This is a genomic window from Herbaspirillum hiltneri N3 (assembly GCF_001267925.1).
Taxonomy (GTDB): domain Bacteria; phylum Pseudomonadota; class Gammaproteobacteria; order Burkholderiales; family Burkholderiaceae_D; genus Herbaspirillum; species Herbaspirillum hiltneri.
In genome coordinates this window covers 1,490,743-1,548,149 of sequence record NZ_CP011409.1, presented here as the reverse complement: position 1 = coordinate 1,548,149, position 57,407 = coordinate 1,490,743, and the positions used below count along the sequence as shown (strand labels likewise).

General features: G+C 60.8%; 55 protein-coding genes and 1 tRNA gene (2 of these 56 only partly in view). 40 read left to right on the top strand and 16 right to left on the bottom strand.

The genetic code is table 11. The annotated features are described in order from the left end of the window. The 5 genes from F506_RS07000 to F506_RS06980 all read left to right on the top strand — a co-directional run. Window positions 1–57 carry the end of a PAS domain S-box protein gene (locus F506_RS07000; RefSeq protein ID WP_053196083.1) on the top strand. The gene continues 1,968 nt to the left of window position 1, outside the view, so only the last 57 of its 2,025 coding nucleotides appear in the window; its start codon lies beyond the left edge, outside the window; it ends in the stop codon at window positions 55–57. Window positions 58–111: 54 nt separating this feature from the next. Further along, on the top strand, window positions 112–708 hold the full coding sequence (locus tag F506_RS06995) for a response regulator transcription factor (protein ID WP_053196081.1): 597 nt from the start codon (window positions 112–114) through the stop codon (window positions 706–708). Window positions 709–724: 16 nt separating this feature from the next. After that, window positions 725–1,615 carry an AEC family transporter gene (locus F506_RS06990; RefSeq protein ID WP_053196079.1) on the top strand — a complete coding sequence of 297 codons (891 nt, stop codon included), beginning with the start codon at window positions 725–727 and terminating at the stop codon, window positions 1,613–1,615. 338 nt (window positions 1,616–1,953) lie between these two features. Next, window positions 1,954–2,448: a DUF3304 domain-containing protein gene (locus tag F506_RS06985; RefSeq protein WP_053196077.1), complete on the top strand. Its 495-nt coding sequence runs from the start codon at window positions 1,954–1,956 to the stop codon at window positions 2,446–2,448. 2 nt (window positions 2,449–2,450) lie between these two features. Continuing rightward, on the top strand, window positions 2,451–4,511 hold the full coding sequence (locus tag F506_RS06980; RefSeq protein ID WP_235471407.1) for a T6SS phospholipase effector Tle1-like catalytic domain-containing protein: 2,061 nt from the start codon (window positions 2,451–2,453) through the stop codon (window positions 4,509–4,511). Window positions 4,512–4,593: 82 nt separating this feature from the next. Here the strand turns inward: F506_RS06980 and F506_RS06975 are convergent, their stop codons facing one another. Together F506_RS06975 and queG are read right to left on the bottom strand one after the other, a co-directional pair. After that, complete coding sequence (locus F506_RS06975) at window positions 4,594–7,011, bottom strand: penicillin acylase family protein (protein ID WP_053196073.1); 2,418 nt, start codon at window positions 7,009–7,011, stop codon at window positions 4,594–4,596. A 41-nt stretch (window positions 7,012–7,052) separates the two neighbouring features. Then, a complete protein-coding gene (gene queG / locus F506_RS06970; RefSeq protein WP_053196072.1) occupies window positions 7,053–8,126 on the bottom strand; it encodes a tRNA epoxyqueuosine(34) reductase QueG in 1,074 nt (357 codons plus the stop codon). Between the two features lie 62 nt (window positions 8,127–8,188). Here queG and tsaE point away from each other — a divergent pair, with 62 nt between their 5' ends. Both tsaE and F506_RS06960 read left to right on the top strand, forming a co-directional pair. After that, entirely contained in the window at window positions 8,189–8,677 is a 489-nt protein-coding gene (gene tsaE / locus F506_RS06965) for a tRNA (adenosine(37)-N6)-threonylcarbamoyltransferase complex ATPase subunit type 1 TsaE (protein WP_053196069.1), read from the top strand. Continuing rightward, on the top strand, window positions 8,641–9,987 hold the full coding sequence (locus F506_RS06960) for an N-acetylmuramoyl-L-alanine amidase (protein ID WP_053196067.1): 1,347 nt from the start codon (window positions 8,641–8,643) through the stop codon (window positions 9,985–9,987). The genes tsaE and F506_RS06960 overlap by 37 nt, the downstream gene beginning before the upstream one ends. A gap of 251 nt (window positions 9,988–10,238) precedes the next feature. Here the strand turns inward: F506_RS06960 and F506_RS06955 are convergent, their stop codons facing one another. Then, window positions 10,239–10,889: a VTT domain-containing protein gene (locus F506_RS06955; protein ID WP_053196065.1), complete on the bottom strand. Its 651-nt coding sequence runs from the start codon at window positions 10,887–10,889 to the stop codon at window positions 10,239–10,241. A gap of 581 nt (window positions 10,890–11,470) precedes the next feature. On the opposite strand from F506_RS06955, the gene F506_RS06950 reads away from it, so the two are divergent. From F506_RS06950 to F506_RS06925, 6 genes are all read left to right on the top strand, one after another. Further along, window positions 11,471–14,437, top strand: coding sequence for a sensor domain-containing protein (locus F506_RS06950; protein WP_053196063.1), 2,967 nt, complete (start codon window positions 11,471–11,473; stop codon window positions 14,435–14,437). 271 nt (window positions 14,438–14,708) lie between these two features. Continuing rightward, window positions 14,709–16,862: a methyl-accepting chemotaxis protein gene (locus tag F506_RS06945; RefSeq protein ID WP_053201345.1), complete on the top strand. Its 2,154-nt coding sequence runs from the start codon at window positions 14,709–14,711 to the stop codon at window positions 16,860–16,862. Between the two features lie 59 nt (window positions 16,863–16,921). Then, a complete protein-coding gene (mutL, locus tag F506_RS06940) occupies window positions 16,922–18,814 on the top strand; it encodes a DNA mismatch repair endonuclease MutL (RefSeq protein WP_053196061.1) in 1,893 nt (630 codons plus the stop codon). Window position 18,815: 1 nt separating this feature from the next. Next, the gene (gene miaA, locus F506_RS06935) at window positions 18,816–19,766 is read left to right on the top strand and encodes a tRNA (adenosine(37)-N6)-dimethylallyltransferase MiaA (RefSeq protein ID WP_053196059.1); all 951 of its coding nucleotides are present in this window, start codon (window positions 18,816–18,818) and stop codon (window positions 19,764–19,766) included. Window positions 19,767–19,864: 98 nt separating this feature from the next. Next, window positions 19,865–19,941 (top strand) — tRNA-Met (locus tag F506_RS06930). A 121-nt stretch (window positions 19,942–20,062) separates the two neighbouring features. Next, a complete protein-coding gene (locus F506_RS06925; RefSeq protein ID WP_053196057.1) occupies window positions 20,063–20,497 on the top strand; it encodes a CBS domain-containing protein in 435 nt (144 codons plus the stop codon). A gap of 9 nt (window positions 20,498–20,506) precedes the next feature. Here the strand turns inward: F506_RS06925 and F506_RS06920 are convergent, their stop codons facing one another. Continuing rightward, window positions 20,507–21,109, bottom strand: a complete 603-nt coding sequence (locus F506_RS06920; protein ID WP_053201343.1) for a cysteine hydrolase family protein — start codon at window positions 21,107–21,109, stop codon at window positions 20,507–20,509. An 86-nt stretch (window positions 21,110–21,195) separates the two neighbouring features. Here F506_RS06920 and F506_RS06915 point away from each other — a divergent pair, with 86 nt between their 5' ends. From F506_RS06915 to ybeY, 4 genes are all read left to right on the top strand, one after another. Then, on the top strand, window positions 21,196–22,107 hold the full coding sequence (locus F506_RS06915; RefSeq protein ID WP_053196055.1) for a LysR family transcriptional regulator: 912 nt from the start codon (window positions 21,196–21,198) through the stop codon (window positions 22,105–22,107). A gap of 317 nt (window positions 22,108–22,424) precedes the next feature. Then, window positions 22,425–23,765 (top strand): tRNA (N6-isopentenyl adenosine(37)-C2)-methylthiotransferase MiaB, encoded by a 1,341-nt coding sequence (gene miaB / locus F506_RS06910; RefSeq protein WP_053196053.1) that lies wholly within the window; start codon window positions 22,425–22,427, stop codon window positions 23,763–23,765. Between the two features lie 56 nt (window positions 23,766–23,821). Beyond that, complete coding sequence (locus tag F506_RS06905; RefSeq protein WP_053196051.1) at window positions 23,822–24,907, top strand: PhoH family protein; 1,086 nt, start codon at window positions 23,822–23,824, stop codon at window positions 24,905–24,907. After that, window positions 24,894–25,352: an rRNA maturation RNase YbeY gene (ybeY, locus tag F506_RS06900; protein ID WP_053196049.1), complete on the top strand. Its 459-nt coding sequence runs from the start codon at window positions 24,894–24,896 to the stop codon at window positions 25,350–25,352. The genes F506_RS06905 and ybeY overlap by 14 nt, the downstream gene beginning before the upstream one ends. Window positions 25,353–25,428: 76 nt before the next feature. Here the strand turns inward: ybeY and F506_RS06895 are convergent, their stop codons facing one another. After that, window positions 25,429–25,611 (bottom strand): zf-HC2 domain-containing protein, encoded by a 183-nt coding sequence (locus tag F506_RS06895; protein ID WP_053196047.1) that lies wholly within the window; start codon window positions 25,609–25,611, stop codon window positions 25,429–25,431. 266 nt (window positions 25,612–25,877) lie between these two features. Here F506_RS06895 and F506_RS06890 point away from each other — a divergent pair, with 266 nt between their 5' ends. From F506_RS06890 to F506_RS06845, 10 genes are all read left to right on the top strand, one after another. Next, complete coding sequence (locus F506_RS06890) at window positions 25,878–26,498, top strand: cytochrome b/b6 domain-containing protein (protein WP_053196045.1); 621 nt, start codon at window positions 25,878–25,880, stop codon at window positions 26,496–26,498. A 15-nt stretch (window positions 26,499–26,513) separates the two neighbouring features. Next, a complete protein-coding gene (locus tag F506_RS06885; RefSeq protein ID WP_053196043.1) occupies window positions 26,514–27,299 on the top strand; it encodes a molybdopterin-dependent oxidoreductase in 786 nt (261 codons plus the stop codon). 65 nt (window positions 27,300–27,364) lie between these two features. Beyond that, window positions 27,365–27,604 (top strand): pentapeptide MXKDX repeat protein, encoded by a 240-nt coding sequence (locus F506_RS06880; RefSeq protein ID WP_053196041.1) that lies wholly within the window; start codon window positions 27,365–27,367, stop codon window positions 27,602–27,604. A 204-nt stretch (window positions 27,605–27,808) separates the two neighbouring features. After that, the gene (locus F506_RS06875) at window positions 27,809–28,696 is read left to right on the top strand and encodes an HlyC/CorC family transporter (protein ID WP_053196039.1); all 888 of its coding nucleotides are present in this window, start codon (window positions 27,809–27,811) and stop codon (window positions 28,694–28,696) included. Window positions 28,697–28,786: 90 nt separating this feature from the next. Further along, a complete protein-coding gene (gene lnt / locus F506_RS06870; protein ID WP_083458230.1) occupies window positions 28,787–30,307 on the top strand; it encodes an apolipoprotein N-acyltransferase in 1,521 nt (506 codons plus the stop codon). Between the two features lie 128 nt (window positions 30,308–30,435). After that, entirely contained in the window at window positions 30,436–31,353 is a 918-nt protein-coding gene (gene glyQ / locus F506_RS06865; RefSeq protein ID WP_053196035.1) for a glycine--tRNA ligase subunit alpha, read from the top strand. A 69-nt stretch (window positions 31,354–31,422) separates the two neighbouring features. Further along, window positions 31,423–33,534: a glycine--tRNA ligase subunit beta gene (gene glyS, locus F506_RS06860; protein ID WP_053196033.1), complete on the top strand. Its 2,112-nt coding sequence runs from the start codon at window positions 31,423–31,425 to the stop codon at window positions 33,532–33,534. A gap of 26 nt (window positions 33,535–33,560) precedes the next feature. Beyond that, window positions 33,561–34,118, top strand: coding sequence for a D-glycero-beta-D-manno-heptose 1,7-bisphosphate 7-phosphatase (gmhB, locus tag F506_RS06855; protein ID WP_053196030.1), 558 nt, complete (start codon window positions 33,561–33,563; stop codon window positions 34,116–34,118). 72 nt (window positions 34,119–34,190) lie between these two features. Beyond that, entirely contained in the window at window positions 34,191–34,943 is a 753-nt protein-coding gene (locus tag F506_RS06850; RefSeq protein WP_235471405.1) for a lysophospholipid acyltransferase family protein, read from the top strand. A 19-nt stretch (window positions 34,944–34,962) separates the two neighbouring features. Then, on the top strand, window positions 34,963–35,883 hold the full coding sequence (locus tag F506_RS06845; RefSeq protein WP_053201339.1) for a M48 family metallopeptidase: 921 nt from the start codon (window positions 34,963–34,965) through the stop codon (window positions 35,881–35,883). Between the two features lie 88 nt (window positions 35,884–35,971). On the opposite strand, the gene gloA is transcribed toward F506_RS06845, so the two are convergent. From gloA to F506_RS23030, 3 genes are all read right to left on the bottom strand, one after another. Further along, window positions 35,972–36,358 carry a lactoylglutathione lyase gene (gloA, locus tag F506_RS06840; RefSeq protein WP_016832138.1) on the bottom strand — a complete coding sequence of 129 codons (387 nt, stop codon included), beginning with the start codon at window positions 36,356–36,358 and terminating at the stop codon, window positions 35,972–35,974. A 174-nt stretch (window positions 36,359–36,532) separates the two neighbouring features. Beyond that, window positions 36,533–38,242 carry a methyl-accepting chemotaxis protein gene (locus F506_RS06835; RefSeq protein ID WP_053196028.1) on the bottom strand — a complete coding sequence of 570 codons (1,710 nt, stop codon included), beginning with the start codon at window positions 38,240–38,242 and terminating at the stop codon, window positions 36,533–36,535. Between the two features lie 385 nt (window positions 38,243–38,627). Further along, the gene (locus tag F506_RS23030) at window positions 38,628–38,876 is read right to left on the bottom strand and encodes a hypothetical protein (protein WP_144424005.1); all 249 of its coding nucleotides are present in this window, start codon (window positions 38,874–38,876) and stop codon (window positions 38,628–38,630) included. Here F506_RS23030 and F506_RS06830 point away from each other — a divergent pair. Further along, the gene (locus F506_RS06830; protein WP_053196026.1) at window positions 38,862–39,215 is read left to right on the top strand and encodes a helix-turn-helix domain-containing protein; all 354 of its coding nucleotides are present in this window, start codon (window positions 38,862–38,864) and stop codon (window positions 39,213–39,215) included. The genes F506_RS23030 and F506_RS06830 overlap by 15 nt on opposite strands. 24 nt (window positions 39,216–39,239) lie before the next feature. On the opposite strand, the gene rsmA is transcribed toward F506_RS06830, so the two are convergent. The 4 genes from rsmA to F506_RS06810 are packed head-to-tail and all read right to left on the bottom strand — an operon-like array spanning window position 39,240 to window position 44,838. Next, window positions 39,240–40,025: a 16S rRNA (adenine(1518)-N(6)/adenine(1519)-N(6))-dimethyltransferase RsmA gene (rsmA, locus tag F506_RS06825; RefSeq protein ID WP_053196024.1), complete on the bottom strand. Its 786-nt coding sequence runs from the start codon at window positions 40,023–40,025 to the stop codon at window positions 39,240–39,242. Continuing rightward, window positions 40,022–41,080 (bottom strand): 4-hydroxythreonine-4-phosphate dehydrogenase PdxA, encoded by a 1,059-nt coding sequence (gene pdxA, locus F506_RS06820; protein ID WP_053196022.1) that lies wholly within the window; start codon window positions 41,078–41,080, stop codon window positions 40,022–40,024. Before pdxA ends, rsmA begins: the two co-directional genes overlap by 4 nt. A gap of 8 nt (window positions 41,081–41,088) precedes the next feature. Then, window positions 41,089–42,543 (bottom strand): peptidylprolyl isomerase, encoded by a 1,455-nt coding sequence (locus F506_RS06815; protein ID WP_200907715.1) that lies wholly within the window; start codon window positions 42,541–42,543, stop codon window positions 41,089–41,091. Window positions 42,544–42,555: 12 nt separating this feature from the next. Further along, window positions 42,556–44,838 carry an LPS-assembly protein LptD gene (locus tag F506_RS06810; RefSeq protein WP_053196019.1) on the bottom strand — a complete coding sequence of 761 codons (2,283 nt, stop codon included), beginning with the start codon at window positions 44,836–44,838 and terminating at the stop codon, window positions 42,556–42,558. 98 nt (window positions 44,839–44,936) lie between these two features. Between F506_RS06810 and F506_RS06805 the strand changes: the two genes are divergently transcribed. From F506_RS06805 to upp, 5 genes are all read left to right on the top strand, one after another. Next, entirely contained in the window at window positions 44,937–45,962 is a 1,026-nt protein-coding gene (locus F506_RS06805) for an aminoglycoside phosphotransferase family protein (RefSeq protein WP_053201335.1), read from the top strand. 13 nt (window positions 45,963–45,975) lie between these two features. Then, window positions 45,976–46,686, top strand: coding sequence for an N-acetylmuramate alpha-1-phosphate uridylyltransferase MurU (gene murU / locus F506_RS06800; protein WP_053196017.1), 711 nt, complete (start codon window positions 45,976–45,978; stop codon window positions 46,684–46,686). 28 nt (window positions 46,687–46,714) lie between these two features. Beyond that, window positions 46,715–48,061, top strand: coding sequence for a Xaa-Pro aminopeptidase (gene pepP / locus F506_RS06795; RefSeq protein WP_053196015.1), 1,347 nt, complete (start codon window positions 46,715–46,717; stop codon window positions 48,059–48,061). A 29-nt stretch (window positions 48,062–48,090) separates the two neighbouring features. After that, window positions 48,091–49,266 (top strand): FAD-dependent monooxygenase, encoded by a 1,176-nt coding sequence (locus F506_RS06790; RefSeq protein WP_053196013.1) that lies wholly within the window; start codon window positions 48,091–48,093, stop codon window positions 49,264–49,266. Window positions 49,267–49,407: 141 nt separating this feature from the next. After that, complete coding sequence (gene upp, locus F506_RS06785) at window positions 49,408–50,055, top strand: uracil phosphoribosyltransferase (protein ID WP_053196012.1); 648 nt, start codon at window positions 49,408–49,410, stop codon at window positions 50,053–50,055. A 70-nt stretch (window positions 50,056–50,125) separates the two neighbouring features. Here the strand turns inward: upp and F506_RS06780 are convergent, their stop codons facing one another. The 4 genes from F506_RS06780 to F506_RS06765 form a co-directional block, all read right to left on the bottom strand. After that, entirely contained in the window at window positions 50,126–51,562 is a 1,437-nt protein-coding gene (locus F506_RS06780; RefSeq protein WP_053196010.1) for an NAD(P)(+) transhydrogenase (Re/Si-specific) subunit beta, read from the bottom strand. Window positions 51,563–51,564: 2 nt separating this feature from the next. Then, entirely contained in the window at window positions 51,565–51,882 is a 318-nt protein-coding gene (locus F506_RS06775; protein ID WP_050477435.1) for an NAD(P) transhydrogenase subunit alpha, read from the bottom strand. 63 nt (window positions 51,883–51,945) lie between these two features. Next, the gene (gene panD, locus F506_RS06770; RefSeq protein WP_053196008.1) at window positions 51,946–52,308 is read right to left on the bottom strand and encodes an aspartate 1-decarboxylase; all 363 of its coding nucleotides are present in this window, start codon (window positions 52,306–52,308) and stop codon (window positions 51,946–51,948) included. Between the two features lie 92 nt (window positions 52,309–52,400). Continuing rightward, window positions 52,401–53,516: a Re/Si-specific NAD(P)(+) transhydrogenase subunit alpha gene (locus F506_RS06765; RefSeq protein ID WP_053196006.1), complete on the bottom strand. Its 1,116-nt coding sequence runs from the start codon at window positions 53,514–53,516 to the stop codon at window positions 52,401–52,403. Between the two features lie 176 nt (window positions 53,517–53,692). Here F506_RS06765 and F506_RS06760 point away from each other — a divergent pair, with 176 nt between their 5' ends. The 7 genes from F506_RS06760 to F506_RS06730 all read left to right on the top strand — a co-directional run. Then, the gene (locus F506_RS06760; protein WP_053196004.1) at window positions 53,693–54,202 is read left to right on the top strand and encodes an NUDIX hydrolase; all 510 of its coding nucleotides are present in this window, start codon (window positions 53,693–53,695) and stop codon (window positions 54,200–54,202) included. After that, window positions 54,195–55,289, top strand: coding sequence for a tRNA 2-thiouridine(34) synthase MnmA (gene mnmA, locus F506_RS06755; RefSeq protein ID WP_053196002.1), 1,095 nt, complete (start codon window positions 54,195–54,197; stop codon window positions 55,287–55,289). The genes F506_RS06760 and mnmA overlap by 8 nt, the downstream gene beginning before the upstream one ends. A gap of 192 nt (window positions 55,290–55,481) precedes the next feature. After that, complete coding sequence (hemP, locus tag F506_RS06750) at window positions 55,482–55,670, top strand: hemin uptake protein HemP (protein WP_016832155.1); 189 nt, start codon at window positions 55,482–55,484, stop codon at window positions 55,668–55,670. Between the two features lie 115 nt (window positions 55,671–55,785). Continuing rightward, complete coding sequence (locus tag F506_RS06745) at window positions 55,786–56,106, top strand: hypothetical protein (RefSeq protein WP_016832156.1); 321 nt, start codon at window positions 55,786–55,788, stop codon at window positions 56,104–56,106. Window positions 56,107–56,137: 31 nt separating this feature from the next. Further along, window positions 56,138–56,365, top strand: a complete 228-nt coding sequence (locus tag F506_RS06740; RefSeq protein ID WP_053196000.1) for a (2Fe-2S)-binding protein — start codon at window positions 56,138–56,140, stop codon at window positions 56,363–56,365. 34 nt (window positions 56,366–56,399) lie between these two features. After that, window positions 56,400–57,083 (top strand): energy transducer TonB, encoded by a 684-nt coding sequence (locus F506_RS06735; RefSeq protein ID WP_235471403.1) that lies wholly within the window; start codon window positions 56,400–56,402, stop codon window positions 57,081–57,083. Between the two features lie 50 nt (window positions 57,084–57,133). Then, on the top strand, window positions 57,134–57,407 hold the start of the coding sequence (locus F506_RS06730) for a MotA/TolQ/ExbB proton channel family protein (protein ID WP_053195998.1). Its footprint extends 461 nt past the window's final position; 274 of the gene's 735 nt are visible here — the first part of the coding sequence; the start codon lies at window positions 57,134–57,136; its stop codon lies beyond the right edge, outside the window.

Sequence of the window (57,407 nt, the reverse complement as noted above, 5' to 3'; positions counted from 1 at the left end):
GGTACAATCTTCCGGTTTTCCTTGCCTTCCCTGCCTGTGCAGGACTCCGCCGGTTGAACCACAACAAAAGCGCGCGCCATCGGCCAAGCGCCACTATTTCACATTGCATCGATGCTGCACATTGTTGACGACGAAGAGATCATCCGCGATTCGCTCACATGGCTGGCGCAATCGCGCGCAATTCCCTCACTCGCCTATGCCGGCGCCGCAGCGTTCCTGGCGGCGATGGAGCAGGCCGGTCCCGACAATTTCGACGTCGACGGCGAATGCATCCTGCTCGACGTGCGTATGCCCGACCAGAGCGGTGTGGCGCTGTTCGACACGCTCAAGAGCCGCGGCATCACACGGCGCCGTCCCGTGATTTTCCTGACCGGTCACGGCGACGTGCCGATGGCGGTCGACATGCTCAAAAACGGCGCCTTCGATTTCTTTGAAAAGCCGTTCAACGACAACCAATTGATGGACCGCGTGCTGGAAGCGCTGCAGGCCTCGCGCGAAGCCGGCGAACAGGATGCCGTGCGCACGCGCCTGGAGGCTCTGTCCTCGCGCGAACGCGAAGTGCTGGACCTGATCCTGGCCGGCAAAATGAACAAGATCATCGCCGATGAACTCGGTATCAGCATGCGCACGGTGGAAGTGCACCGCGCCCATATTTTCGACAAGATGAACGTCAAGACCGCCGTCGAACTCGCACGGCTACTGAAATAACGCCTCTTTTCCTCTCATGCAAGTCATCTCGCTTCTGCTGCCCGATTTCATCCTGATCCTGATGGGGGTGATCATTTTCCGCATCACCGATTGGGGAGCTGCGTTCTGGGCCGGCATGGAAAAGATGGTCTATTACCTGCTGTTCCCGGCGCTGCTGTTTTATTCCACCGCGCGCCTGCAACTCAATCTCGCCACCACGGGCAAGTTCGTCGAAGTCGGCGTGCTGGCCTTGCTGGCCGGCGTGGCGCTGACCTGGATCGGCAAACCCTTCATCAAAACCGGCCCCATGACCTACGAGTCGGGCATGCAGACGGCCTTCCGTTTCAACTCGTACATTGCGCTCGCGCTGGCATCGCGCCTGGCGGGAGAAAAAGGCGTGGGACTGATGGCGCTGCTGATCGGCTTCGGCGTCCCCTTGTGCAACATGGCGGCCGTGCATGCGCTGGCCCATCGCAGCGGCAACCTGTTGAGCGAACTGATGCGTAATCCATTGCTGATCGCCACCGGCGCCGGCCTGCTGTTCGCGCTGTGCGGTTTCACCTTGCCGGAAGTCGCCGGCGCGGTCTTGTCGCGCTTGGGTAGCGCCTCGATTGCATTGGGTCTGCTGATGGTCGGCGCAGGCCTGCGCCTGTCGGGAATACGTGAAGACAAACTGATGACGGTCTATTTCACCGCCATCAAATTGCTGGCGGTGCCCGCCGTCGCCTACGGATTGGGACGCTGGCTCGAACTGCCGCAGCTGCAGTTGCAGATCGTCGTGCTGTTCTGCTCGCTGCCGACCGCGTCGAGCTGCTACATCCTCGCTGCGCGCATGGGCGGCAACGGTCCGATGACGGCCTTCCTGATTTCACTCGGCACGCTGGTGTCGGCAGTGACGATTCCGTTCTGGCTGATGCTGGTGCATTGAAGCCTGGACATACCCTCCTTGCCGCTTGATCGTCATGCCGACGAAAGCCGCAATCTAGCGGTTTATTCTATTCGTCACGGCTGAATCTCAGTGTCAGCTCGACACATTTCGGCCTGTTCGACGTTTTTTGTAAGCGACTTCCTTTCCGTGGAAGCGTAAGTTCTCGCTTTCGCCTCTTCTTAAAATCAGTCCTATAGACGATAAGACTCTTCTCTCCATATTTCACGACTTTTCACGATTTTCCTGAACCTGCAGGCCCTCGCATATTTACAGCCGTCATACCTTCGAAGACATTAGCAGACTGTATTTCGCCTTATCAACTCCCTCTGGAAAACAATATGACGATTAAAAAACTACTGCTTCTGGTAAGTATCGCTGCACTGTCTGCGTGCAATGGCACTACTCCGGTTGCAGAAACAACGAAAGAAGCGAAGCCCTATGTGTACATCCCGGAAGAATACGTATCGATCTCCTGTGTCACGCATGGAACGGGTTACATCCATTCTTTTGCCATAGAAGAACCTGTCCATAGCGGCCCTGTAGGAGGTCGGATGGTGGGCGGTGCCAGTTGCGGCGGCATCATCGCCGCCGGCTACGCGCTGCCCAAGACGTGGTTTCCGGGGATGAAGGTCAAAGTGCGCTGGAAGCCCAACGGGCGGGAATGGGTGGAAAAGACGACCAACATCATGCGGTATGACGAGGCGGGGACGATTTATGTACATTTCTTCCCTGGAGATCAAGTCAGAGTAGTTTCTGCTGCATTTAACGGGCCGGGAAATCCAGCGCATCCCATACCTGACGACGCCACCGTCCCTCCAGCGGAGGACCAATAATCATGAGCGCCCCCATCTTTTCTGCCCCCCTCACTATTGCTGATCGTGCCCAGCAAGAAAGTGCACTGGCTGAGCGCGAGGAGATTGCAATCTGTGATCTCAACCGCATGGAACCGGAATACAGTCCCAGTGGATTGCGTCTGCCGCCTTGCCAGAAGATGGTCAAGATCGGTCTGTTCTTCGACGGTACCAGCAACAATAAATACAGGGATGAACCCAATCAGGCGCATACCAATATCGTTAAGCTATTTAATGCACATAAAGAAGACGCCCGAGGTCTTGGCAATTTAGAGCAGCGTGGTTGCTATCGTTTCTATATTCCGGGTGTCGGTACCCGCTTCCCTGAGAATCAGGAGTGGAAGGAAACGCAGGAAGGCAAGGCAATGGGAAAAGGCGGGCAGGCACGGATTCTGTTTGCGATCTTGCAGGTGTATAACGCTGTGCATCGTGCCTTTAACGAAAATCGAGCTCTATTTTCAGACGCTCAACTCACCGCCAAACTAAAAAGTTACACTCGCGACGTCGAAAACAACTACGACAAGGAATATCCCCAGCACGAGCGCCGCAGGCGCTGGTTCACAGAACTACGCGACGAGTTGAACGACAGGCTGCAAGCCCAGCGCGACATCATCATCCAGCCCCGTATCCCTAAAATTCGTGTCGCCGTATTCGGTTTTTCACGAGGGGCGATTGAAGCGCGCAGTTTCTGCTATTGGCTGCATGCTGCGCTGGAAGAGAAATCGACGCTCGCGGGCATGCCCATCGAGATCAATTTCCTCGGCCTGTTTGACTCGGTTGCGTCGGTCGGCCTGCCGCATTCGGCGGCAAAGACCACACCTTTCCGCTTCATCGACGGTCACTTCAGTTGGGCTGCAGAGACCCTGACGCCACTGCCATCACTGGTCAAGCAGACGGTGCACTACATTGCCGCGCACGAACAGCGCATGAACTTTCCCGTCACACGCGTGCAGGGCAACAACGTGCAGGAAGTGCTCTATCCCGGCGTGCACTCGGATGTGGGCGGCGGCTACTGCCCCAAGGAGCAAGGCCGTGGCATGACAGTAGGGCAAATGGTGTCGCAGGTGCCGCTGTTGCATATGCATAAAATTGCGCGTCTGGCGGGCGTGCCCCTGGTGACCTACCATCGCATGGCCTCAGACCTGCAAGCGGACTACGCCCTCAGCCCCGAACTGGCGACCAACTGGAACGCGTATATGGCTGCCGGAGATTTTGCCGGGACGTATGAGAGTCAGGTACGCGAACACATGCAGATGTATTACCGTTTTCGCTATCACTGGTCAGGCCGCATGGCGCAACTGCCGGCCTGCCAGCGTGCAACGCCCCAAGAGCAGCAAGACATGATCAGCTACGAGGATCTGTTCAAGGGTGACATGGAACTGCTGCGTGAGCGCGCCAAGGACGGCCGTCCAAGGATGTATCGAGCCAACGGCGATGAAATCAAATTCTTTGCGCCGGAACACAGTCACATCGCCAACCGCGAACAGTTGCTGCGCGCAGATATCCGCCAGGTGCCCGACGAAACTGAAACCCTGGCGCTCCAAGTATTCGAAGAGCAACGCGGCCAGTCCAAAGCCAAGGGCATCGCCTTGCTGGAAGAACAGGTGCACGATTCGCTGGCGGGCTTCTATCTGGGCGGTTACGTCAGCGCAGAAGAGAAAGCGGAGAAACTGCGCACATGGCAAACCAAGCCGCCGTCGGAAAACGATCGCTATCACCATCAGGCCTGGCAGAATTTTGAGAAGGCCAAGATGCAGAATCCCGAACTGCAAAAGATTCTGGATGACAAGGCGGCGTTAGCGAAGCAGGTGGAGAGTGCGCGATTCAATGGCCGTACGGGAGAGATGGAATCTCTACAGCGCCGGGTTGCCTTTACCGATGAAGAATCCAGCTTGTTGACGCGAGATGCTCACGGCAAGCCAATTTTCCCCGTGCAAAAAGACAGCGATGCGAACGCATTGTGCAGCGTGTTCGTCACCACACAGACCGAGACTTTGCGGGAAGGCGGCGGATATTTGTCGCCGCGCGTTGTGTTTTTGCCGTAAATAGATCTACGGCACGTAACCCATCTGATGCTTCATGAGCAGCCGTTCCAGCGATAGCAGGAACGGCTGCTCACAGTTTGTCTTACCTGCCCGGCTCCAGCACGATCCGCTGCACCGTCGCCGCCTCCACCGCCTTGCGCGAATACAGCAGCGGGAAATACTCGCCGTTGAGCCACTTGTCGGCCAGGTCGCGATAATGCGGGCTGTCCGGATCGCCCGATTGCCCCGGAGAATTGACCGCCCTGGAGTTATCCCAGTTGCCTACGTCGACCACCACCCGGAACGACGGGCCGTTGGTCTGGCGGAAGTCGCTCGGACGATAAGTCGACTGGTTCGGCGAATAGGCGCCGCCATGTTTCGGCAGCGGTCCGACGTTCAGCTTCGCACGCGTCGCCTCGTCCACCACGCCGGCCAGCGGATGCTCCATCAGGTTGTGATGCAGCTTGCCCCATTGCCATTTGCTCGCGTCATCGCCCTGCAGCTTGACCATCTCGGCATAAGCGCCGCCGAGGCTGCTCAGCAAAACCTCGTCGCGCTTCTTCGCCGCATCGGCGCCGAACCTGGCCTGCGGCTGCTCCAACGTGTCGAGCAGCACGGCGGTATCGGGTGCGCCCATCGCGGCTGCCGCGTCCTTGCTCAGCACGGCGTCCTTGAAGGCCTTGCCCAGATGGCGCGTGAGCCAGACTTCATACAGCGCAGCCTGCGGCGAATCGACACGCTCGACGTAATCCCAGTTGCTGAAGATAGTCAGCGCCGCCTGGGTCTGCGCATCGGTCGAAGACAGCGGCTTGAGCAGCGCGCCGAGACGGCGTGCGGGAATCGCCAGGTCGTCGTTTTGCAGGCGCATCGAATCTTCCAGCGACACCTTCGGCAAGGAGGCCAGCACTTCGCTGATGCGCGAGAAACGCGAATTGTTGGTCCACTCGAAGCCGAGCTTGCGCTCGCGGTAAGGATAGTCGTCCGGCAGGTTCATCTGGTTGGCCGAAGCGAACCAGCCCTGCTTGGGATTGTAGGTCGACGGCAGCTGGTCGCCGGTCCAGAATCCGTTCCACTCATAACGACCGTCGCCCGGCACCGGCAGCAAGCCGTCCCAATTCGGGCGCTTCGGTGCGAGACCGCCCGGCACCCAGCCGATGTTGCCTTTGACGTCGGCGTAGACCTGGTTCTCGGTCGGCGCTCCCCAGTTCAGCATGGCGCGCTTGAAGGACTTGAAATTCCTGGCGCGCATGTAGTCGATGCTGCCGAAGTACGGCGACATGCCCGGCTCCAGCCAGCCGGAACGGACCGCGAAGGCGCGATTCTTTTCCTTCTCGACGAAGATCACCGGACCATGCCGCGTGAAAGTCAGCTCGGCGGAAGCCGGCGCGCCGCCCTTGACCTTGATCGGTTCGTGCAGGACGCTGAAGCGCTCCCACTTGCCCTGGTATTTGTACTCGTTCGGATTGTCGGGATTGAGCTCGTAGACGTAGAGATCTTCCTGGTCTATGTTGAAAATCGTCAGGCCGAAGGCGATGGTGCCGTTGTGCCCGATCGACACGCCCGGCAAGGCAGGTTCGCCAGCGCCGATGACGTCGAGGCCGGGTGCGCTGAGATGCGTGATGTAGCGCAGCGACGGCGCCGAATAGGCGCGGTGAGGATCGTTGGCCATGATGGCGCGCCCGGTCGCCGATTTTGCCGGAGAGACGACCCAGTTGTTGCTGCCTTCCATGGTCTCTTCCAGGTTTTCCGCCGCGGCGATCTGCACGCTGGCGCCGTGATCATCGGCGCTTGCGTTGAGGCTCTCCTTGGTGATCTTGACGTTCTGGGTCGCCAACGTGAAGACCTTGAGCAAGTCTTTCGGCAGGCAGGGATCGAGCCCTTGCGGCATCGTAGCCTCCCATTTCGGCGTCAGGCCGAAGCGGATTTCGTCGGACTTGAGATCGGCCTTGCACGCCACGTTGGCGCGCGCGACTTCGCTGGTGAGGTTGCGCGTCAGGCCGTGGCTGCGGATGCGCACCACGTCTTCCGCCTGCCACCGGGCCGGCAGGTAAGCCAGTTGCCTGAACTCATACGGCAGCCGCTCCGGATGCGCCGTGACGTAATCGACATAGGCATTGATGCCGGCAACGAAGGCGGTCGCCACGTGTTCGGCCTGCTTGCCATAGGATTTCCATTCGCGCTGCATGTCGCCGCGATAGAGAAACAAGCGTGTCGCCTGGTCCTGCGCCACGTAGGCTGGACCAAACACTTCGGATAACTGGCCCAGTCCGCGCCGGCGCCACAAATCGATCTGGAACAGACGGTCGCGCGCGGCGTTGAAGCCCTGCACGAAGAAGGCGTCGTCCTGGCTGGCGGCGTAGATGTGCGGCACGCCCCATTTGTCGACGAGGATCTCGGCCTTCTTGTGCAGGCCCGGAATGCGCAGGGTTTCGGATGCATCGGCGGCGGCGGCGGCGGCCATCGCCATGCACGACGCCGCGGTCAGCAAAGCGACGGCGCATAAAGGTTTCAGTTTTGTCATCAGGTGTCTCCATCGTTATTTTTTATGGAGACAACACTTTACTAGGAATGTTGCGCCAGCGCCCATGCCACGTGTTCACGCACCAGCTCTGACGGATGTTCAAGACGCGCCTGCAAAGCCGCAACGATTTCCGCGTCGCCCTTGTGCGTGGCGGCGGCGTTGCCGAGGCCGACCGCCATGTTGCGCAGCCAGCGTTCGTGGCCGATGCGGCGAATCGCGCTGCCTTCGGTGTTGCGGTTGAAGTCGTCCTCGCTCCAGTTCAGCAGCCCGATCAGCGAAGCGCTGCCGAGGCCATGGCGCGCGTCGAAGTCAGGCAAGGTCGAGGTCTGGGCAAACTTGTTCCACGGGCAGTACAGCTGGCAGTCGTCGCAGCCGTAGACGCGGTTGCCGATCAGGCTGCGCAGTTCGACCGGGATGCTGCCCTTGAGCTCGATGGTGAGATAGGAAATGCAACGGCGCGCATCGAGCTCGTACGGCGCGACGATGGCCTGGGTCGGGCAGACGTCGATGCAGCTGCTGCACTGGCCGCAATGCGGCGTGACCGGCGCGTCGACCGGCAGCGCCAGGTCGGTGAACAGTTCGCCGAGGAAGAACATGGAGCCGGCTTCGCGGTTGAGCAGCAGCGTGTGCTTGCCGCGCCAGCCGAGACCCGATTTTTCCGCCAGAGCGACTTCCATCACAGGTGCGGAATCGGTGAAGACGCGATAGCCGAAGGCGCCGATCTCCTTCTCGATGCGACCGGCCAGTTGCTGCAGCCGCGCGCGCAAGACCTTGTGGTAATCGCGGCCGCGGGCATACAGCGAAACCACCGCGGCGCTGCCGTCGGCGCCGCGCCCTTCTTCGCGCTCACGCCAGTCGGGAGCGGTTGCGCGCGGCAGGTATGGCATGCGCACGGTGATCACGCGCACCGTGCCGGGCACCAATTCGGCGGGCCGGGCGCGCTTCATGCCGTGGCTTGCCATATAATCCATCTCGCCGTGGTAACCCTTGTCCAGCCACGCCTGGAATCCCGCTTCCCGATGCGACAGATCGACGTCGGCAATGCGCAGGTCGGCGAACCCGAGTTCGCGCCCCCAGGCTTTGATGGTGTCGGCAAGTGCTACAAGGTCAGTCATTGGTCGTCATCAATACACATGATCAATACACGTCTTCATTACATCGCTTCAAACAAGAATCTATGCAGCCATCGCGTCACACCCATTTGCAGGACGAAGCCGGCACCGCCGCGCTGGGCGCTGCCCTGGCTCAGGTGCTGGAACCCGGCATGGCGATCTACCTGCACGGCGACCTCGGCGCCGGCAAGACCGCGCTCACGCGCGCGCTGCTGCATGCCGCCGGCTACGCGGGCCGCGTCAAAAGCCCGACCTACACGCTGGCCGAACCCTATGAGGTGATGCTGGCAGACCGCATGGTAACCGTTATCCACTTCGACCTCTACCGCATGGCAAGCCCGGAAGAGTTCCTGGATGCGGGTTTTCGTGAACATTTCAACGAAAACAGCATCTGCATCATCGAATGGCCGGAAAAGGGCGACCCCGTGTTGCCCGCCCCGGATATCAATATCTCGCTAACGGTTGCAGGACACGGACGTGATGTAGAATTACGAGCGTTGTCTGACAAGGGTCATCAATGCCTCGCTCGACTGAAATTCGCTCCAAATCTGTGACATCCAAGACTCGCCGCACCATCCTCAAGGCAGGCGGCACGCTCCTCGTCTCCGTATTGACTCCCCTGCCGGCGCTGGCATCGCAAATCCTCGCGGTGCGCGTGTGGCCGTCTGACGACTATACCCGCGTTACGCTGGAAAACGACAGCAACCTCAAAGTCACCCATTTCATCGTCAAGAATCCGGAACGCCTGGTGGTCGACATCGAAGGCATCGACCTCAATTCGACGCTGAAAGACCTGGTCGCCAAGATCCAGCCCAACGATCCTTACATCAAGCAAGTCCGTGTCGGCCAGAACCGCCCCAGCGTGGTGCGGCTGGTGTTCGACCTGAAGGACGAGATCAAGCCGCAGGTGTTCACCCTGGAACCGGTCGGCGAATACAAATACCGTTTCGTCATCGACCTCTACCCGGCCAACCCGCCTGACCCGATCGCCGCGCTGATCCAGAAGGGCAACTGGCCCAAGGATCAGCAGACCGAGATCAAGCCGCCGCTGGCCGAAGCCAAGCCGGACCCCAAAGCTGCGCCGCAACTGCAGGATGAAGACCCGCCGTTTGCCGCCAAGGCCAAACCGCAGGACGACACCAAGCTGCAATTGACGCGCATGATCACCATTGCGCTCGACCCCGGCCACGGCGGCGAAGATCCCGGCGCCATCGGCAGCCGCGGCAATCGCGAAAAAGACGTGGTGCTGTCGATCGCCAAGCGCCTCAAGAGGAAAATCGAAGAGCAGCCGAACATGCGCGTCATGCTTACCCGCGACGCCGACTTCTTCGTGCCGCTGGGCATGCGCGTGCAAAAGGCGCGCAAGGTGCAAGCCGACCTGTTCATCTCAATCCACGCCGACGCCTTCGTGCAACCGACCGCGCGCGGTTCCTCGGTGTTCGCCCTGTCCGAAAAAGGCGCCAGCTCGACTGCTGCGCGCTGGCTTGCCAACAAGGAGAACTCGGCCGACATGATCGGCGGCGTCAACATCAAGACCCACGACAAGCAATTGGCGAGCGTCTTGCTGGACCTGTCGACCACGGCCCAGATCAATGACAGCCTGCGCATCGGCAACGCCGTGCTCAAGGAAATCGGCGGTATCAACAAGCTGCACAAGGGCGCGGTGGAACAGGCCGGCTTTGCCGTGCTGAAGGCGCCGGACATTCCCAGCATCCTGATCGAGACGGCCTTCATCTCCAATCCGGAAGAAGAAGCCAAGCTCACCGACAACAGTTATCAGGATGACATGGCCGACGCCATCATGACCGGCATCAAGAAGTACTTCTCGAAGAATCCTCCGCTGGCCAAGAACAAGCTGACCTGATCTGCCCGCCTCATTCGCTTCAGCTCCCGGCCATTGCGCCGGGAGTTTTCATTTGGGCTGCGGTTTCTTTTGCCGGGCGGCATCGGAACCGGGTCCCAAGGCCGAACAGACCTGTATTCACGCCTCATTTCCGCCCATCGCTGCGGCCCCGCGCGGTCGTATGATGAGTTATTCCACGACGTATCGGAGTCATTCCTTGCGTCTCCGGACAATCACGAAAGAGTCGCCTTGAGCGGGCTGGGCCTGGTCGACTATTGACGTCTGGAAAAGAACTTGCGGTAGAACTGCCACAGCGCGCCGAGCACGATCGGCAGGATCGCGGCAACGATGCCGATCAGTACCAGTGTATTGAGATTCTGGCGCACCCACGGCAAGTTGCCGAACAGGTAACCGAACGCCAGCAGGCCGACCACCCATAACAGGGCGCCGATGATGTTGAAGAGCTGAAACCTGATGAAGGTCATCTCCGACACGCCGGCGATGAACGGTGCGAAGGTCCGCACGATCGGGGTGAAGCGCGCCAGGATGATGGTCTTGCCGCCGTGTTTTTCGTAGAAGGCGTGAGTCTTGGCCAGCGCAGCGGGATTGAGCCAGCGGTAATTGTGCGTGAAGACGCGGTGACCGATGGCGCTGCCGATCCAGTAATTGAGGGTGTTGCCGGTTACGGCGGCAACCACCAGCAGGAACATCAGCAGCCAGATGTTCATGGCGCCGGTGGCGCAAAAAGTGCCGGCAATGAACAACAGCGAATCGCCGGGAAGAAAGGGCAATACCACCAGGCCGGTTTCGCAGAAGATGATCAGGAACAGCACTACATAAATCAAGGTGCCGTATTGCTCTATCAGGATGCCGAGGGACTTGTCGACGTGCAACAGCACGTCCAGTAACTGCAAGTAATCCATGGAACTCATTTCATAATAGCCGTGAATGCGAACAATCCTGTTTGGGAGGTAGTGCAAGGCGCGTTGCGATACTTGCCTGCACCCTTTCCGGGGAAAACGCATCTCGCGGCTATCTACGAAAGGAGTGCCGCACTCATTACGTTGATCGCCGCTCAGGCTGCGCCGGAATCATACACTACTCGACCGGGACGACGGTCCCGGGATGACGGGACTGGTTTTGACGAGGTTCGCGTAAGGGCCACGGCACGACAGGCAAATCATTTTAATGAAGAACTTATTTAATCTGCATGCTCAAGAACAATGACTTTTTTCCGATAACAAGAGATATGCCGATCGCTGCATTTCTCCAACAAGAACGGCGGCGTGTGTGAATGTGGATGTGAGCTATTCAAGGAATCCAGCGTAGTCGTGCCGAGCAGCCGGCGCCGGCGATAAGGTTCCCGACAATATCGCTGCCGGACCAGTTTCAAATCAGATTCAGATCAGGTTCAAACCGGACGCAAGACAGACGCAAGATAATCATACCGAGCGGAGAAGTGACGCGTATGAGTGCAGTCAAGGAACGGGAGGGGAACGACTCCATGATGGACGCCGAACGCATCGGCCTCGAGCTTCAGCAATGCCGCGCCTCCCTTGAAGAAAAGGAGGCGTTGCTGGCGGCTTTTTCCCGCTCGATGGCCATCCTTGAACTGGCGCCGGACGGCACCATCTTGTCCGCCAACGACAACTTCCTCACGCTGATGGCGTACCGGCAAAACGACATCGTCGGCCACCATCACCGCATGCTGTGCAATCCGGCGCACGCCGATTCACCCGAATACGCCGAATTCTGGCGGCGCCTGCATCAGGGCGAAGTGGTGTCCGGCACCTTGCAGCGCATGCGCAGCGACGGCTCTCGGCTGTGGCTGGAGGCCACCTGCAATCCGGTGTTCGACGCCGAGGGCCGCTTGCTGCGGGTGGTCTCGATTGCTGCCGACATCACCGCCCACATCGACGACTCGCAGGAAAAGCACAGCGTGCTGCGTGCGATCAACCGCTCGCTCGGCGTGATTGAATTTTCCGCCGACGGTGTCATCGTCGGCGCCAACGGCAACTATCTCAAGACCATGGGCTATCTGCCCGAGGAAATCGTCGGCAAGCACCATCGCGTCCTGTGCGAGCCGGATTACGTCGGTAGCCAGGAATACGAAAATTTCTGGCGCGACGTCAACCAGGGCCGTTTCTTTTCCGGCCGTTTCAAGCGCATCGCGCGCGACGGCCGGCCGGTCTGGTGGGAAGCTACCTACACGCCGGTGTTCGACCTAGAAGGCAAGCCGATCAAGATCATCAGCATCGGCTCGGACGTGTCGTGCCGCATGGTGCGCGAGCAGCGCGACCGCGAATACCAGCACCTGCTGTCGCTGGGGATCAATGAAACCGACAACGCGGTATTCATCACCAACGATGCCAACCACATCGTTTTTCACAACACCGGTTTCAGCCGCATGCTCGGCTTTACCGCAGAAGAAGTCATCGGCCGCCGGCCGCGGGAACTGTTCGAAGGACAGACCGCCATCCTCAAGATGATCGAAGACTGCTATGCGGTGATCGCCGAGGGCCGCAGTTTCCACGGCGAAGAAATGATGGTCGACAAGCAAGGCCATCCGCTGTGGGTGTCGACGGTGGTCAATCCCATCCTCGACGGCGACGGCAAACTGATCAATGCAGTCTGCATCCTGACCGACATTACCAACACCAAGATGCACGAAGTCCTGCAATACAAGGCGCTCAACGCCATGGTGCGGGAGGCCAGCCTGCAGGAAGTACTGACCATGGTGTGCTTGGAACTGGAACGCATGGCGCCCGACGTGGTGGCATCGATCCTGCGCGTGGACGAACAGGGCTTGCTGCATCCGGTGGCCGGCCCCAGTCTTCCGGAAGAATACAGCCGCGCACTCGAAGGTCTGGCGATCGGTCCCAGCGTCGGCTCCTGCGGCACCGCGGCGTTCCGCGCCGAGCCGGTGGAGGTGACGGACATTGCCACCGATCCGCTATGGGCCGACTACCGTGACCTGGTGCTGCCGACGGGTTTGCAGTCGTGCTGGTCGACCCCGATAAAATCGGCCGATGGCCGCGTGATCGGCACGTTCGCGTTCTACTATCACAGCAAGCGCCGCCCCGATCCCTTCCATCACCGGCTGGTGGACGTCAGCCTGCATTTGTGCGCGCTGGCGCTGGAGCGCGAAGAAGCGCGCTCGCGCATCCATCGGCTGGCGTTCTACGATTCGTTGACGGGGTTGCCCAACCGCAGCCTGCTGCTGGTCAACGCCAACCACGCCATTGCCAACGCGGCCCGCACCAAGATTCCGATGGCGGTGCTGTTCATTGACCTCGACCGTTTCAAGCAAATCAACGACTCGCTCGGACATCAGGCCGGCGACGAGCTGCTGCGCACGGTCGCCAGCCGCCTGCAGGTCGAGGCGCGCAAATCCGATATCGTCGGGCGCCTGTCCGGCGACGAATTCGTCATCGTGCTGGCGCAATGCGACCTGAACCGTGTCACCGACGTGGTCAAGCGCATCCAGGCCAGCCTGTCGCTGCCATGCCATATCGCTGGCGTGGCGATCACACCCTCGGCCAGTATCGGGATCAGCCTGTTTCCCGACAACGGCGACACTATCGAAATCCTGCTGCATCGCGCCGACATGGCGATGTACCAGACCAAGGCCCAGAACCGCGGCCGCTTCAGCTTCTTCAGCGATGAGATGAACTCGCAGGCCCAGGAACGCCTGGCGCTGGAAGGCGCGCTGCGGGATGCCTTGCGCGGCGGCGATTTCGAGCTGCATTACCAGCCACAGGTCAACTTCCACACCGGATTGCTGCATGGTGTGGAAGCGCTGGCGCGCTGGCATCACGATCAGCTCGGCCAGGTTTCACCGGCGCGCTTCATCCCGATCGCGGAAGAATGCGGCCTGATCGGCGAGCTCGGCAAATGGGCGCTGGAAGAAGCCTGCTTCCAGCTTCACGACTGGCGCCGGCGCGGCATCGACGTTCCTTCGGTATCGGTCAATTTGTCGTCTACCAATTTCCATGACCTGGAACTGCCGCAATTCATCGCCGGCCTGCTGCAACGCTTCGACCTGGCGCCGGGAGACCTGACGCTGGAAATCACCGAAACCGTGATGATGGACACCAACCCCAGCACCACGCGCACCATCCGCGAAGTGCATGCGCAAGGCGTGAAGCTGGCGATGGATGATTTCGGCACCGGGTATTCAAGTCTCGGCTACCTGCGCAACCTGCCGGTGTGCGAACTCAAGCTGGACCAGAGTTTCGTGCGCGACATGGACCGCGACCAGACGGTGCTGGCGCTGACCAACGCGGTCATCCGCATCGGTGAAAGCCTCGATCTGATCGTCGTGGCCGAAGGCGTCGAAGACAAACGGCAATATGACTTGCTCAAGCAGCAAGGCTGCGATGTGGCTCAGGGCTATCTGTTTTCGCGGCCGATGCTGGCCGGGATTTTCGAGCACTGGCTGAAAAATTTCAAAATTGACAATTATCTCTAAAAGTTTTATTAGAGAAACAATATTGCGTAGCATTATTACATCGTTTTTCATTGGTATTACCGCGAAAACCACTGCATAAACAACGAGTTACGTTGTTTTTTGGCTGAAATGGGACCGCAGGAAAAGCGAAGTTGGCTATACTTGCTGGCGTTCAAAAACCTGAAGTATTCCTACACGGCCGCGCACGCGCAAACGTTTGCTGAAGTTCGCCTTCAAACGACTGCTCGCGGCACCCGGGCGCCCGGCGCCCAGACAAAAAGAAAACCACACCATGCAAAATTCTGCCTTCCACTATCGCAGCTGGGCCGTCGGCACCAAGCTCACTTCCCTCACCCTCGCCCTGGTCGGCGCGCTGTTTGTTGCAGCGATCCTGCTGATCGACTACAGCACCTCAGCCATGCTGGAACAGCGCTCGATGAACCAGATCAGCGGCGAAACGCGCGGCGTAGTGAATATGGTCGAGATGTTCGACCGTTCGGTGAACAGTCAGGTGGAACGCTTTTCCAACATGTTCACCAACTCCTTCCCGGGCAAGTTCACGCTGGACACCAGCCGCACCGTACAGATCGGCGACAAGGCCACACCGGTGCTGCGCAACGGCGACACCGACCTCAACCTCGACTTCGCGATCCCCGACCGCTTCACCGCGCAGACCGGCGTGACCGCGACCATCTTCGCCAAGACCGGCGACGACTTCGTGCGCGTCTCGACCTCGGTCAAGAAGGAAGACGGCGAACGCGCGGTCGGCACCCTGCTCGACCGTGCGCATCCAGGCTACGCGGCGCTGAAAGCGGACAAATCGTATAGCGGCATCGCCACGCTGTTCGGCAAGCAGTACATCACCAAATACGTGCCGATCAAGGACGCCGCCGGCCAGCTCATCGGCGTGCTGTATGTCGGCGTCGACATTTCGGGCGACATCAAGGCGCTCAAGGACAAGATCAAGGCGCTGAAGATCGGCGAGACCGGTTTCTTCTACGTGCTTAACGCCAAGGAAGGCAAGGATTACGGCACGCTGCTGGCCGGACCCAAGGATGAAGGCAAGAACCTGCTGGGACTGAAAGACACCGACGGCAAGGAATTCATCAAGGACATGCTGGCCAAGAAGCAAGGCGTGATGCGCTACATGTGGGACAACCCGGATACCACCGGCCACAGCGGCGAAGAAAAGATCGTCGCCTTCTCGCAATTCCCGGCCTGGAACTGGGTCATCGTCGGCGAGACCTACGCCGAAGAAGTGACCAAGGAAATCGCCGCCATGCGCAACCGCTTCATGCTGTTCGGCGCGGCCTTCCTGCTGCTGGTCGGCGTGGTGCTGGCGGTCGTGATCAAGCAAGTGGTGACGCGTCCGCTGGCGCGCGCCCGCGCCGCCGCCGATCTGCTGGCGAGCGGCGACCTGACCGCGCGCGTGCGCGTCGCCGATGGCCAGCAGGATGAAATCGGCCAGCTCATGCGCGCCGTCAACGGCATCAGCGAAGGCCTCGCCCACGTGGTCGCCGACGTGCGCCAGGGCACCGAGCAGATCACCACGGCATCGGTCGAAATCGCAACCGGCAACCTGGACCTGTCGTCGCGTACCGAACAGCAGGCCGGTTCGCTGGAAGAAACCGCATCGGCCATGGAAGAACTGACCTCGACCGTGAAGCAGAACGCCGATAACGCCGGCCAGGCCAACCAGCTCGCACTGTCGGCCTCGGAAGTCGCCGCGCAAGGCGGCGCAGTGGTCGGCCAGGTGGTCGACACCATGGGCTCGATCAATGAATCCTCGCGCAAGATCGTCGACATCATCAGCGTGATCGACGGCATTGCCTTCCAGACCAACATCCTCGCCCTCAATGCGGCAGTGGAAGCCGCGCGCGCCGGCGAACAAGGCCGCGGCTTTGCCGTGGTGGCGTCCGAAGTGCGCAGCCTGGCGCAACGCTCGGCCGCCGCCGCCAAGGAAATCAAGGGCCTCATCGACGACTCGGTCGACAAGGTCGAGGCCGGCAGCAAGCTGGTGGAACAAGCAGGCGCAACCATGGGCGAAGTGGTCGCCAGCGTCAAGCGCGTGACCGACATCGTCGGCGAAATCAGTTCGGCCAGCCAGGAACAGCGCGCCGGCATCGAGCAGGTCAACCATGCCATCGTTCAGATGGAGCAGACCACGCAGCAAAACGCCGCGCTGGTGGAGCAAGCCGCTGCTGCCGCACAATCGTTGCAAGACCAGGCGCACAAGCTCACGGCGTCGGTCAGCACCTTCAAACTGGACGAAACGCATGCCATGTCGTTCGGCGCTGCTGCGGCACCAGTGCGCAAAGCCGTCGCCAAGGCAACGCCGGCGATCAAGGGGGCGACTGCGCCGAAAGCCGCGCCCGTCGCCAAACTTCCGGCCGCGAAGAAATCCCTGCCGGCGCCATCCAGGGACGACGACTGGGAACAGTTCTGACCCTGCCGTCACAGCCGGCGCTGGGCGATCCCTAAGCCGGCTGGCGGTATAATCGCCGGATGAACGCACCAGATCGCCCGCCCCGCACCCTTCGCCCGATTCAGGCCCTGCCCGACCAGCTGATTTCACAGATCGCTGCCGGCGAAGTCATCGAACGTCCTTCCGCCGTCGTCAAGGAATTGCTGGAGAACGCGCTCGATGCCGGCGCCACGCAAATCACCGTGCGCCTGGAACAGGGCGGCGTCAAGCGCATCGCCATCACCGACAACGGCCGCGGCATTCCGCCGGAGCAGATGCCGCTGGCGCTCGCCCGTCACGCTACCTCCAAGATCGCTTCGCTGACCGATCTGGAAAACGTCGGCACGCTGGGTTTTCGCGGTGAGGCACTGGCCTCGATCGCCTCGGTCGCGCAGCTCACGCTGACTACGCGCACCGCCGACGCCGCACACGCCTGGGAAATCAGCGGCTCGCAGGAAGGCAGCGTGGTGCCTGCGTCCGGCGCCCCCGGCACCACGATCGACGTACAGGATCTGTATTTCAATACGCCGGCGCGCCGCAAGTTCCTGAAATCCGAACAAACCGAATACGGCCACTGCGCCGAAGTCGTGCGCCGCATTGCGCTGGCGCGCCCGGACGTGACGTTTTCCCTGACCCACAACGGCAAGACCGTCGATCACTGGAACACCGGTGAATTCGCCAAGCGCAGCGCGCACATCCTCGGCGACGAATTCGCCAACGCGCGCCTGCCGCTCGATGAGAGCGCCGGCCCGCTGCGCCTGCACGGCTTCGTCGGTTTGCCGACCGCCTCCAAGGCGCGCGCCGATGGTCAGTACTTTTACGTCAACGGCCGCTTCGTGCGCGACAAGCTGCTGGTGCATGCAGTGCGCGCCGCTTACCAGGATGTACTGCACGGCGACCGCTATCCGTCGTATGCGCTCTCGCTCGATCTCGATCCGGCGCTGGTCGACGTCAACGTCCATCCATCCAAGATCGAAGTTCGCTTCCGCGACAGCCGCAGCGTGCATCAATTTGTTTTCCACGCCGTCAGCCGCGCGCTGGCGGCGACGTCGGCTACCTCGTTCGGCAATGCGCCCGCGCCGCAAGCCGCCGGTGCAATGCCGTGGATACGCGATCAACAAACCCAGCCTCAGCCGCAATATCAGAATGAATTCGGCGCGCAGCTGCGACCGAATTTCTCCGCCGGCGGCTTCGGCGTGGCGCAGAACACCGGCGAATACGGTGCGATGTTCCAACCGGGCGTACAAACCAATCTGGACATGGCGTCGGGCTTCGACAATCGAACTGCGCCGAGCGCTTTTGCCATGCCGGCGTCCGCCCACACACAGCCACAGCCATTGCCGGACGGCGAGTTCCCGCTCGGCTTCGCGCTGGCGCAGTTGCATGGCATCTACGTGCTGGCGCAGAACAGCAAGGGCCTGGTGGTGGTCGACATGCACGCCGCGCACGAACGCATCCTGTATGAGCAGCTGAAGAATGCGCTCGACGACAATTCCATGTTCGTGCAGCCGCTGCTGATCCCGGTGACCTTCTACGCCGACGCGGTCGAAGTCGGCACCGCCGAAGAACACCAGGAAACCTTGAGCGCACTCGGCTTCGACATCGCTGCGATGTCGCCGACCACACTCGCAGTGCGCGCGGTGCCGGCACTGCTCAAGAACGCCGACGCCCAGACACTGGCCCGCGATGTGCTGCGCGATGTGCGTGAATTCGGCGGCTCGCGCGTACTGCTCGAACGCCGCAACGAACTGCTCGGCACGCTGGCCTGCCACACCGCCGTGCGCGCCAACCGCAGCCTGACCGTACCGGAAATGAACGCGCTGCTGCGCCAGATGGAAGCCACCGAGCGCGCCGACCAGTGCAACCACGGCCGCCCGACTTGGAGCCAGCTGGCCTTGTCCGACATGGACAAACTTTTCCTGCGCGGACAATAGGATGGCTGCTGCACCGGCGGCGCCGCTCGCGGTCGCCATCATGGGGCCGACCGCTTCCGGCAAGACTGCGGCGGCGCTGGAAATCGCCAGACACATCCCTTGTGAAATCATCTCCGTCGATTCGGCGCTGGTGTATCGCGAGATGGACATCGGCACCGCCAAGCCCACCGCCGACGAACTCGCCGGCGTGCCGCATCATCTGATCGATATCCTCGATCCGACGGAAGCCTATTCCGCCATGCAGTTCCGCAACGACGCGCTACGCCTGGCTCAGGACATCCATGCACGCGGCAAGCTGCCGCTGCTGGTGGGTGGCACCATGCTGTATTTCAAGGTCTTGCGCGACGGCCTCGACGACTTGCCCGAAGCCGATCCCGAAGTGCGTGCACGCCTGGACGAGGAAGCCGCGCGCGACGGCGTACCGGCGCAGCACGCGCGCCTCGCCACGCTCGACCCGGAGACCGCAGCCCGCCTCAAACCCAACGACAGCCAGCGCATCCAGCGCGCACTGGAAATCATCGAACTGACCGGCAAACCGATGTCGGCGCTGCTGACGCAAAAGACCGCAGCGGCGCTGCCGTTCACATTGCTGCCGCTGGCGCTGGAGCCGTCCGACCGCGCCGTACTGCACGAGCGCATCGCACGCCGCTTCGACCTCATGCTGGAAAACGACGGCCTGCTCGACGAAGTGCGCAAGCTGCGCGCCCGCGGCGACCTGCACCTGGGCCTGCCCTCGATGCGTTGCGTCGGCTATCGCCAGGCCTGGGAACATCTCGACGGCCAATATGACCACGCCGAAATGCGCGAGCGCGGCATCATTGCCACACGACAACTGGCCAAGCGCCAGATTACCTGGCTGCGCTCGACGCCGGAACGCGTCGTCATTGACTTCAACGCGCCCGACGCTACCCAGACCGTGATGGCGCATGTGCGCAAGGCGCTGGAACATTGACAGAAAAGACATAAGCGCCGGTTGAGGAAACTTCAACCGGCGGTTTAAATCTTCTTGACAGCCTTCCGATCAGACAGCATAATCACGGGCTTGCTTTTGGTGATATAGCTCAGTTGGTTAGAGCACAGCACTCATAATGCTGGGGTCGGTGGTTCAAGTCCACCTATCACCACCAAAGACATCCGAAGGCCCGTGTTCTCACGGGCCTTTTTTGTTTTCCGGCGCGCACTTGATTCAGGGCTATTGTCCGACTCGCAAGGCATGAGGGACAATCCGGTATCGTCAACGGAGGAGCAATGGCTGGAGTCAGTATCAAGAAGATCATGAGCGCCAAGCTCGTCACCGTGAACCTGGACGACAAACTGGAAACGGTGAAAGAGATTTTCGACAATTTGAAATTCCATCACCTGCTGGTGGTGGAAGAGCGCAAGCTACTGGGTGTGGTGTCCGATCGCGATCTGCTCAAGGCGCTGAGCCCGAACATCGGCTCGGCCCGGGAAAGCTACCAGGACATCGCCAGCCTGAACAAGCGCGTGCATCAGATCATGACGCGGCGTCCGATCGTGCTGCAGGAAAGCGCCACAGTTGATGACGCGATCCATTCCTTCAACACCCACAGTATTTCCTGCCTGCCCGTGGTCGACCTGAACTTCAGGCCGGTCGGCATCGTTACGTGGCGCGACATTCTCAAGAACCTGCGCATCAATCCGACCAGCCCGACCGCCCCATAACCCTTCCGGTCAATTCAATGCAGCCGCGTCCGGCACGATCGTCGCGAAACGATCGGCCAATGCCGCCAGCGTCGCACGCTGCACCTCCGCCGCCGACACCACGCCCTGACCCAGGGCATCCGGCAGATCGCGCGTGGCGCAGGCCGCCGCCACTACCGTCGACACGTAGCCATGATCCAGCGCCGAGCGCGTGGTGGCGCTGATGCACATGTGGGTGGCGAAGCCAGCGATGATCAATTCCTTTTTCCCGGCCTTCTTCAGCTCCGCATCGAGCGTGGTGCCGGCGAAGGAATTCGGCAGCGTCTTGACCACAATGACTTCGCCGTCATGCGGCTGCAGTCCGTCGATGATGTCGACGTATTCGCGTTGCGGATCGAACAGCGCGGCGCCGGGCCTGGCATGGTGGACAACGTGGAAGACCGGTGCGCCGGCGGCGCGCGCCTGCCTGAGCAAGACGGCGATCTCGCTGACGGCGGCGTCAATGCCGGCCAGCGGTACGCCGCCGATGGTGTATTCGGTCTGGTGGTCGATCAACACCAGCGCGGCGTCTTGCCACTTTGGCGAGCGCGGCGCGGCACCGGCGATTTGCAGCAGGGTTTTCGGTGTGGACATGGCTTTTTCCTTGATGGGGATGAACGATGGAATCATCCTAGACGGATAAAATACGTTCATCAATTCACAAAAACAGGTAGCCGTCCGTGAATAAATTAACAGCACTATCCAACTCGCCTGCACTCCTCGCCGCCGACTGGGAAGGCTTGCGCACCTTCGCCGCCTTCGTTGAATCCGGCAGCTTTTCAGGTGCGGCACGCGTCTTAGGCGTGACCCACGCCACCGTCAGCCGGCGCCTGCAGATGCTGGAGCATGCCTTGCACGGCCCGCTGTTCACGCGGCGTGGCGACGATACCGAGCTGACGCGGCTGGGAGAAACCGTGCTGGCCGCTGCGCGCGAAATGCAGGCGCAAACCGCGCAGCTGGCGCGCCGCCTGGCCGGTGAAGACATCCGCATGGAAGGCAAGCTGCGCATCGCCAGCACCGAGGCGATGGGCACCATGTTCCTGGCGCCGCGCCTGCCCGCGCTGCTGGAGCGCTGGCCGCAACTCGACATCGAATTCAGCATGAGCCACCAGACCGTGAGCCTGGCGCGCCGCGACGCCGACCTGGCGATCCGTTTCGCCCGACCGCAGGACGGTGACCTGATCGCGCGCAAGCTCGGCAAAATCAGCTATTTCCTGTGCGGCAGCCGGGAACGCGTGGCCGAATGGCGCGCCGCGCCGGAGTCCGCGCCTTTCATCGGCTTTGACGACGGCGTACCGGATATTCCCGAGACGCAGTGGCTGGCCGACCACGCCGGCGGCAATCCGGTGCGCTTTCGCAGCACCAGCCTGGTGACGCAATGCATGGCGGCGCGCGCCGGCGTCGGCATGGCGTTGCTGCCGCATTACCTGCTGGCGCCGGAGCTGGAACTGGCGGCGGTGGATGGAAACTCGATGCCCCAGTTCCAACGCGAGGCGTGGGCGGTGTATCACCGCGACCTGCGGGCGTTGCCGCGCCTGCGTGCGGTGCTGGAGTGGCTGGAAAGCTGCTTCGCCGAAGGATCGCCCGCCTGAACGCTGCAAAAGACTCGCCGGAGAGTTGCATGGATGGCATTTTTTGAGCATTTTCGACACCGTTTCGAGCCGCTCCCGGTCCACGCCCCGCCTGCGGCTCCACGCGGCATCCGGTGCTATAATCGCGGACCTTGGAAGCCCCGACTGCAGGCGCCCCGGATCGCGCCGCACAAGCCGGCTTTCCGGCTGCCGCGACTGCAGCGATTGGCGTTTTTCTACGATCAGCTTCCTCTTGCCGGCGCTTGGCCAATGCGGCTCGCCGGCCAACGTGCGTAGGACCAGCCCTCCCGCCGCGCTCTCATGCCTGAATGACATTTATGCAGAAAAAAGTATTCATCAAAACCTTCGGCTGCCAGATGAACGAGTACGACTCGGACAAGATGGCCGACGTGCTGAACGCTTCCGACGGCCTGATCAAGACCGACCGGCCGGAAGACGCCGACGTAATCCTGCTCAACACCTGTTCGGTGCGCGAAAAGGCACAGGAAAAAGTGTTCTCCGACCTCGGCCGCCTGCGCGAGCTGAAGAAGAACAATCCCGACCTGCTGATCGGCGTCGGCGGTTGCGTGGCCTCGCAGGAAGGCGAAGCCATCGTCAAGCGCGCCCCCTTCGTCGACATGGTGTTCGGCCCGCAAACCTTGCATCGCCTGCCGCAGATGATCAGCGAGCGCCGTTTCAGCGGCCGTCCGCAGGTCGACATCAGCTTCCCTGAAATCGAAAAGTTCGACCACATGCCGCCGGCCCGCGTCGAAGGCGCGACCGCGTATGTGTCCATCATGGAAGGTTGCAGCAAGTATTGCAGCTACTGCGTGGTTCCGTACACGCGCGGCGAGGAAGTGTCGCGCCGCTTCGAGGACGTGCTGACCGAAGTAGCCGGACTGGCCGAACAAGGCGTCAAGGAAATCACGCTGCTGGGACAGAACGTCAACGCCTTCCGCGGCGTCATGGAAGACGGGGAGATCGCCGACTTCGCGCTGCTGATCGAGTACATCGCCGAGATGCCCGGCATCCAGCGCATCCGCTTCGTCACCAGCCATCCCAAGGAATTCACCCAGCGCCTGATCGACACCTACGCCAAGGTGCCCAAGCTGGTCGATCACCTGTACCTGCCGGCGCAACACGGCTCCGACCGCATCCTGGCGGCGATGAAGCGCGGCTATACCTCGCTGGAGTACAAATCGGTGCTGCGCCGCCTGCGCGAAGTCCGCCCCAACATCACGGTTTCGAGCGACTTCATCGTCGGCTTCCCGGGTGAGACCGAAGAAGACTTCAACGCGTTGATGAAGCTAATTAATGACATCGGCTTCGACAGCAGTTTCAGTTTCGTGTTCAGCCCGCGGCCGGGCACGCCGGCCGCCAACCTGGCCGACGACACTCCGGCCGAGGTCAAGCTGAAGCGCCTGCAACATCTGCAAGCCGTGGTGCAGGATAACGCCAGCAAGATCAGCCAGGCCATGGTTGGTACGGTCCAGCGCATCCTGGTCGAAGGCCCTTCGAAGAAGGACCCGAACGAATTGCAAGGCCGCACGGAAAACAACCGCGTGGTGAATTTCGACGGCGGTCCGAACGGCGCCCGATTGATCGGCGAAATGATCGACGTCACCGTGCTGCAGGCATTCGCGTTTTCGCTGCGCGGCGAGATTATCATCAAGCAATGACGCCATCGCCATCCGCCATCCGCCATTTAACTTCCACCTGACGACAACGAGCCAGATTGAAAAAATCACCCAACCAGCCTCACTACTTCATCCCGCAACCGCTCGACAACAAGCGCCTGGCGCATCTGTGCGGTCCGCTCGATGAAAACCTGAGGCAAATCTCGTCCGCCCTCGACGTGACGATTTTCCGTCGCGGCGAGAAGTTCATCGTCAGCGGCACCAATGCCGAGCGCGCAGTCGCCGTCCTCGACCGTTTCTACACAAGGGCCGACAAGCCGGTGTCGGTGGAAGACATCCAGCTGGCGCTGGTGGAACAACGCGCCAGCGCGACCATCGACGCCGAACTGGACGATGCGGATATCGCGCTCGACAAGAAAGACAAGACCGAAATCGAAAGTCCGGTGCTGAAGACGCGCAAGCACGATCTGCGCGGCCGCACGCCGCATCAGAGCCAATACCTGCACGCCATCCTCGAACACGACATCACTTTCGGCGTCGGTCCGGCCGGCACCGGCAAGACGTATCTCGCGGTGGCCTGCGCCGTCGATGCGCTGGAGCGCGACGCCGTGCAGCGCATCGTGCTGACGCGCCCGGCGGTGGAAGCCGGCGAACGTCTCGGCTTCCTGCCCGGCGACCTGGCGCAGAAGGTTGATCCGTATTTGCGCCCGCTGTATGACGCGCTGTATGACTTGCTCGGCTTCGACCGCACGCAGAAGCTGTTCGAAAAACAGGCGATCGAAATCGCACCGCTGGCCTACATGCGCGGCCGCACGCTGAACCATGCCTTCATCATCCTTGACGAGGCGCAGAACACCACGCCGGAACAGATGAAGATGTTCCTCACGCGCATTGGCTTCGGCAGCAAGGCCGTCGTCACCGGCGACGTCACCCAGATCGACTTGCACCATGGCCAGAAAAGCGGCTTGGTCGACGCGCTCAATGTGCTGCACGACGTACGCGGCATCGCCTTCTCGCGCTTCACCAGCAGCGACGTGGTGCGCCATCCCATGGTCGCGCGCATCGTCGACGCCTATGAGGCGGTCTCGGCCGCCGGCAACTCCCACGTCACTTCCAGCAACGCCGTCAAACGTCTCAGCCAGGGCCTGACCCAGTCAGCCAAGCCACGCCATGCAAAAAAATAAACTGACCCTGTCCGTCCAGTACGCCGATCCACGCCTCAAGGAAAGCGTGCCGCGTCCGCAGATCCGCCGCTGGATCCAGGCCGCGCTGTTTGCGCCGGCGGAACTGACGATTCGCTTTGTCGACGCCGAAGAAGGCCGCACGCTGAACCGCGAGTACCGTGAAAAGGATTACGCCACCAACGTGCTGACGTTTGCCTACACGGAAGATGAGGACGCCGAAGTGACGCAGGCCGACATCATCCTGTGCACCGACGTCCTGGAAAAGGAAGCAAAGGAACAGAAGAAGCCGCTGCTGGATCACGCGGCGCATCTGATCGTGCACGGCGTGCTGCATGCACAGGGCTACGATCACGAAGACGAAGAAGAAGCGACCGAAATGGAAACGCTGGAAACTGAAATTCTGGCAGGCCTGGGTTTCGCCGATCCTTACGCGGACCGCCGGTAACATCTGCGGCATCGAACATGGCCGGCCGCAGCCTTGCGCTGCGGCGGCATTGTGTTTTCAACATTACTTGCCTGCATTACTTTCCATCTCCGCCGTCACGGTAGCGTCGCACCGCCGCACGCAGGAAATCCAGCTGGCGGCCGAAACGCGTGCAATGGTCGCAAATGGCCAGATGCCAGCGCAGCGCCAGCCGCCGGGCAAAGGACAATTTGCTGTCTTGCGCCTCGCACAAGACGCGATGTGCTTCCTTGCAGTTCATATGATTACTCCCGTAGCGCCACGGCTGGCATTGTAAATCAGCCAGGCCCGCAGTCGCGCTTTCAGCGCCGTTCTCCGGCTTCCCTGCATGTTGGTCGCGGCGAGCCGCCATTTCTTACAATTCACTGACGATTATTTTGGGCAACGGATATTCATGCCGTGGCGAGTTAGATCGCGCCGGAAATTTTTCACCTTTTTCTGATTCCTTGTAAGAAACTGGAAGTTCGCCCGACCAAGCTGCATGAAACCAGCATTGAGGAGACGAACTTGAACGTCCATGCCCCCGCTCTTCCGACGACGACGTCCCCGACCATCCATCCGCTATGGCTGCGCGTCACGCACTGGACCAATGCGCTTGCCGTCGTGCTCATGATCCTGAGCGGCTGGCGTATCTATAACGCCTCGCCGATCTTCCCCTTCTCGTTTCCGAAAGAATGGACCTTGGGCGGCTGGCTGGGCGGTGCGCTGCAATGGCATTTCGCGGCGATGTGGCTGCTGGCGATCAACGGCGTGATTTATCTGGCGCTCAATCTGCTGAGCGGACGTGCGCGCCGCAAATTCTTGCCCCTGCGTCCGGCGGAAGTCTTCCACGACTTCGTCCAGGCGCTCAAAGGCAAGCTGCAGCACGCGTCGCTGGACCACTACAACGCGGTGCAAAAGCTGGCGTATCTCTCGGTGATTGCCGACCTTGTGCTGATCGTGGTGTCGGGACTGGCGATCTGGAAATCGGTGCAACTGCCGTTGCTGCGCGACATGATGGGCGGCTATGACAACGCGCGCATCGTGCATTTCTTTGCGATGAGTTTCCTGGTGCTGTTCATTGTCGTACATGTCGCGATGGTGGCGCTGGTGCCGCGCACCTTGCTGGCCATGCTGCGCGGACGCTGACCGGAGACTGCCATCATGATCAGAAAACCAAACCGCCTGCCGTCCGCGCTCGACGGCGAATTGATCCTCAAGGATGCGCGCCGAGAACTGGAATTGTCGATGCCGTCTCGGCGCCTGTTCGGCAAGCGCGCGCTGACGCTGGGCGGGCTGTCGCTGCTGAGCGGCTGCAACATCACCGACCAGGAATCGGTGAACCGCATGCTGACGAAGATTTCACGCATGAACGACGGCGTGCAGGCGTGGCTGTTCGATCCGAACAAACTGGCGCCGACGTATCCGGCGTCGATGATCACGCGGCCGTTTCCGTTCAATGCATTTTATGGCGAAGATGAAATCACCGAGGTCGACGGCGACGCCTATCGCCTCGAGCTCAACGGCCTGATCGCCATCCGCCGCGCCTGGTCCCTGGCAGAACTGCGCCGCCTGCCGCAGGTGGAGCAGATCACGCGCCATATCTGCGTCGAAGGCTGGAGCGCCATCGGCCGCTGGGGCGGTGTGCCGTTCGCCGGTTTCCTCAAACACATCGGCGCCGACCTGAGCGCGAAGTACATTGCCTTCCGCTGCGCCGACGACTATTTCACCAGCATCGACATGGCCACGGCGCTGCATCCGCAGACGCAACTGACGCTGACGTATGACGGCGAGATCTTGCCGCCGAAGTACGGCTTCCCGATGAAGCTGCGCATGCCCACCAAGCTGGGCTACAAAAATCCGAAGCATATCGCTTCAATCGAAGTAACCAATACTTACCCCGGCGGTTACTGGGAAGATCAGGGGTACAACTGGTTCGGCGGTGCTTAGCAATGTGCCAAGCATCTGCCGTAGTCATGGCGCTTTTGCCAATTTTCAACATCTAGGAGATTCACATGAAAAAAGCACTCTCGACCCTGTTCGCCTGTCTGATGATGGCCGCCGTTTCGGGCGCCTACGCTGCCGACACGATGGCCAAGGACGACATGTCCAAGGATTCGATGTCCAAGGACGGCATGAAGAAAGACGGCATGAAGAAGGACAAGATGAAAAAGAAAGACTCCATGAGTAAGGATTCCATGGCCAAGGATGGCATGGCTAAAGACAACATGGGCAAGGATGAAATGAAGAAATAACAACTTCGTTTCTTTCGACATGTCTGCGGCATCCCCCCCTCCGCCGCAGACATGTCCGCCGGGAAACTGTTGCGATCAGATCCGGCTTGCCGCCTGAATTCGTTGTCAGCCCGGGGCGTGAAAATCGGCTTTTAGTAGATTTGTCATATATTTGTTGTATCCTATGCCTCATCGAAACAACGTCGGACCCACGGCTCACGCCATATGCAAGATCACTCTAGTAGCGTCAAATCTCTTGACGCTAAACCACACCGTTCCCTGTTCGAACGTCTCACCGCCCTCATCTCCCCCGAACCAGAAAACCGAGCAGAGTTGCTCGAGGTCCTGCAAGACGCCCATGCACGCAACCTGATCGACGCCGATGCGCTGTCGATGATTGAAGGCGTGTTCCAGGTATCCGATCTCGCCGTGCGCGACATCATGGTGCCGCGTTCGCAGATGGACACCATCGATATCAGCAAGCCGATCGAAACCTGGATGCCCGACGTACTGTCGACTTCGCATTCGCGCTTCCCGGCGGTTGAAGGCGAGCGCGACAAGGTGGTCGGCGTGCTGTTGGCGAAAGACCTGCTGCGCTATTACGCCGAAGAATCCTTCGATGTGCGCGACATGCTGCGCCCGGCCGTGTTCATTCCCGAATCCAAGCGTCTCAACGTGTTGCTGCGCGACTTCCGCGCCAACCGCAACCACATGGCCATCGTGGTCGACGAATACGGCGGCGTCGCCGGCCTGATCACCATCGAAGACGTACTCGAGCAGATCGTCGGCGACATCGAAGACGAATACGATTTCGACGAGGAAGAAGACAACATCCTCGCCATCAAGGACGGCGCCCACGGCCCGCGCTGGCGCATCAAGGGACTGACCGAAATCGCCCAGTTCAACGAGACGCTGGAGACCGCCTTCTCCGATGAAGACGCCGACACCATCGGCGGCCTGGTCGCCAACCACCTCGGACGCGTGCCGCGCAAGGGCGACGAATTCGACATCGACGGCATGCGCTTCGAAGTGCTGCGCGCCGATGCCCGCCAGGCGCACGTGCTGCTGGTGGAAAAGCTGCCTGACACACCGGCAGCCGAGGAAGAACAATAGTTTTTCCGCGTGAACCGTCCTTCTTCCATCCCTGCCGATCCTGCCGCTGCCGCCCATAGTCCGGCGGCATCGGTTGCAACGACATCTCCCCTGGCACGCTGGACGCCGCTGTTCGCCTTGCTGGCCGGCGTCGCCAACGTGCTGGCGTTCGCCCCGTTCAACATCTGGCCGGTGCAGATCCTCACGCTGGCCTGGCTGTTTCGCCAGATCTCCCGCACCTCCTCCTTTCGCCGCAATGCGCTGACCGGCTGGCTGTACGGCTTCGGCTGGGCCGCCTGCGGCGTGCACTGGCTCTACATCAGCATGCACGACTACGGCGGCATGGCGGGATGGATGGCGGCGCTGGCGGTGGGCTTGCTGGCTGCTTACCTGGGTCTCTATGCAGCATTGACCGCAACGCTCGCGAGCTGGCTGCGGCAGCGCTGGGCGGCCTCGCAGGCTGCCGTGCTGCTGCTGTTGCTGCCGGCGCTATGGGCCTTGTCGGAATGGCTGCGCGGCTGGCTGTTTACTGGCTTCCCGTGGCTGACTTCGGGCTATGCGCACAACGTCGGCCCCCTGGCCGGCTTCGCGCCCGTGGTCGGCGTCTACGGCCTGGCCTGGATCGCCGCGATCGTCGCCGGCAGTCTCGCCATGCTGAGCCTGCGTTCCGGTCCGCGCGTCTTGCCTGCGGCCTTGACGCTGCTGCTCGCCGGCGCGGGTGTCGCCTTGCATGCGGTCGATTGGACGCATGCCGCCGGCCAGTCGATCAGCGTGCGCCTATTGCAGGGAAACATTCCGCAGGAGATGAAGTTCTCCAACGAAGCGCTGTTGTCGTCGCTGATGATGTACGACGATATGATCCGCAGCGCGCCGGCGGACCTGATCGCCACGCCCGAGACCGCGGTGCCGCTGCTGCCGCAGCAACTGCCGCCGGACTATCTGGCGCGCCTGGCGCGCTTTGTGCAAACCTCCGGCAGCCACCTGGCGCTGGGGATTCCCTTGTCGGACGGACCGGGCCAGTACGCCAACAGCATGGTCGGTTTTTCGCCCGACCCGGGCAGCGAGCGCACGCCATACCGCTACGACAAGCATCATCTGGTACCTTTCGGTGAATTCATCCCGCTCGGTTTCCGCTGGTTCGTCGACATGATGAACATTCCGCTGGGCGACATGACGCGCGGCAAACCCTTGCAGCTGCCGTTCCAGGTCAAGCAGCAATGGATCATGCCTAACATCTGCTACGAGGATCTGTTCGGTGAAGAAATCGCCGCCCAGCTCGGCGGCGCCTACTACGCCGGCCAGCCGCAGGCCAGCATGCTGCTGAACCTGTCCAATATCGCCTGGTTCGGTAACTCGATCGCCCTGCCGCAGCACTTGCAGATTTCGCAAATGCGCGCGCTGGAAACCGGCCGCCCGATGCTGCGCGCGACCAACACCGGCGCCACTGCCGTGATTGGCCCCAAAGGCCAGCTGGTGTCGGAATTGCAGCCTTACACGCGCAACATGCTGAGCGCATCCGTGCAAGGTTTCCAGGGCCAGACGCCGTACATTCTGCTCGGCAACAAGCTGATGCTGGCGCTGGCGATCGCCGCACTGGCGACAGCCTGGCTGCTGTCGCGCCGCAAACGCTAGTTCCGGCGGCTCCTTTTCTTGGCTATTTCCTGCCGGTTCCTGCGTTTGGGCTGCATGGCCCCCTCAAAAACCGCTAAAATTCAGGGTTTTAGCAATTCCTTGCCCGCCATCACCGGCAACATAAAAAGATGCTTACATTTCAACAGATCATTCTCAAGCTGCAAGAATATTGGGATGCGCAAGGTTGCGCATTGCTCCAGCCCTACGACATGGAAGTCGGCGCCGGCACCTCGCACACCGCCACCTTCCTGCGCGCGATCGGGCCCGAGCCATGGCGTGCCGCCTATGTGCAACCGTCGCGCCGCCCCAAGGACGGCCGCTACGGTGAAAACCCCAACCGCATGCAGCACTACTACCAATACCAGGTGGTGTTGAAGCCGGCGCCTGAGAATATCCTCGATCTGTACCTCGGCTCGCTCGAAGCGCTGGGCCTGGACCTGAAGCAGAACGACGTGCGCTTCGTCGAGGACGACTGGGAAAACCCGACCCTCGGCGCCTGGGGCCTGGGCTGGGAAGTCTGGCTGAACGGTATGGAAGTCACTCAGTTCACCTACTTCCAGCAAGTCGGCGGCCTCGACTGCAAACCGGTGCTGGGTGAAATTACCTACGGCATCGAGCGTCTGGCGATGTATCTGCAAAACGTGGAAAACGTCTACGACCTGGTCTGGACCGAATGGGTCGAGAACGGCGTCAAGAAGAAGCTGACCTACGGCGACGTGTTCCACCAGAACGAAGTGGAGCAGTCGACCTTCAACTTCGAATATTCGAATACCGACTTCCTGTTCTCGCTGTTCGGCAACTATGAAGCCGAAGCCAAGCGCCTGCTGGAAGTCCCGCTGGCGTTGCCGGCCTACGAAATGATTCTGAAGGCGGCGCACACCTTCAACCTGCTGGATGCACGCGGCGCCATTTCGGTGACCGAGCGCGCTGCCTATATCGGCCGCATCCGCAATCTGTCGCGCGCGGTGGCGCAGGCGTATTACGAATCGCGCGAACGTCTCGGTTTCCCGATGGCGGACGCCGACGCTTCCCGCCAGGCCGCTTGAATAAAGTATTGACCGTATCGCGCCGCGGCTGACACTAAGCGCAGCGCCAGACAAGCAAGAAAACAGAAAATGACTCAAACACTTTTAGTAGAACTCCTGACCGAAGAACTGCCGCCGAAAGTGCTCGCCAAACTGGGCGATGCATTTGCCAACGGCATTTTCAACGGCCTGAAATCGCGCGACTTCCTGGAAGAAGGCGCTGCCGCCACCGCTTACGCCACGCCGCGTCGCCTGGCTGTTTCCATCAGCAAGGTGCGCGCCACTTCGCTCGACAAGGCAATTCGCGAGAAGGTATTGCCGGTCAGCGTTGCGCTGGACGCCGAAGGCCGCCCGTCGGCGCCGCTGGTCAAGAAACTGGCCGCGCTCGCTGCGCAAGTCGGCGCCACCGTGATCACGCCCGACCAGCTGGAACGTGCCCAGGACGGCAAGGCCGAGAGCTTCTTCTACAACTACACCGCCAAGGGCGGCGCACTGCAAACCGGCTTGCAAGCCGCGCTGGAAGAATCGGTCGCCAAGTTGCCGATTCCGAAGCTGATGAGCTATCAGCGCCAGCATGGCCGCGACGCCGGTAACACCGTGCATTTTGTCCGTCCCGCACACCGCCTGATCGCGCTGCATGGCGCGAGCGTGGTGCCGCTGAACATCCTCGGCCTCGACGCCGACAAGATCACCCAGGGCCATCGCTTCCTGTCGCAAGGCGCGATTGCGGTCGACTCGCCCGAGGCCTATGTCGAGACGCTGATCAGCAAGGGTAAAGTCATCCCCGGCTTCACCGAGCGCAAGGAAAAGATCCGCCTCGACCTGCTCGGCAAGGCCGGCGACGACAAGGTCCTGATGCCGGAAGCACTGCTCGATGAAGTCACGGCGCTGGTCGAATGGCCGGTGGTGTACGAATGCAAGTTCGACGATCAATTCCTGGCGGTGCCGCAGGAGTGCCTGATCCTGACCATGCAGACCAACCAGAAATATTTTGCGCTGACCGACGCCAACGGCAAGTTGCGTTCGCGCTTTCTGATCGTTTCCAATCTGGAAACCTCCAACCCGCAGCACATCATCCAGGGCAATGAACGCGTGGTGCGCCCGCGCCTGTCGGATGCGAAATTCTTCTTCGAACAAGACAAGAAGAAGTCGCTGGCCGATCGCGTGCCGCTGCTGGCCAACGTCGTGTATCACAACAAGCTGGGCAACCAGCTGCAACGCACCGAGCGCGTCCAGGCGCTGGCCGGCGCGATTGCCAAACTGCTGGGCAATGACGTGGCGCTGGCCGAACGCGGCGCGCTGCTGGCCAAGACCGATCTGCTGACCGACATGGTGGGCGAATTCCCCGAGCTGCAAGGCATCATGGGCGCCTACTACGCACGTCACGACGGCGAGCCGGACGAAGTCGCGTTGGCCGCCTCCGAACACTACCAGCCGCGCTTCGCCGGCGACGCCTTGCCGGTGTCCGCAACCGGCACCGCGGTGGCGCTAGCCGACAAGCTGGAAACCCTGGTGGGCATCTGGGGCATCGGCCTGCAGCCGACCGGCGACAAGGATCCGTTCGCGCTGCGCCGTCACGCGCTGGGCGTGTTGCGCATGCTGGTTGAAAAGCGTCTGCCGCTGGCGATTCCCGCCTTGCTGCAGGTTGCCGTGGCGCAGTTTGCCGGCAACGGCAATTTCAAGGATCCGAGCGCCGACGTCAGCGCCTTCCTGTTCGATCGCCTGCGCGGCCTGCTGCGCGAACGCAATTACTCGCCCAACGAAATCGAAGCAGTCGTGGCGCAACAGCCGGAAGTGCTCGACAACATCACCGAGCGCCTGGATGCAGTGCAAGCCTTCGCCGCACTGCCGGAAGCCGAAGCACTGGCCGCCGCCAACAAGCGCATCACGAATATCCTGAAAAAAATCGAAGGTGGAGTCACCGGCACGGTGCAGAACGGCCTGCTGCGCGAAGCCGCCGAGCAGGCGCTGTATTCGGCCATGCTGCTACTGAAGCCGCAAGTTGATGCTGCGTATGCGCAGGGCAATTTCAGCGGCGCGCTGAAGGCGTTGGCGCAATTGCGCCAGAACGTCGACGCCTTCTTCAACGACGTGATGGTCAACGCCGAAGACGAACAGCTGCGCAACAATCGCCAGGCATTGCTGGCCGAGTTGCATCAGATGCTCAATCAGGTCGCGGATATTTCCAAGCTGGCTGCATAAGTTCTCAGGGATAAGGTGACAAGAACATGAAGCTGATCATTCTGGATCGCGATGGCGTGATCAACCAAGACTCGGACGCCTTCATCAAGTCGCCTGCGGAATGGATTCCGATCAAGGGTTCTCTGGAAGCGATCGCCCGCCTCAACCAGGCCGGCTATCGCGTTGTTGTCGCCACCAATCAATCTGGCGTGGGCCGCGGGCTGTTCGACATGATGACGCTCAACGCCATTCACCAGAAGATGCATAACGCTGCACAACAGGTCGGCGCCGATATCGACGCCGTGTTCTTTTGTCCGCATGCCGCCGACGACAACTGCGATTGCCGCAAGCCCAAGCCCGGCATGTTCAATGAAATTTCCAGGCGCTTCGGCATCAGCCTGCGCGGTGGAGTGGTCACCGTAGGCGATTCGCTGCGCGACCTGCAAGCCGGCTTCGTGGCCGGTTGCGCGCCGTTCCTGGTGCTCACCGGCAAGGGCGAAAAGACCCGCGAAAAAGGCGGCTTGCCGCCCGGCACGCTGATCTATCCGGATCTCGCCGGCGTGGTCGACTTCATATTGAAAGCACCGGTAGAAATGTCGGTTTAATGGATGGAGAGAAGGCCGCGGGCCCCGCATTGCGGACATGGCCGCGCCGGCTCTGAAAAGGGAGACTGTATTTTGCGTATCAACCTGTTTTTGCGTTCCGTGCTGTTCACACTGGTGATGACGGTCGCCACCGTCGTCTGGTCCATCGCCTGCATCCTCTTCGCACCGTTTCCGTACGCCAAGCGCTATTACCTGACCTCGCGCTGGAACGTGCTGGTGATCTGGGCGGCGCGCGTGATCTGCGGCATCCGCTATCAGGTCAAGGGCATGGAAAACCTGCCCGACGCGCCGGTGATTCTGCTGTCCAAGCATCAGTCGGCATGGGAAACGATTTTCTACCTGATCATCATGCCGCGCCCGCTGGTGTTCGTGTTCAAGAAGGAACTGACCTACATCCCCTTCTTCGGCTGGGGCATCGCGCTGTTGCGCATGATCCCGATCGACCGCAGCAAAGGCCGCGACGCCTTCGCGCAAGTGGTGGTGCAGGGCCGCAAGCGCCTGGCCGACGGCCAGTGGGTGATCATGTTCCCGGAAGGCACGCGCATTCCGGTCGGCCAGACCGGCAAGTACAAGCATGGCGGCTCGCGCCTGGCGGTGGAAACCAATACCGTGGTCGTGCCGATCGCAGTCAACGCCGGCGAGTGCTGGCCTAAGGGCGGCTTCATCAAAACTCCGGGTATGATCACGGTATCGATCGGCAAGCCGATCTCGCCGGAAGGCCTCGATCCGGCACAGTTAAGCCAACGCGTTGAAAATTGGATAGAATCCGAAATGCGCGTGATTTCCCCGGCGGTTTATGCCGCCGTCGACAAAACAAGAAACTGACACCATCGGCCCCAATACATTGAAACTGCTTCGTCACTCTCAGCCGGATCCTAACCAGCTCACGCTGCAACTGGATTTCTTCACACCGACGCCTCTTGAGACGACGCAGGACAGCCCACCGCCACCGCTTTTGCAGCAGGACCATGCACCGGCGCCCGAACTTAAACAGCAGGCGCCTTTGCCGCCGATGTCGCCGCCTATCGGTCGTCCCGCTGACGGCATGCGGCGCATCCAGCTCGGCGAGCACCATCTCGATTACGCGCTGCTGCGCTCCAAGCGCCGCTCGATCGGCTTCCTGATCAGCGATGAAGGCTTGCGCGTGACGGCGCCGAAATGGGTGACCCTGGGCGAGATCGAAAACGCCATCCGCGAAAAGCAGCGCTGGATTTTCACCAAACTCAATGAACGCCGCGAACGCTCGGCGCGCCGCCTGCAACCTCAGATGCAATGGCGCGACGGCGCGACGCTGCCTTATCTGGGCCAGGACATCACCCTGCGCATCCGCGCCAACCAGTCCTCCGGCATCGCTTACGATGAAGGCACGCTGGAGCTGACGGTGGGCTTGCCCGCCGACGCCGGCGAGCAACAATTGAAAGACCGCGTGCAAGGCTGGCTGCAAGCGCGCGCCAAGGAAACCTTCGCGGCGCGCCTGCCGATTTATGCCGAGAAGCTGGGCGTGACTTACCAGTCATTCGCGCTGTCCTCGGCCACCACGCAATGGGGCTCCTGCACCGCCGATGGCCGCATCCGCCTGAACTGGCGCCTGATGCACTTTTCCCTGCCGCTGATTGACTACGTGATCGCGCACGAGTTGTCGCACCTGCGCGAAATGAACCATAGCCCGCGCTTCTGGGCCACGGTCCAATCCATCTTCCCTGAATTCGAAACCGCCAAGCGCGCCTTGCGTGACAGCGCGCCTGAAACCTTGCCAATTTTCTGACCGCAATTCCATCCGGCAAACAAATCGGCCTGCTGCATGGGAACATGCAGCAGGCCGATTTGTTTGATACTTGATACTTCCGGTCGAACTAGTCTTTGCGCTCGATGAACTCGATCTTGTAGCCGTCGGGGTCCGTCACGAAGGCGATGACGGTGCTGCCACCCTTGACCGGACCGGCTTCGCGCGTCACATTGCCGCCCGAAGAACGCGCCGCGTCACAAGCCTTGTAGGCGTCGTCCACCGAGATCGCGATGTGGCCGTAGGCGGTCCCCATTTCATACTTGTCGACGCCATGGTTGTAGGTCAGCTCGAGTTCGGCATGATCCGGGTTGCTGCCGTAGCCGAGGAAAGCCAGGGTGTATTTGTATTCGGTGTTTTCGCTGGTGCGCAGCAATTTCATGCCGAGCACCTTGGTGTAAAAATCGATGGAGCGTTGCAGGTCGCCAACCCGGAGCATGGTGTGCAGGATGCGCATAATGAGCCTTTGCCTAAGAACTTATCGGAGTGCAGGATTGTAGCGCTGTTCGCGCCGGCTTGCCGGGATGCATTGCCTGCCCTCGAATCACGGTCTATGAAATGCCGCGCGCCTGCGATCGGATGACGACAGGCGCGCGGTGATGGCGATGCTTCAGGCAACTTCAGGCGGAGATCAGAACTGTTCCCAATCGTCGTCCCTGCCGGTGACGGGAGTACGCGCAGCCGCAGGCAGGCGCGGGGCTTCCTGCTTGCGCGCCAGCGACGGTGTCCCCGGCGTCACGTCATGCGCACGCGGAGACGCTGACGGCGAGGCGCCTGCGTTGTGCTGCAGGCGAGTGCCGTCGATCTTGAATACGCCGACGATCTGCGACAGGCTGGTGGCCTGGTCCTGCAGCGACTGCGCGGCGGCGGCGGCTTCCTCGACCAGCGCGGCGTTTTGCTGTGTGACCTGGTCCATTTGCGTGACTGCCTGGTTGACTTGCTCGATGCCCTCGCTTTGCTCGCGGCTGGCTTCGGTGATCTCGCCGACGATGTCGGTCACGCGGCGCACGCTGCTGACCACTTCGTTCATGGTCTGACCGGCCTGCTCGACGAGTTTGCTGCCGGAGTCCACTTTTTCCACCGAGTCGTCAATCAGCGATTTGATTTCCTTCGCTGCGGCGGCGCTGCGCTGCGCCAACGTGCGCACCTCGCTGGCCACCACCGCAAAGCCACGCCCCTGCTCGCCGGCGCGCGCCGCTTCGACGGCGGCATTCAAGGCCAGGATGTTGGTCTGGAAGGCGATGCCGTCGATCACGCTGATGATGTCGACGATCTTGCGCGACGACGCATTGATCGACTCCATCGTATGGACTACCTTGCCGACCACGTTGCCGCCTTCAACCGCGACCGCCGATGCCGAGACGGCCAGCTTGTTGGCCTCGCGCGCATTTTCGGCGTTCTGCTTGACGGTGGAGGTCAGCTCTTCCATCGACGAGGCGGTTTCCTCGAGCGAACTGGCTTGCTGCTCGGTGCGGCTGGACAGATCCAGATTGCCGATCGCGATCTGGGTCGATGCGGTAGCGATGGTGTCGGTGCCGTGGCGGACCCGGCTGACGATGTCGAGCAGGTTGTCATTCATGGCCCGCAAGGCGCGCAGCAGCTGGGCGGTCTCGTCCTTGCCGGAGGCATCGAACTGCGAGGTCAGATCGCCTGCCGCAACGGTCTCGGCGACCTTGACCGCACGGCTCAGCGGTGACGTGATGCTGCGCGTGACCAGCCAGGCGATCAGGCCGGCAAACACCAGCGCGATGACGCTCAGCATGATCACCAGATTGCGCGCCTCGACATATTCTTCTTCGACTTCCTTGCTGGCGACGTGCATCAGCTCGTTCTGATGCGCGATCAAGGTTTCCACTGCCGACATGTAGGTCAGTTGCAGCGGCCGTACCGTCTGCAAGAGCAACAACGTGGCCTCGTTCTTGGCGCCCGCCGTCACCAGGCGCAGCACCTCGTCGCGACCGACGTTGTATTGCGTGCGTGCATCCATGATCGCCTTCATGAGCGCGCGGCCCTTGTCGCCGGTAATCAGGCTGTCGAGCTTTTCCAGTGTTGTCTTGGTGTGATCGCTGGCGGTCCGGATGGTCTGCATTTCCTTGCCCACTTCGTCCGCATCGGTCATCAGCAGGACGTTGCGGGACGACCGGGCAATGACATTGACGTTCTTGATGATGTCGTTGGCCAGCACCGTCTTCGGATACTTGTCATTGATGACTTCATCCATCTGCTCATTGAGACCGGACAGACGCGTGATGCCGAGTACGGCCATGGAGACCAGCAACAGCACCAGGAAACCGAATCCTATGCTCAGACGTGCCCCGATCTTGAAATTCGCTATGCGCATACATTTCCCCTTGTCATGTAAAAGTGCAATTGAACGTATTGGCTGACGATTGATGGCTGATGGCTGATGGCTAACGACTAACGACTAACGCGGCGCGTCCCGGTTGTGCCGATCCGGGTGAGTCGATACTACGCGCCGGAAGATCTCGCTTCAACCGGCTTTTGTTTGCCTTTTTGTCTTCAGCCCGCGCCATTGATGCAATGATTCAATGTTGAATTGCAGAAACTCCGAAAGACTAATCCGCAATACTACCGGCGGCCATCAGGAAAATCCTGATGATGACTCCCTTCCCCCTTTCGCTTGTCAGGTGGCAGTATTGGCTAATACAGGTTCCATCTCGCTATCCGCGAACTATGATGAAGAAGGAACGCTCTCCGTCCTGCAGTCATAAGCGAGCCGCTGCGCGACAAAACCTGTTTGTTCCGGCGCCAGCATGCAGGTTGCCGCCTTTCGTGGTGCGGTTCCGACAGAGCAGATCTGGCAATGCCGTGAAGCAAGATTTATTTTTGCTTGCAGGCATTGGTTTGGCGTCGATTATTTGCGTAATACGCAATATTTTAGCAAAAAATTTGTCCGCACGACTTTGCGCCTCACGCAATGTTGGAAGGAGAATTGATAAATGAATATTGGCCATGTCCTACGCAAGATTCGCAAGGAAAGAAAAGCGAGCCTGGAAGAAATTGCATTGGTCGCAGGCACCGATGCCGCCAATTTATCGCGCGTCGAACGCGACAAGCAGCGCCTTACCCCCGACATGCTGGAAAACGTCGCCAAGGCGCTCGACGTCCCGGTATCGTCGCTCTATCTCATCGCCGAACAGAACATGCAATCAGGAAAAAACGCCAGCGATGCCAGCAAGGCTGCTGCGGCGCGGCTTGAAAACGCGTTGGGGCGCTTCATCCTGCTGATGCCTCAGGATCAGCAGCTCGCGGTGGACTTCATGGAATTGCTGCTGAAATCGGCGCGTAAATAATTTACCGCCGCATCAAGATCCGGTTCAGCCGGCGCGATGTTGCCGCAGCACGTTGGCCAGGGCAACGAATTGCTCCATCGGCACCGCTTCGGGACGGGCCTGCGGGTCGATGCCGGCGGCGATCAGGTCGGCTTCGGCGAGCAAGCCGGCGACGCAATTGCGAATCACCTTGCGGCGCTGGGAAAACGCCTTGGTGACGACTTCCTCGAGCAGCAGCTGATCGCATTCAAGCGGCTGTGCAACCGGGATCATGCGCACGATTGCCGAATCCACGCGCGGCGGCGGATCGAATGCCGTCGGCGGCACGACAAACATCAGTTCCATGTGATAACGCCACTGCAGCATCACGGAGAGACGCCCGAAGGCCTTGCTGCCGGGATCGGCAACCATGCGCTCGACCACTTCCTTTTGCAGCATGAAATGCTGGTCCTGTACCAACGGCGCCAGCTCCGCGAGACGGAACATGAGGGGGCTGGAGATGTTGTACGGCAGGTTGCCGACCACCCGCAGCTTGCGGCCGGCAGGCACCGGAATCGACGCGAAGTCGAATTTGAGTGCATCGGCCGAATGCACGTGCAGGCGCTTCGGATCGAACTGCTTCTGCAGGCGCGCCACCAGGTCGCGGTCGAGTTCGACCACGTGCATCTCGTCAAGCGACTCGAGCAACAGGCTGGTCATCGCAGCCAGACCCGGACCGATCTCGACCATGACATCGCCCTTCTGCGGCGCGATGGCGCTGATGATGTCGTACAGGATGGTCTGATCGGTCAGGAAATTCTGGCCGAAGCGTTTGCGGGCGATATGTTTCATAGGGAATTCTTGGCGCGGGCCATGAGCGCCGCCGTCCTGATGGCTTCGACCATGCTGCCGTGGTCGGCGCGGCCCAATCCCTGGGCGGCGAGGTCGAGTGCGGTGCCGTGGTCGACGGAGGTGCGAATGATGGGCAGGCCCAGCGTAATGTTGACGCCCTGGCCGAAGCTGGCGAACTTCAATACCGGCAGGCCCTGGTCGTGGTACATGGCGAGCACGCAATCGGCATGCTCGAGATATTTGTGCTGGAACAGCGTGTCGGCCGGATACGGGCCCGCGACATCGATGCCGCGCGCCTTGGCAGCCGCCAGTGCAGGACTGATGACATCGATTTCTTCGCGGCCGAGGTAGCCGTTCTCGCCGGCGTGCGGATTGAGGCCGGTGACCAGGATGCGCGGCCGGGCGATGCCGAATTTGTCACGCAGATCGGCATGGATGATGTCGAGCGTGCGACCCAGCCCGTCGAAGGTAATCGCCGCCGACACGTCCTTCAGCGCCAGATGCGTGGTCGCCAGCGCTACGCGCAAATGCGGGGCGTCGCCGCCGGCGAGCATCATGACGACCTGGGGCGTGGCGGTGCGTTCCGCGAGATATTCGGTGTGGCCCGTGAAGGGTACGCCGGCGTCGTTGATCGTGCTCTTCTGCAGCGGCGCAGTAACGATAGCGTCGAACTGCCCTTTCAGCGCCCACTCGACAGCAACGTCGAGCGTCTGCAGCACGGCACGGCCGTTACGCGCGTCGAGCACGCCCGGCACCACCGGCTCGCCGGTCGGGCAGTCGATGACGATCAGGCGATCTTGCGGGAAATTGGGCAGCCCGCTGTTGCGGAAGGCTTGCACCGACAACGCCGACAAGGCGATGGCAGGATCCAGCACCTGCGCCGTCTGCGCCAGGAGGGCGGCGTCGCCGAGCAGCACGCCGCGTACTTCAGCGCGCAGCTGCCAGGCGGCCCTGATGGAGATTTCCGGGCCGATGCCGGCCGGCTCTCCGCAGGTGATCGCCAGCGTGGGGCGCCGGCGTTGAGCTTCAGGGACTGCGGACAGGGCTGCGGACATCGGAGGGATCAGTTATCGTCGGTGCGGAATTCGACGTAGGCGCGGTCACGCAACTGACGCAACCAGTCTTCGGTTGCTTCGTCGATCTTGCGCTCGCGGATGGCCTGGCGTGCGGCCAGGCGCGCACGTTCCTGCGAACCGTCGTCGGTCTTGCGTTCGACCACCTGGATCAAGTGAAAACCGAATGGCGATTCGATCGGCTGGCTGATTTCGCCCGGCTTGAGTTCGTTCATCGCGCGCTCGAATTCCGGCACGGTATCGCCCGGATAGATCCAGCCCAGATCGCCGCCCTTGGACGCCGACAAGTCATTGGAATACAGTTTGGCCAATTCTTCGAAGGTCGCCGCCTTGTGGTCCAGGCGTTCTTTCAGTTCCAGCAGTTTGCGGCGCGCTTCGGCGGCGGACACGACCTGATTGACCTTGATCAGGATATGGCGCGCATGTGTTTGCTCGACGGCGGGAGCACCCGCCTTGGCTGTGTTGCTGGTGTTGCGGCGATCGATCAGCTTGACGATATGAAAACCGTTGCCGCTCTTGAGGATGGCTGAGACTTCGCCCGGTTTCAGGCTCGCCACCGCGTCGAGGAACAATTGCGGCAAACGGTCTTGCCCGCGCCAACCCAGTTCGCCGCCGCTGAGGGCATCGCTGCTGTCGGAATAAGTCGCCGCAGTCTTGGCAAAATCGGCGCCGGTCTTGAGCTGACGCAATATTTCTTCCGCGCGCTGGCGCCGCGCCGCGACCTGTTCAGGCGAAGCGTTTTCCGGCACGCGCACGAGAATTTGCGCCAGGTTCAGGTCTTCGTGCTTGACCGAGGTGTTGTTCTCCGCTGCCAGATAGTTGTCCACTTCGGATTCCGACACCAGCACCTTGTTGTCGACTTCGCGTTCGCGCAGGCGCTGCATGATGATTTCGCGGCGGATATCTTCACGGAAGGCCGGGTAGGCCATGCCTTCGCGCTCGAGCTGGACGCGGAAATCGGCGACCGACAGCTTGTTCTGTTCAGCGATGCGCAAGATCGCACGATCCAGCATGGCGTCGTCGACAACGATGCCGTTTTCTTTCGCCATTTGGGTCTGCGCGCGCTCAACGATCATGCGTTCGAGCAACTGGCTCTGCAGCTGATTGCGCGGCGGCAGCGCTACACCTTGTGCCGTCAGGCGCTTCTGCACGGACGCCAAGCGCTCGTTCAATTCCTGACGGGTGATCACGTCGTTGTTGACGACGACAAGTATGGAATCAACCGGGCGCGGTGCGCGCGAGGCCGCAGCGGCCGGCGCAGGAGCCGCGGGCACGGCACTCGGCGGCAACTGCAATCCGGGAGCCGCCGGCGTGGCCGTCGCGGCGAATTGCGCCTGGGCGCTGCCGACCATGCCGAGCGACATGCACAGCAAAACGATGCCGGATGTGATGCGAGTGGAAATGCCAGCGGAAAGATGACGGCGCAAGGAGATGGAAGCGTTCATATAATTATCGGTTTAATAACGTGTGAGATCGTCTGGCTTGTTGATGATCTGATAGCCGGGAATACTGGCGCTGAGCGCATCCAGCGGGTTGGAGCCAATCTTGGAGAATCCATTCAGTTCAAGCTGGATGAAGAACGAGGTGGACGCCTTGCTCGACGAGGTCGGAATGCGCTGCGCCACCAGGCGGAACACCCAACAATCGGCCTTATATTCCATGCCCAGCAGACCTTCTGCCACGGTCTTGTCAGGAATCGAATAGTTGATGCGACTGACAGCATACCAGCGTTGCGACACCGGCCATTGACCCGAAATATCCATTTGCTTGAGGATGCCGGTGGCGTTGGTGCGGTCCAGGCGGTAGGTCAGGTTCAGCACTTTTTTCGGTGCCGGCTGCCAGCGTGCTCCGAAATTGGAACGCACCATCTGGCGCAGCGTTTCGCTGTACTGGACCGTATTGTCGAGCGAGAGCTGCCTGGTGATCTGGCCGCCCAGGGACAGCAGCAGATCGGATTTGCTGCCGTTGACGGTAGCCGAAGTGCCATCCAGTGTCACCTTGGGATCGGCAAAATAGAAACGCTGACCAATCGCCGCACGCAACCGCTCAAGGCCGTCTTGCTCTATGAAACGAGACACCAGCGCACCGGTAATCTGGTTCGCATCGCTGATGCGGTCATGGCCGACGAAACGGTTTTCGCTGAAAATCTGCGCGTAATTGAAATCCGCCAGGCCCGAGTCGAAATTCGGATACTGGTTTTGGTCACGATAAGGGGTCCGGACATAGAACAGACGCGGTTCCAGCGTTTGCGTCATGTCGCGTCCGAACAGATTGGTGTCGCGCTCAAAGGTCATGCCGGCGTCCAACGAGTAAGTCGGCACAACGCGCGTCAGATTGGTCGGTGCGCCGACGCTGACATTGTTCAGTCGATACGTGGTCGCATCCAGTGACGCTTTGGGCGTAATGAAATAGCCGGGGCGGATGATCGGGTAGGAGACCGACTGGTTGGCATACATGCGGTCCCCGCCGACCATTTCGGAGCCGGCTGAAGATCCAAGGGTGTAAGTGTTCGAAAACCGCGCAAACTCAGAAGCGAAATTAAAGTCAAATCCGCCGACATCCTGACGTGCCGCAGTCAATGTCAATTGCGGAACGCGGTCATACGGCTTCTGGATAGGATTGTTGATATCCTGCAGCAACTGGTACTTGGTCATGCGCCCTACCGCACTCCAGTACGTTCCTGAATAGACCAGGCTGACATCACGGGTCAGCAAGCGCTGCGTACTGGCGGTTACCGAATGCGAAAAATCACTCGGATAGTCGTTGTCCGATGCTTTGTTGACATTCCAGCCGAACACCAGATTCGGCGCCAGCGTTTGCGAATGGAGGGATGACAGGGAGTAACGGCCCGTACCTGTCACGCGATCCTGAATGCCTTCAACCTTTGTCGTCCCGGAATAGTCCTCGCCGAGGTAGCGGCCTTCAACGCCCAGCTGCAAACCGCGCCGCGCGATGTAGCGCGGATACAGCGTCAGATCCCGATTGGGAGCAATGTTGAAATAATAAGGCACGGTCAGTTCCGCGCCACCGGTGCTGGTAACGCCAAACGTTGGCGGCAGCACGCCGGATTTGCGCTCCCCCGACAACGGGAAAGACATCAGCGGCGCTCCCAGAATCGGTACGCCCTTGAAATACACGATACCGCCATGCATGGTGCCAACATCGCGGCCGCTGTCGAGATCCATGGTCGACGCCTGGATGTACCAATCAGGGTCAAGCGCTTCGCAGGTGCTGTACGTGCCTTCGGTGACCTTGGCCTGGTCGTCGGACAGGAAGTCGATCTGCTCGGCCTTGCCGCGACCGCCGTTTTTGCCAAACAGGTAAGTCGGATTGGTGACGTAACCCTTGCCGGAATCCATGTTCATCAGCGCCTTGTCGCCGGTATAGCGATCCTGCAGGCGCTTCATCCAGACGTGTCCTGTCGCTTCGACCTCGTCCTTGATGATGCGGTATTCGGCCTTGTCGGCCTTGATGGTGGTTTCGCCGCGCACGACTTCGACGTCGCGGTCAAGGTTGATCTGACGATCAGGGCGGCCGGTCATCTGCTCGGCGCTGACGTTGACGGGGGCATCCTTGTCATCGGTCTTGGCCGGCGTATTCTGGGTGGTCTGCGCCTGCGCAGAGATCGGTAAAACGCTCGTGGCCGACGCCGCGACGGCAAGAGAGGCAAGGGACGTAAAGAAACGCGACATCCGCAAGTCGGCACGACGACCAAATGGAAACTTGAAAAAGCGGATCATGTAAAGAAGCGTTCAAACACCATGGCAGGCGATTTTTTGAATTTAATCCCTTATTATATGGGAACTCAACATCCTCAAACGAATTCCTCTGATTGTTCATGTCTTTAAATAATTCCCCTGCCGATCCGCGCCTGTCCCAGCTTCAGGCGTGGCTGTCCACCCTTGCCGTCCCCACCAGGGCCGAGACGCTGCGTCCCGCTTCGGCCGATGCCAGTTTCCGCCGTTATTTCCGCGTGGACACGCCGGACGGTAAAACACTGATCGTCATGGATGCCCCGCCGCCGCAAGAAGACGTGCGCCCGTTCATCCATGTCGCCGAGGTCTTCGGCAAAACCGGCGTGTCGGTGCCGAAAGTGCTGGCGCAGGATGTCGATCACGGCTTCCTGCTGCTGTCGGACCTTGGTACGACCACTTACCTGAATCAACTCAGCAACGACACCGCCCACAAGCTCTACATCGACGCCATCGATGCTCTGGTGCTGCTGCAAACCCAGAGCAAACCGGATGTGCTGCCTGAATACGACCGCCCCCTGCTGTCGCGCGAGCTGCAATTATTCCCCGACTGGTACATCGCCAGACATCTCAGCGTGACGCTGACCGACGACCAGAAGAACACGCTGGGCAAAGTTTTCGACACCCTGCTCGCCAATAACCTGGCGCAGGCGCAGGTATTCGTTCACCGCGATTACCACTCGCGCAATCTGATGGTCCTGCCGGCCGGCAATCCGGGCATCATCGATTTCCAGGACGCCGTCTACGGTCCGATCACCTACGACCTGGTTTCGCTGCTGCGCGACGCGTATATCCAGTGGGACGAAGAAATGGTGCTGGACTGGGTCATCCGCTACTGGGAACGCGCCAAGCGCGCCGGCCTGCCGGTGGCGCCGGACATCGACACCTTCTACCGCGATTTCGAATTCATGGGCCTGCAGCGCCACCTGAAGGTGCTGGGAATATTTGCACGCCTTTACCATCGCGACGGCAAAGATGCCTATCTGAAGGACATGCCGCTGGTCATGGAATACACGCTCAAGGCTGCGCGCCGCTATAACGCGCTGATCCCGCTGGTCAGGCTGATCGAGAAACTGGAAGACAAAGCGCCGCAAGTCGGTTACACCTTCTGAGGCCGGATACGCCATGAAAGCGATGATTTTTGCCGCCGGCCGCGGCGAGCGCATGCGCCCGCTGACCGACACCTGTCCCAAACCCCTGCTGAAAGTGCGCGGCCGGCCGTTGATCGTCTGGCAGATCCTGAACCTGGTGCGCGCCGGCATCACTGAAATCGTGATCAACCACGCGCATCTCGGCCACCTGTTCGAAGAAACCTTGGGCGACGGTTCGCAGTTCGGCGCGCAGATTCAGTATTCCGCCGAAGGCGCCGCACTGGAAACCGCCGGCGGCATCGCCAAGGCGCGCCACCTGCTGGGCGAAGAAGCGTTCGTCGCCATCTCGGGCGACATCTATATTCCGCATTTCGATTTCGAACAGGTCAAGACCGTCCTCGAAGACAGCGACCTGTGGGGAAATCCGATACCATTGGACAAGCGCGACGTCGCCTGGATTTACCTGGTGAAAAATCCACCGCATCATCCCGACGGCGATTTCGCATTGAACAGTTTTTCGATCGCCAACGAAGGCTCGCCCTTGTTCACGTTCGCCAATATCGGCGTCTATCGCCCGCAGATGTTCGACGCGATTGCGCCGGGCGAACACGCCAAACTCGGACCGCTGCTGCGCGAGTATGCTGCGCGCGGCCAGGTCGGCGGAGAAATCTACCGCGGCGAGTGGATCAACGTCGGCACCGTCGAACAGCTGGAAGAACTGAATACCCCGCTCGCCGGCAGATAATCCGGATCACCCGGAAGAAAGCACCAAGATGACCATAGCCTCCTTTACCGCCCGCCGCGCCGGCCTGATCGCGCAGATGCAAGCAAAAGGCGGCGGCGTCGCCATCATCCCGACCGCGCATGAAGTCATGCGCAATCGCGACGCCGACTATCCTTATCGTCACGACAGCTATTTCTACTATCTGTCCGGCTTCACCGAACCGGAGGCCGTGATCGTCCTGATCGCCAGCCCCGGCAAGGAAAGCCGCAGCATCCTGTTCTGCCGCGACAAGAACCTTGAGCGCGAAATCTGGGACGGCTATCGTTACGGCCCCGACGCTGCGCGCCAGGAATTCGCATTCGACGAAGCCTTCGCCATCGATGCGCTTGGCAAGGAAATGCCGCAGTTGCTGGCCGACGCCTCCGCCGTCTTTTATGCGCTGGGCCATGACGCCAAGCGTGACGCGCAATTGCAGGAATGGCTGCAAAGCGTGCGCGCGCTGGGCCGCTCCGGCATCACCGCGCCCTCGTCCATCGTCGACGTCAACGTGCTGCTCGACGAAATGCGCCTGTTCAAGGACGCCGGAGAAATCGCGGTCATGAAGCGCGCCGGCATCATTTCGGCCGAAGCCCATTGCCGCGCCATGCGCCTGTCGCGCCCGGGCCTGCGCGAATACCACCTTGAAGCCGAGCTGCTGCACGAATTCCGCAACAACGGTTCGCAATACCCGGCCTACGGCTCCATCGTCGCCACCGGCGCCAACGCCTGCGTGCTGCACTATCGCGCCGGCGACGCCGAACTCAGGGACGGCGACCTGGTGCTGATCGACGCCGGTTGCGAGCTCGACAGCTATGCCTCCGACATCACGCGCACCTTCCCGGCCAACGGCAAGTTCTCCGGTCCGCAAAAAGAGCTGTACGAGATCGTCCTCGCCGCACAAGACGCCGCCATCGCCGACACCCGCCCCGGCAAGCGCTTCATGGACGGCCACGACGCCGCGGTGCGGGTACTGGCGCAAGGCATGCTCGACACCGGCCTGCTCGACAAGAACAAGGTCGGCTCGCTCGACGACGTGATCGCCAAAGGCGATTACCGCCAGTTCTACATGCACCGCACCGGCCACTGGCTCGGCATGGACGTGCACGATGTCGGCGAATACCGCGACCCGGCCACGGCCGACGGCGACAAGCCCTGGCGGACGCTGCAGCCGGGCATGGTGCTCACGGTCGAGCCGGGAATTTACGTGCGCCCTGCCGAAGGCGTGCCCGAAAAATACTGGAACATCGGCATCCGTATCGAAGACGACGCCCACGTCACACCGGATGGTTGTGAAATCCTGACCACAGCGGTGCCAAATAAAGTGGCCGACATCGAAGCGCTGATGCGCTCGGCGTGAATCGTCACGGCTATGTTTCCACGCCTGCCATGAGTCCTTCCGACATCGCCGCTCCACTCCAGCCGGACTACGACGTCGTCATCTGCGGCGCCGGTCTGGTCGGCCTCAGTGTTGCCGCCCTGCTGCAAAAACGCGGCATGCCCGCGCAGCGTATCGCGCTGATCGATGCCAAGTCGGCCGAACAAGCCGCACACGATCCGCGCACGATTGCCCTTTCGCACGGCAGCCAGCAGATCCTGCATGAAATAGGTGCGTGGTCCCTGATGGCCTCAGCGGTGACGTCGATCAACCAGATCCACGTGTCGCGACGCAGGCATTTCGGCCGCACGCTGATCAATCGCGAAGACTACGACCTGCCCGCGCTCGGTTACGTGGTGCGTTACGGCGCGCTGGTGACGGCATTATCCGCTGCGCTGGCGTCGACCAAAGTGACCGTGCTGCGTCCGGCGCAAGTGTCCGCCATCGACGAACAAGGTGTGCAGGTCGACGTACAACTGGCCAATGGACGCGCGCTCAGCGCCGGCATCGTGGTGCAGGCCGAGGGCGGCGTGTTCTCTGAACAAACCGCCAAGGCCGTGCAACGCGACTATCACCAGGTCGCCATCGTTGCACACGTCACCACCACGGCCGCGATTGCCCATCGCGCATTCGAACGTTTTACGGCAGAAGGTCCGCTGGCCTTGCTGCCGCAGGATGACGGCTACGCGCTGGTGTGGTGCGCACGGCCGGACACGGCGAAGCGCCTGCTGTCGCTCGACGAAAAAGCGTTCCTGCACGAACTCGGGGAAGTCTTCGGCGGCCGCGTCGGGCGCTTTGCTTCCTGCAGCGTCCGCCACAGTTATCCGCTTGGTCTGAATGCCGCGCCCGGCGCCTCCGCACGCACGGTGGCCATCGGCAACGCCGCGCAAACCCTGCATCCGGTCGCCGGCCAGGGACTCAATCTGGGCCTGCGCGATGCCGTGGTATTGGCAAGCGCGCTGACGCGCACAAGCTCCGCTACCGCCGCACTCCAACAATTCGCCGCGCAACGAGGTCGCGATCGCAACGCCACGATCAGGCTTACCGACCTGATGGCGCGGGTGTTCGCCAGCGCACCGGATGGCGCGCCGTCGCAGGCGCTGCTCGGATTGTCGCTGGGACTGATCGACGTGGCAGCGCCGGCGAAACGCCTCCTGGCCGAGCAGATGATGTTCGGCTGGCGTTAAGAACCTGTTCACGATCTCACTGCGAGACTGTGAACGAGTTCCCTGCCTGCGCTGAACCCCTTGCCGGCGGCGCCCGGCATGAGACAATGCAGCATTGCCGCACGCTTGCGGTCCTGACCGATAAGACCATCGAATAAGCTCATGAAACAAGATCCCCGCTTTCCCAATCTGTTCATCCTCAACCACCCGCTGATCCAGCACAAGCTCTCGCACATGCGCGACAAGCGCACCTCGACGCGCACCTTCCGCGACCTGCTGCGCGAGATCACCTTGCTGATGGGCTACGAAATCACGCGCGACCTGCCGCTGACCACCGAATCGATCGAAACGCCGCTGGTGACTTACGATGCCCCCGTGATCGCCGGCAAGAAGCTGGCGGTTGTTCCCGTGCTGCGCGCCGGCATCGGCATGAGCGACGGCTTGCTGGAGCTGATTCCTTCGGCGCGCGTCGGCCATATCGGCGTGTATCGCAACGACCAGCATCAGCCGGTGGAGTACCTGGTGCGCCTGCCCGACCTGCAAGACCGAACCATGATCCTGTGCGATCCGATGGTGGCAACCGGCAACTCCGCCGTGCATGCCGTCGACGTCCTGAAGAAACGCGGCGTGCCGGCCGAGAACATTATTTTCGTCGCCTTGGTGGCGGCACCTGAAGGCGTGCAGGTATTTCATGATGCGCATCCGGACGTGAAGCTGTATGTCGCTTCGCTCGATTCGCACCTCGACAGCCATGCTTACATCGTGCCGGGCCTGGGCGATGCGGGCGACCGGATTTTCGGCACCAAGTAAGTTCTTCGCTGCATGAAAAAAGCCGCCGGGTTTTGAATCCGGCGGCTTTTTTATTTCATGCGATCAACGCTCATTCCACTGCCTTGACCATGTCTTCGATGACCTTCTTCGCATCGCCGAACACCATCATGGTCTTGTCCATGTAGAACAGTTCATTGTCCAGACCGGCGTAACCGGCGGCCATCGAACGCTTGTTGACGATGACCGTCTTGGCCTTGTACGCCTCGAGGATCGGCATGCCGGCGATCGGCGACTTCGGATCCTTGGCGGCCGGATTGACCACGTCGTTGGCGCCCAGCACCAGCACGACGTCGGCCTGGCCGAACTCGCTGTTGATGTCTTCCATTTCAAAGACCTGGTCATAAGGCACTTCGGCTTCCGCCAGCAGCACGTTCATGTGACCCGGCATGCGGCCGGCCACCGGATGAATCGCATACTTCACGGTCACGCCCTTGTGGGTCAGCTTCTCGGTCAGTTCCTTCAGCGCGTGCTGGGCGCGCGCCACCGCCAGGCCGTAGCCCGGGACGATGATGACGGTTTCGGCATTGCCCATCAGGAAGGCCGCGTCGTCGGACGAACCCGACTTGACGTTGCGCTGCGCCTGCGCGCCGCCGGCTGTTGCCGCTGTCGCATCGCCGCCGAAACCGCCTAGGATCACGTTGAAGAACGACCGGTTCATCGCCTTGCACATGATGTACGACAGGATTGCACCGGACGATCCGACCAGCGAACCGGCGATAATCAGCATCGAATTGTTCAGCGAGAAGCCGATGCCTGCCGCCGCCCAGCCGGAATAGCTGTTGAGCATCGACACCACCACCGGCATGTCGGCGCCGCCGATCGGGATGATGATCAGTACGCCAAGCACGAAAGCGATTGCTGCCATGATGATGAACGGCAGCCAGTTCTGCGTCAGCACGAAGATCACGCCGAAACCGATCATTGCCACCGCCAGCAACAGGTTCAGCATGTGCTGCCCCGAGAAACTGACCGGCGCGCCCTGGAACAGGCGGAACTTGTACTTGCCCGACAGCTTGCCGAACGCAATCACCGAACCGGAGAACGTGATCGCGCCGACGAAGGTGCCGATGAACAATTCAACGCGATTGCCCAGCGGGATCGCTTCGCCGTGTGCGGCGATATTGAAGGCCCATGGTTCAGCCACGGCAGCAACGGCGATACAGACTGCCGCCAGGCCGATCAGCGAGTGCATCGCCGCGACCAGCTCCGGCATCTTGGTCATCTCGACGCTCTTGGCCAGATAGGCGCCAATCCCGCCGCCAACCACCACGCCGCCGGCCACCAGCCAGAAGCCGATTCCGGAAGCAGGCATATCGCCCTTGAGCTTGATGATCAGGGCGATCGTCGTGAGCACCGCAATGGTCATGCCGGCGACGCCGAAGGCATTGCCGCGGCGCGCCGTCGACGGATGCGACAGACCTTTCAGCGCTTGGATGAAAAACACCGAGGCCACCAGGTACAGCAGGGTTACCAGATTCATGCTCATGCTTATGCCCCCGCCTTGTCTGTCTTGGTTTTAGGTTCTTTTTTCTTGAACATCTCCAGCATGCGCTGCGTGACCATGAAGCCGCCGAAGACGTTGACCGCCGCCAGCGCCACGGCCAGCGTGCCGGCAATGCGGCCGACCGGTCCTTCGGTCAGGCCGGCGGCCAGCATGGCGCCGATGATGATGATCGCCGAGATGGCGTTGGTGACCGCCATCAGCGGCGTGTGCAAGGCCGGCGTAACGGTCCAGACCACGTGGTAGCCGACGTAGATCGCCAGTACGAAAATGATCAGGTTGATGATGGTGTGACTGACTTCCATGGTGTCATTCCTTTCTGTGGCTGCAGCATGAATTTAGTTGTCGATGCGGCGGCCTGTTTGGTTTTATATGGCTTTCAGGCTGGTGATGTGATTCTTGTCGTCGACGAAGACGATCTTCGGTACATAGCTGGCGATTTCTGCGTCCGTCATGGGTGCATAGGTGCAGATGATCAGCAGATCGCCCAGATGCGCGCGGCGAGCCGCCGCGCCATTCAGGGAAATCTCGCCGCTGCCACGCTTGCCGCGGATAGCGTAGGTGGAGAAGCGTTCGCCGTTGTTGACGTTGTACAGCTCGATCTTTTCGAATTCACGGATATCGGCGGCTTCCAGCAAGTCTTCGTCGATACCGCAGGAACCTTCATAGTTCAGGTCACATTCGGTCACAGTCGCGCGATGGATCTTCGCGCGCAGCATGATTCGTTGCATAAGGCTTTACTCTTTAATTCCTGGTTCTGTTCCGGTGCGCTTGCGCGAGCCGGCATGGAGACGACGATGCGTCAGTGTTGCGTTATGCGGCGTTATTTACGCAGCACTTCGCCGCCGCTGCACAGCAAGGTCGCCGCGACGATGTCGTCTTCGCGGTTGATGACCAGCTTGCCTTCAGCGTCGACAATCAGCTTGAGGAAATCAAGCACGTTGCGCGAATACAGGGCCGAGGCATCCGCCGCCACCAGCGCGGCGAGGTTGCCTTCGCCGATGATGTGCACGCCGTGCCTGATCACCGTCTTGCCCGGCTCGGACAAGGGACAGTTGCCGCCCTGATCGACTGCCATGTCGAGGATGACCGAACCCGGCTTCATGGCCTTGACGGTTTCTTCGCTGATCAGCACCGGCGCCTTGCGGCCCGGAATCAATGCGGTGGTGATGATGATGTCGGCCTGCTTGGCGCGTTCGTGCACCAGTTCTGCCTGGCGGCGCATCCAGTCGGCCGGCATCGGACGGGCATAGCCGCCGACGCCTTGGGCGATTTCCTTTTCTTCATCGGTGATGAAGGGCACGTCGAGGAATTTGGCGCCCAGCGATTCAATCTGTTCCTTGACGGCCGGACGCACGTCGGATGCTTCGATCACCGCGCCCAGACGCTTGGCGGTCGCAATCGCCTGCAAACCGGCGACGCCGGCGCCCATGATCAGCATGCGCGCGGCCTTGACGGTGCCGGCGGCGGTCATCAGCATCGGCATGAAGCGCTGATAGGTGTTGGCCGCCATCAGCACGGCCTTGTAGCCGGCAATGTTCGCCTGCGAGGACAGCACGTCCATCGACTGCGCGCGGGTCGTGCGCGGTGCGGCTTCCAGCGCGAAGGCAGTCAGCCCGGCGGCGGCCATGGCGGCCAGGTTGTCGGCATCGAACGGGTTCAGGATGCCGACGACGACGGTGCCGGACTTCAGGCGTGCGCGTTCGTCCGCACTCGGCGCGCGCACCTTGAGCAAGGCTTCGGCGCCATAGACATCCGCCGCGGCAGCGATGACCGCGCCGGCGGCAACATAGGCTTCGTCCGTAATGCTGGATTTGATGCCGGCCCCCGACTCCACCAGCACCTCATGTTTGGCTGCAACCAGTTTCTTGACCGTTTCCGGGGTTGCCGCAACGCGTGTTTCTCCGTCCCGACTTTCGACGGGGATGCCTAGCCTCATTCAGAGCTCCTGTAGTTGTAAATTCTTACCGGAATCTTACACGTAAAATTTGAAGATCAACAACTTTGCGCAAAAGCCTCGCAAGACCCTGAACTCGCATATGCGATGCGTTCCGGGCCGCCGCGCTGAAGCCTTTGCCCAGCCACGGTAAAATGTCGGCTCTTGTAAGGAAAATTATGTCTGAAGTCTGGAAGCCCTCCGTCACAGTCGCAGCGATTATCGAGCGCGAGGGCCGTTTTTTGATGATTGAAGAGCAGGCCGACGACGGCTTGCGCCTTAACCAGCCGGCCGGCCACCTGGACCAGGGCGAGGCACTGACGCAGGCGGTGGTGCGCGAGGCGCTGGAAGAATCCGCTCACGATTTCGAGCCGACCGCGCTGGTCGGCATGTACATGTCGCGCAATGTCTCGTCCTCGCGCGGCGGTGCCGACACGACCTACTTGCGTTTTGCCTTTGCCGGCAAACTGGGGACCCAGCACGACCGACCGCTTGACGAAGGCATTGTGCGCACGCTGTGGATGACGCGCGACGAGATCGCCGCCTGCCGCGAACGCCATCGCAGCCCGCTGGTATTGCGCTGCGTGGACGACTACCTCAGCGGCCAGCGTGCGCCGCTGTCGCTGCTTTATACGGACGCCAGCGTGACGGCGTCGGCGGAGATCGGCGCGGGAGTTGCCCATGGCTAAGAAAAAAGTGGTGATCGGCATGTCCGGCGGCGTCGATTCGTCGGTCTCGGCCTGGCTGCTGAAGGAACAAGGCTACGAAGTCATCGGCCTGTTCATGAAGAACTGGGAAGACGACGACGATTCCGAGTACTGCTCGACGCGCCAGGACTGGATCGATGCGGTCAGCGTTGCCGACGTGGTCGGCGTCGATATTGAGGCGGTCAACTTCGCCTCCGAATACAAGGACCGCGTGTTCGCCGAGTTCCTGCGCGAATACCAGGCCGGCCGCACGCCCAATCCCGACGTGCTGTGCAACGCCGAAATCAAGTTCAAGGCCTTCCTCGACCACGCCATGCATCTGGGCGCGGACCTGATCGCCACCGGCCACTACGCGCGCGTGCGCGAAAATCCGGTCGGGAAATTCGAGTTGATGAAAGCGGTCGATGCCAGCAAGGACCAGAGCTATTTTCTGCATCGACTGAATCAGGCGCAATTGTCGAAGACGCTGTTTCCCCTTGGCGAAATCCACAAGACCGAGGTGCGCAGGATCGCCGAGCAACTGAAACTGCCGAACGCGGCCAAGAAAGACTCGACCGGCATTTGCTTCATCGGAGAACGGCCGTTCCGGGAATTCCTGAACCGCTACCTGTCCTACAAACCCGGCCCGATGAAGACTCCCGACGGCGACGTCGTCGGCGAACACGTCGGCCTCAGCTTCTATACGCTGGGCCAGCGCAAGGGCATCGGACTGGGCGGCATCAAGGCGCACCAGAACCCCGACGGCAACAGCGACGCCTGGTACGTCGCCCGCAAGGACGTCGAAACCAATACGCTCTATATTGTGCAGGGTCATGAACATCCATGGCTGCTGTCGTCGCAACTCGGCGCCAGCCAGATCAGCTGGGTCGCCGGAGAAGCGCCCGACATGGCCGAACTGAGCGCCAAGACGCGCTACCGCCAGGCCGATGTGCCGTGCTCGTTCAGCGATGCCGGAAGCCGCTTCGATCTGCGCTTCAGCGACCCGCAATGGGCCGTGACGCCGGGCCAGTCGGCCGTGCTGTACCAGGGCGATGTCTGCCTCGGCGGCGGCATCATCGAGTCCGTTTAAGCGCTTCTTATCCTCCCAAAACGCCCTGCCGGCCTTGTCCGGCGGGGCATTTTTGCTTTTTCAGCAACAAAATTCTATGCCTCGATTTCCTTGCAGCAAGAAACTCGCAACAAATCATAAAAGAGCTTGCAATCTTGGATTAAATGACGAATAATCTAAATAAGAATTGTTCGCATTTAATAGGAGGTCATCATGAACCAACTGATCGAGCACGGAACCGAGCGTCGCAACAAACCAGCCACAGCTGCAAATGGCTCCCCCATTACTCGCATCAAGAGCCAGGATTTGTTCCGGCAAATGCGCGAGCTGGAAATCGACCATGGCGGTCGTATTTACAAACTGCGCCTGACGCAACTGAACAAATTGATTCTGACGGCGTAACCCTATTAGGAGTCGCTTCAGGATACGTAGTGAAGCGATGTAAAAACCAGCCAGCCAACGGTGATGCCATGCGTTACGCGTTAGCCAGCCAAGCTAGCCGAATAAGGAGAGTTTGATGGTTACCGACAAAATGGATTCCGCTTTCGTGGAACCCAATAACGCACCGGCACAGCCAGAGCTGCTGGTCTCAGCAGTGCTGCATTTGATGTCTCATTACACTGCCAGTAATCAGGAAACCAAAAGCTGCGTCAAATTGGCGTCAGTCATTGAACGGCACCTGAAAGCACTGGCGGATCTGCCGAATCTGGCGCCGGTATTGCGGGCAACCTGCCAGCAACTGTCGGAACAGTGGGGTACCGTAGTGGAACGGACAATGCCGCAACCCGAGAAATTTAATCTGTTCGCTCGCATCGTTTCAGGAGCGAGGTCCATTTAAGAGCCTACATACCCGGGCGGCAAGGCGTAAAATGATCGTATGTGTTTGTAACAACATTTCCGAAGGCAAGATTCATCAGGCAGTGAACGCAGGCATGACCACCATGTCCGAGCTTCGCAAGGAGCTCGGCATTGGCACCTCCTGCGGCAAGTGTCATACCTGCGCCAAGCATGTCCTCCGTGAATGTCTGAGCAATTCCAATCAAACACGCAACTCAGTGCAGACTCTGGTATTCCGTGCGAATGCCATGATTGCCTAAGATCATTTCATTCATGAACGCTTCATCGCCTACTATGAGTAGCAGCTCGTCCAATCCCGTTGGCGCCGTGTGGCGCCAGGTCAAGAAGATCGGCCCGCTCGGCTTCATCATCCTGCTGCACATCGCCTTCTTCTATGCTCTGCAAAGCGGCCTGATCCATCAGGTCGCCAGCGCGATTCCGAAGGAAGTGATCGCCACCTTCATCACGCCTGAACGCGCCCCCGAACCCGCACCGCCGAAAGCACCGCCGGCACCGCCCAAGGCCGTTCCCGTGGTCAGGAAGTCGGTGACGCCACCGCCGCCGATCCCGGTTACGCAAGCGCCCGCACCGACTGCGATCAGCGCCCCGCCCACTCCACCGCAACCGGCCGAACCGTCGCCGCCCGCTGCCGCACCTGCGCAGGCGCCCGCATCGCCGCCGGGCCCGCCGCCGATCAAGCAGATTACCTCCGGCATCGAATACATCGAACCGCCACGCGTGAACTACCCTGCTGCGTCCAAACGCATGGGCGAAGAAGGCGTCGTACAATTCCGCGTACTGGTCAACACCGGCGGCAAAGCCGAGAAAGTCGACATCGTCAAGAGCTCGGGATCATCCCGCCTGGACGACGAAGCACGACGCGCAGTCATGCGTGCAGTGTTCAAACCCTACATCGAAGACGGCAAGGCGATAGCCGTGTCCGCCACCGGCGTCATCAATTTCAAGCTCGATCGCTAACGCATTCGTCATACATTCAAGTCATCAATTCATAAGCAAAGGAAGTCATCATGGAAGTAAGTCCGTACGGATTGGAGAGCCTGTGGGCGCAAGGGGATTTCGTCACCAAAGGCGTGGCAGTACTGCTGGTGGCCATGTCGATTGCATCCTGGTATGTCATCGTCACCAAGGCGCTGCAGTTGTTGCGCTTCCGCCGGGCATCCGATGCAGCCGGCCACGCGTTCTGGGATACCACCAGCCTGCCTGAAGGCGTCGCCACACTCGGCAACGACAACCCGTTCGCCGAAGTCGCCAAGGCTGGTGTCACCGCAATGAGCCACCATA

Coding starts and splice junctions, on each gene's coding strand:
- F506_RS06990 (WP_053196079.1), top strand. CDS start 725: ATGCAAGTCATCTCGCTTCTGCTGCCCGATTTCATCCTGATCCTGATG.
- F506_RS06985 (WP_053196077.1), top strand. CDS start 1,954: ATGACGATTAAAAAACTACTGCTTCTGGTAAGTATCGCTGCACTGTCT.
- mnmA (WP_053196002.1), top strand. CDS start 54,195: ATGGCTAAGAAAAAAGTGGTGATCGGCATGTCCGGCGGCGTCGATTCG.
- F506_RS06880 (WP_053196041.1), top strand. CDS start 27,365: ATGAAAAAAGCACTCTCGACCCTGTTCGCCTGTCTGATGATGGCCGCC.
- F506_RS06980 (WP_235471407.1), top strand. CDS start 2,451: ATGAGCGCCCCCATCTTTTCTGCCCCCCTCACTATTGCTGATCGTGCC.
- pepP (WP_053196015.1), top strand. CDS start 46,715: ATGACCATAGCCTCCTTTACCGCCCGCCGCGCCGGCCTGATCGCGCAG.
- F506_RS06740 (WP_053196000.1), top strand. CDS start 56,138: ATGATCGTATGTGTTTGTAACAACATTTCCGAAGGCAAGATTCATCAG.
- miaA (WP_053196059.1), top strand. CDS start 18,816: ATGGCTGCTGCACCGGCGGCGCCGCTCGCGGTCGCCATCATGGGGCCG.
- F506_RS06815 (WP_200907715.1), bottom strand. CDS start 42,543: ATGAACGCTTCCATCTCCTTGCGCCGTCATCTTTCCGCTGGCATTTCC.
- F506_RS06775 (WP_050477435.1), bottom strand. CDS start 51,882: ATGGAAGTCAGTCACACCATCATCAACCTGATCATTTTCGTACTGGCG.
- F506_RS06835 (WP_053196028.1), bottom strand. CDS start 38,242: ATGCGCATAGCGAATTTCAAGATCGGGGCACGTCTGAGCATAGGATTC.
- F506_RS06945 (WP_053201345.1), top strand. CDS start 14,709: ATGCAAAATTCTGCCTTCCACTATCGCAGCTGGGCCGTCGGCACCAAG.
- F506_RS06780 (WP_053196010.1), bottom strand. CDS start 51,562: ATGAGCATGAATCTGGTAACCCTGCTGTACCTGGTGGCCTCGGTGTTT.
- rsmA (WP_053196024.1), bottom strand. CDS start 40,025: ATGAAACATATCGCCCGCAAACGCTTCGGCCAGAATTTCCTGACCGAT.
- F506_RS06875 (WP_053196039.1), top strand. CDS start 27,809: ATGCAAGATCACTCTAGTAGCGTCAAATCTCTTGACGCTAAACCACAC.
- miaB (WP_053196053.1), top strand. CDS start 22,425: ATGCAGAAAAAAGTATTCATCAAAACCTTCGGCTGCCAGATGAACGAG.
- F506_RS06745 (WP_016832156.1), top strand. CDS start 55,786: ATGGTTACCGACAAAATGGATTCCGCTTTCGTGGAACCCAATAACGCA.
- pdxA (WP_053196022.1), bottom strand. CDS start 41,080: ATGTCCGCAGCCCTGTCCGCAGTCCCTGAAGCTCAACGCCGGCGCCCC.
- hemP (WP_016832155.1), top strand. CDS start 55,482: ATGAACCAACTGATCGAGCACGGAACCGAGCGTCGCAACAAACCAGCC.
- F506_RS06995 (WP_053196081.1), top strand. CDS start 112: ATGCTGCACATTGTTGACGACGAAGAGATCATCCGCGATTCGCTCACA.
- F506_RS06895 (WP_053196047.1), bottom strand. CDS start 25,611: ATGAACTGCAAGGAAGCACATCGCGTCTTGTGCGAGGCGCAAGACAGC.
- glyQ (WP_053196035.1), top strand. CDS start 30,436: ATGCTTACATTTCAACAGATCATTCTCAAGCTGCAAGAATATTGGGAT.
- glyS (WP_053196033.1), top strand. CDS start 31,423: ATGACTCAAACACTTTTAGTAGAACTCCTGACCGAAGAACTGCCGCCG.
- upp (WP_053196012.1), top strand. CDS start 49,408: ATGAAACAAGATCCCCGCTTTCCCAATCTGTTCATCCTCAACCACCCG.
- F506_RS06960 (WP_053196067.1), top strand. CDS start 8,641: ATGCCTCGCTCGACTGAAATTCGCTCCAAATCTGTGACATCCAAGACT.
- gloA (WP_016832138.1), bottom strand. CDS start 36,358: ATGCGCATCCTGCACACCATGCTCCGGGTTGGCGACCTGCAACGCTCC.
- panD (WP_053196008.1), bottom strand. CDS start 52,308: ATGCAACGAATCATGCTGCGCGCGAAGATCCATCGCGCGACTGTGACC.
- F506_RS06920 (WP_053201343.1), bottom strand. CDS start 21,109: ATGTCCACACCGAAAACCCTGCTGCAAATCGCCGGTGCCGCGCCGCGC.
- tsaE (WP_053196069.1), top strand. CDS start 8,189: ATGCAGCCATCGCGTCACACCCATTTGCAGGACGAAGCCGGCACCGCC.
- F506_RS06830 (WP_053196026.1), top strand. CDS start 38,862: ATGAATATTGGCCATGTCCTACGCAAGATTCGCAAGGAAAGAAAAGCG.
- F506_RS06925 (WP_053196057.1), top strand. CDS start 20,063: ATGGCTGGAGTCAGTATCAAGAAGATCATGAGCGCCAAGCTCGTCACC.
- F506_RS06975 (WP_053196073.1), bottom strand. CDS start 7,011: ATGACAAAACTGAAACCTTTATGCGCCGTCGCTTTGCTGACCGCGGCG.
- F506_RS06760 (WP_053196004.1), top strand. CDS start 53,693: ATGTCTGAAGTCTGGAAGCCCTCCGTCACAGTCGCAGCGATTATCGAG.
- F506_RS06955 (WP_053196065.1), bottom strand. CDS start 10,889: ATGGATTACTTGCAGTTACTGGACGTGCTGTTGCACGTCGACAAGTCC.
- murU (WP_053196017.1), top strand. CDS start 45,976: ATGAAAGCGATGATTTTTGCCGCCGGCCGCGGCGAGCGCATGCGCCCG.
- F506_RS06790 (WP_053196013.1), top strand. CDS start 48,091: ATGAGTCCTTCCGACATCGCCGCTCCACTCCAGCCGGACTACGACGTC.
- F506_RS06885 (WP_053196043.1), top strand. CDS start 26,514: ATGATCAGAAAACCAAACCGCCTGCCGTCCGCGCTCGACGGCGAATTG.
- F506_RS06805 (WP_053201335.1), top strand. CDS start 44,937: ATGTCTTTAAATAATTCCCCTGCCGATCCGCGCCTGTCCCAGCTTCAG.
- gmhB (WP_053196030.1), top strand. CDS start 33,561: ATGAAGCTGATCATTCTGGATCGCGATGGCGTGATCAACCAAGACTCG.
- ybeY (WP_053196049.1), top strand. CDS start 24,894: ATGCAAAAAAATAAACTGACCCTGTCCGTCCAGTACGCCGATCCACGC.
- queG (WP_053196072.1), bottom strand. CDS start 8,126: ATGACTGACCTTGTAGCACTTGCCGACACCATCAAAGCCTGGGGGCGC.
- mutL (WP_053196061.1), top strand. CDS start 16,922: ATGAACGCACCAGATCGCCCGCCCCGCACCCTTCGCCCGATTCAGGCC.
- F506_RS23030 (WP_144424005.1), bottom strand. CDS start 38,876: ATGGCCAATATTCATTTATCAATTCTCCTTCCAACATTGCGTGAGGCG.
- F506_RS06810 (WP_053196019.1), bottom strand. CDS start 44,838: ATGATCCGCTTTTTCAAGTTTCCATTTGGTCGTCGTGCCGACTTGCGG.
- F506_RS06950 (WP_053196063.1), top strand. CDS start 11,471: ATGATGGACGCCGAACGCATCGGCCTCGAGCTTCAGCAATGCCGCGCC.
- F506_RS06765 (WP_053196006.1), bottom strand. CDS start 53,516: ATGAGGCTAGGCATCCCCGTCGAAAGTCGGGACGGAGAAACACGCGTT.
- F506_RS06735 (WP_235471403.1), top strand. CDS start 56,400: ATGAGTAGCAGCTCGTCCAATCCCGTTGGCGCCGTGTGGCGCCAGGTC.